The sequence below is a fragment of the Brevundimonas sp. AVps5 genome (assembly GCF_058681515.1).
Map to the genome: position 1 here is coordinate 1975319 of NZ_CM178740.1, position 56229 is coordinate 2031547.

Consider the following 56229-nt stretch of genomic DNA (forward strand, 5'->3'; position numbering starts at 1 on the left):
TGTCGCAGATGCTCAAACCCATGTTCGAAGGCCTCGAGACCGACGGCCCGTTCGGGGGCGGCGAGGCCGAGGGCACGTGGCGCAGCTTCATGATCGACGAGATGGCCAAACAGACAGTCCGGGCCGGCGGCATCGGACTGGCCGACACCGTCGTCGCCGAGATGATCCGCATGCAGACCGAACAGAGCCAGAGTCTGGCCCGGACCCTGCCGGGAGCGGCGGCATGAGCCACGACCCGGGCACCGCCACCGCCTATCTGCGCAATCTCAAGGCCCTGACCGACCGGCTGACCGCCCGGCTGGAGATGGAGACCGACGCCTTCGCCACCCGCCGCGCCGCCGATGTCTCCGCAGGCCTGGCCGCGACCCAGGAACTGGCCAACCAGTACCGTCGCGAGTCCGCCCATCTGAAGGCAAACCGGGCCATTCTGATGGCCGCCCCCGCCGGCGAGCGCATGGCCCTGATCAAGGCGACCGAGGCGTTCGAGGCGGTGCTGACCATCCACGGCCGCACGCTAGAGGCCGCACGCACGATCTCGGAAGGCCTTGTCCGCACCATCGCCCAGGAAGTCGCTGCCGCGCGGGCCATGGGGACGGGCTATGGCGCATCCGGCCAGGCCTGCGGCGGCGACAGCCGCGCCGTCACCCTGAACCGCACGGCTTGACCGCCAGAGGATGATCGGCTGGATCTAGCTGGCCATCGCGAGTTCAAGCGGCCCGTCGGCTTCCGCAACGGCACCCCGCTGGCGATAGACATGACGGCCGGCGACCGGCCAGAGCGTCTCGGCCAACGAGGCCCACAGGGCGTTGATTTCGAAGGCGGCCTGACTGTCCGGCTGATCTTCCTGGGCGCCTAGGCCCTTCCACATCGCGTTCTGATAGGCGGCGCGCTGGCGCAGGCCGACCTCGGCAAGGGGGATGCGGAATTCCGACAGATAGTCGACGGCGTCGCGAATGACGCGCGGCTCCGCCCCGTTCCGCCGGACAGGCGCCTGGTTTAGCACGAACAAACCCGGCCGACGCAGGTTCTCGACCAGTTCCACCGTCCGCCCGACGGCCTGGAGATCGAAGAAGTTCGGCCGCACGACGATCAGGCACAGGTCCGCCAGACGCGCCGCCTCGGACGCCTCCGTGTCCGCCGACGACCGGGTGTCGACGATCATCAGGTCGATGCCCTCGCGCTCGGCGGCGCGGTGGGTCGTGAACAAGGCGCCGGCCCGGCCTTCCATGACCAGGGGCCAGTCCGCGGTGCGTTCGCGGGCCCATTCCAGCGAAGACCGCTGCGGATCCATATCGACCAGCATGACGCGTTTACCCGCCGCGACCGCCGCGGCCGCCATATGCACGGCCAGGGTCGACTTGCCCGCCCCGCCCTTGCGCGACATCACTGCGATCGTCTTCATCGGCCCCCGCCTGTCTTTTCAATGACCCGCATGGCGTTCCGGGAACGTCGTTACGATTTGATAACCATAGAAGCCGTGCTCGCGGCGTCAACGAATCACGTGCTGCGAACTCGTCGGGCGCGAGAGTTTTCCCGCAATTAAGCATGCCTCTGCGGCGATACTTAAGAGATAGGCGCGCAGAGGGGTGACATGATCAGCAAGCGTCTCCTCGGTTTCGCCTTCGCGTCCTCCGACCTGCTGCTCGAGCTCGACGCCAAGGGCTCGATCGTGTTCGGGCTTGGGTCGGGACCGTCGATCGACCTTTCGGCCGAAAGCTTCCGCGGTATTTCCCTGTGGCACAGGGTGGCACCGCCGAGCGTGGAACCATTGAAAACTCTGCTCAAGGGCCTGCGTCCGGGCGCGCGCTCGGAGCCGATCGACGTTCTCTTCCTTGCCGGCACGGACCGGATGCGACGGTCCACCGCCCGGTTCTTCCTGTTGCCCGACCTGGCGCCCAACGTCTCCTGCTCGGTCACCTGGGAGGGCCCTGCCTACCGGCTGCACGATCCGGCCGCACCGCCTGCCCTGGCCCCGGAAGCCTTCCTGGCCCGTGCCCAGCAGGTCTTGGCACCGCCGGCGGAGCCCCGCGAACTGGCCATCGCCTTCGTCAACGTCGAAGGGCTGGCCGCCGCCCAGGGCGCCGGCGAGGCCGGCGAACGGCTGAACGCCCGCGTCGAGGCCGCCCTGCAGGCCGCCTCCGTCGATGGGTCCACAGCCGGCAAACTGGGACCGGAGCGGTTCGCCCTGATTCGAGATCGCAGCGAAGAGGCTGATCTGGCCGGCGAAATGCAGGAGATCGGCCGCAGCGAAGGGTTCGAACTTTCAGCCCGGTCCACGCACTCCGACCTGACCGCCGGCGGCGAATCGCTCAGCGCCCTCCGCGCCCTGAGGGTCGCCGTCCAGTCTTGCCTGAAGGACGGGGGGACCGGCAGCCCGGAACGCAGCTTCACCGCCGCCCTGTCCCAGACCCTCAACGAGGCCCACGCCTTCCAGACCATGGTCCGCAGTCGCCGGTTCGAGTTGCACTATCAGCCGATCGTCGATCTGAAGACCGGTGCCGTGCACCATTTCGAGGCCCTGACCCGGATCAAGGGTTCGGACAGCCCGGCCGACGCCATCCACATGGCCGAGGAAATGGCCCTGATCGACAGCTTCGACGTCGCCGTGGCCGAAAAGGCCCTGAGCCGACTGCGCAAACAGGGTGCCGGTTTGCTGAAGTTCGCCGTCAACGTGTCGGGAGCTTCGCTCGCCGACGACCGCTACGTCCAGGCTCTGCTGCGGATGACGTCGTCGCAGCCGGAGGAACGCAAGCGCTTGATCGTCGAGGTCACGGAGTCCGCCGCCCTGTCGGATGTCGAGGCGGCCAACCGTCGCCTGGGTGCCCTGCGCTCGGCCGGGATCAAGGTCTGCATCGACGACTTCGGCGCCGGCGCCGCCAGCTACGACTATCTGCGCCGCCTGTCTGTCGACACGGTCAAGATCGACGGGTCCTTCGTTCAGGGGCTGGAGACCGACCCGCGGGCCCGGACCCTCATCGGACATCTGGTCGAGCTGTGCCGGTCGCTGAAAGTCGAGACCATCGCCGAGATGATCGAAACCGAGGCCGTCGCCGAAATCCTGCGCGAGGTCGGCGTCGACCAGGGCCAGGGCTGGCTGTTCGGCAAGGCCGAGGCCGAGCCGCGCACGGTGCTGACCTACAATGAACCCGTCACCGGCCGCCGGATGGGCGCCGTCGCCGGCTGGGGCTGACGAAACGCCGCCAGGCGCGGCAGATCAGGCGATCGCCGGCCGGAGGCCGCCTGGATCCGCCCCGTCCTCGCCGCATCTGCTGAATCCGGGCGCTGCTCTGGTCGAGTGACAGCAGCTGGCGGCAGCGCGGCCATGTTCCTGCATTGTTCTTGCTGATATCACCGGATCAGTTCCCATATAGCGTTGTCGCACCGGACCCCGTCCGGCGCTCCCGCGTTCCCGGCCCCCGTTTCCTGGCAGCATGACCGAAAAGCACAACTTCATTCGCGTGCGCGGCGCCCGCGAGCACAATCTCAAGGGCGTGGATGTCGACATCCCGCGCGAGAAACTGGTCGTCATGACCGGCCTGTCGGGATCGGGTAAATCCTCGCTCGCCTTCGACACCATCTATGCCGAGGGCCAGCGCCGCTATGTCGAGAGCCTGAGCGCCTACGCCCGCCAGTTCCTCGAACTGATGGGCAAGCCGGACGTCGACCTGATCGAGGGCCTGTCACCGGCCATCTCGATCGAACAGAAGACCACGTCGAAGAACCCGCGTTCCACCGTCGGCACGGTGACCGAGATCCACGACTATATGCGCCTGCTGTGGGCGCGCGTGGGCGTGCCCTATTCGCCCGCGACCGGCCTGCCGATCGAGAGCCAGACCATCTCCATGATGGTCGACAAACTGGGCGCCCTGCCCGAGGGCGAGCGGCTGCTGCTGCTGGCCCCGGTCATCAGGGGTCGCAAGGGCGAATACAAAAAGGAAATGGCCGAGTGGCAGCGCTCGGGCTTCCAGCGCCTGAAGATCGACGGGGCCTTCTACGCCATCGAGGACGCGCCGACGCTCGACAAGAAGTTCAAGCACGACATCGACATCGTCGTGGACCGGATCGTCACCAAGGCCGGGCTCGAGGCGCGCTACGCCGACAGCCTGCAGACCGCCCTTGGCCTGGCGGACGGCATCGCCGTCGCGGAATGGGCCAATGCCGAGGAGGGCCAGGAACCGCGCCGGATCACCTTCTCCGAGAAGTTCGCCTGCCCCGTCTCCGGCTTCACCATCGCCGAGATCGAGCCGCGCCTGTTCTCGTTCAACAATCCCTTCGGCGCCTGTCCGGTCTGCGACGGCCTGGGGGTCAAGCTGGCCTTCGACGCCGATCTGGTCATCCCGGACCGCGACAAGACCCTGCACAAGGGCGCGGTCGCTCCGTGGTCGCGCGGCCCGTCGCCGCTCTACACCCAGACCCTGCAGGCCCTGGCGCTCCACTACGGCTTCTCGATGGACAAGCCATGGCGCGAACTGCCCGAGAAGGCCCAGTCCGTGATCCTGAACGGCACGGGCGCGGAGAAGATCAAGTTCGTCTATGACGACAACGCCCGGAAATACGAGGTTTCCAAGCCGTTCGAGGGGGTCGTGCCCAACCTCGACCGCCGCTGGCGCGAGACCGACAGCGCCTGGGTCCGCGAGGAGCTGGGGCGGTTCCAGTCCGAGACCCCGTGCGACGCCTGCGGCGGCAAGCGTCTGAAGCCCGAGGCCCTGGCGGTGAAGATCGCCGGCAACGACATCGCCGAGATCTCGATGCTGTCGATCAGGAAGGCCTTTGACTGGGTCAGCGCCCTGCCCGACCAGCTCACCGACAAGCAGATGGAGATCGGCCGTCGCATCCTCAAGGAAGTCAGCGACCGGCTGCGCTTCCTGAACAACGTCGGCCTCGACTATCTCAGCCTGTCGCGCGCCTCCGGCACCCTGTCCGGCGGCGAGAGCCAGCGCATCCGTCTGGCGTCGCAGATCGGCTCGGGCCTGACCGGGGTGCTGTACGTGCTGGACGAACCGTCCATCGGTCTTCACCAGCGCGACAACAGCCGGCTGCTGGAGTCCCTGCGGGGTCTCCGCGATCTCGGCAACTCCGTCCTCGTCGTCGAGCATGATGAGGAGGCGATCCTGACCGCCGACTATGTCATCGACATGGGCCCCGCCGCAGGCATCCACGGCGGCGAGATCTGCGCCGAGGGCACCCCCGCCGAGGTCATGGCCAATCCGAAATCCCTGACCGGCAAATACCTGACCGGTGAGCGTGAGATCGAACTGCCGCCCGAGGGCCGCCGTCCGGTCGACCGCAAGAAGATGCTCAGAATCTCGGGCGCGACCGGCAACAATCTGAAGAGCGTCACCGGCGAGATTCCGGTCGGCCTGTTCACCTGCGTCACCGGGGTGTCGGGCGGCGGCAAGTCGACCTTCACGATCGAGACCCTCTACAAGGCGGCCGCGCGTCGTCTGCACAATGCGTCGGACGCCCCCGCCCCCTTCGACCGGATCGAAGGCCTGGAGAATTTCGACAAGGTCATCGACATCGACCAGTCGCCGATCGGCCGCACCCCGCGTTCCAACCCGGCGACCTACACCGGCGCCTTCGGGCCGATCCGCGACTGGTACGCAGGTCTGCCGGAGTCAAAGGCGCGCGGCTACGGACCGGGACGGTTCTCGTTCAACGTCAAGGGCGGGCGCTGCGAGGCCTGCCAGGGCGACGGCCTGATCAAGATCGAGATGCATTTCCTGCCCGACGTCTACGTCACCTGCGACGTCTGCAAGGGCAGGCGCTACAATCGCGAGACGCTGGAAATTGTCTTCAGGGGCAAGAGCATATCCGATGTGTTGGACATGACGGTCGAGGAGGCCGGCCAGTTCTTCAAGGCCGTTCCGCCGATCCGCGACAAGATGCTGACCCTGTCACGCGTCGGCCTCGACTACGTCAAGGTCGGCCAGTCGGCAACGACCCTGTCGGGCGGCGAGGCCCAGCGGGTCAAACTGTCCAAGGAGCTGTCGAAACGGGCCACCGGCAAGACCCTCTACATCCTCGATGAGCCGACCACCGGCCTGCATTTCGAGGACACGAGGAAGCTGCTGGAGGTGCTCCAGGAACTGGTCGAGAGCGGCAACACCATTGTGGTGATCGAGCACAACCTCGATGTCATCAAGGTCGCCGACTACCTGCTGGACTTCGGCCCCGAGGGCGGCGACGGCGGCGGCGAGATCGTCGCGGTCGGCACGCCGGAACAGGTCGCCTCCAATGACCGGTCGTGGACCGGAAAATACCTCAAGGAGGTGCTGGACCGGCACGAGACGCGTCGCAAGGCGCGGGTCGCGGCGCTGACCACCGAGGCTCCGGCGAAGAAAACGCGAGCGAAGGCCAGCGCCTGATCCCTTGACGAAACGGAGTCAGGTCGCGGGCACCTCGGGGGTCTCTTCAGACCTGCGCGCGACCGGCTCAGGCTTCGCATGGCCCTTGAACGGTCCGCGCAGGACGACCCAGACGCTGGCGCCCAGCAGGATGGCGGTCGTCACCACGCTGGCCTCCGGACCGAAGGTCGCGCCGGTCAGCCACCAGGGTGCGCCCGCCGTGGCCGTGAGGTCGACGAACAGGGGGGTGACGTCGATGACGTGACCCGACACCTCCAGCCCGAAGCCCAGGCCCAGGAGCCAGTTCCAGGCCGCATGCCAGCCGCACACGCCCCACAATGAGCCTTCGCGCGCCGCGTAGAGACCGATGAAGGTGCCGAACAGGATGATGTTGACGACGCCCAGCGCCAGCTCCTTCGTCGGCTCGGTATTGCCCGCATGGGCCAGTCCGAACAGAACGGCGTTGACGATCAGGGCGATGACCAGGCCGTGGCGCGAGGCGATCAGTTGCATCAGCCATCCCCGGAACACGATCTCCTCGGCCGAGCCCTGGACGATGAAGCCCAGCAACAGGGCGCCGATGGGCAGGAGCGCCGCGACCGCGCCGGCCTTGGCGAACACGCCCCCGCTTTCGATGCGATAGCCGCCGGCGAGCCAGATCACGCCGATCGTCGCCAGCAGGAAACCAAGCCCGATCGCATAGCCGCGCAGGAAGCGCTTCACCCCGTGCCCGTTGAAGCCGATGGTCGACAGCGGCCGCCGCTCGAACAGGACGACCCAGGCGATCAGCAGCACCGCCGTCACGCCGAAGAAGGCGACCAGCTCATAGAGTTCGCTGGCCCATCCCATCCGGGAATTCAGCCCCGCGAGCTTGGCGATCAGGACCGCGATCAGCGGCCCGCCAATCAGGAAGACTGCGGCGAGAACAACCGCAGCCACGCTCCAGGTACGTCGATGACGCTCCAGCCTCGGCGCGTAGAGTTCAATACCTGTCATGGGGGTCTCCGGTCGGACGGGTCGGCGGACAAGGGTCTGTCCTGTCATGAGGCCCCGGCCCCGGCCGATGGATGCACACACTCCGGAATTTGTTCGATCCCGCCCGGGGACAGGGCCCTGGTCGCGATCGGCTCACTCGTGCGGCAGGCCCTTCAGGTCGCGATAGGCGGCAGAGAAGGGCGCGTAGATCACTGCGAGTTGCAACGCCGAGAAGATGGCGTTGACCACCGCCCAGCCGATCAGGCCGGGGCCGGCGGCCTGCAGAATCTGCGCCGTCGTCTGGCCGTCCATCGTCGCCAGTTGCTCGAGGCCGCCGGTCGCGAGGGTGATGGGCAGGGCGATGATCGTGCCGAGAATGCTGACGAGGATCGACATGATGCAGGCGATGACCGCCATGCCCAGGATCGGCAGAACGTGGCCCTTGGTCAAGGCGAAGGAGGCGAACGGCTCAATCCTCTTCTCGGCCACGGTTACCGGGATGGCGAGGCTGAGACGGATCGCCAGCCAGATGAGGACGGCGAAGGCCGCCAGGCCGGCGAGAACTCCGACGAGGATGCCGATGCCCTGATTGGCCTGCCCGGCCAACATCGACAGCAGCACCACAGCGCCGAAGAGAACGAAGGTAACGGCGAAGTAGACGATGCCCAGGGCCACCGAGACGGCGAGCACGCGAAGTTCGTCCCCGCCCAGGCGCATGTAGCCGAAGGCTTTCTGGGCGGGAAACAGGACGGATCGCGCGACGGCAGCGTTCAGCACCGCGCCGAGCACGAGCCCAAGCGGCAGGGCGAGGGCCATAAAGCCCAGGTAGGTCTGGCCCAGGGCTTCCAGCTCCTGCTGACTGGGCTGGGCGCCTTCCAGGCTCTCGGTGGTCGCCATCAGGGTCGCCAGCGAACCACCGAACAGGCCGAAGAAGGCGGTGAAGAAGATCACATGGGCCAGGGACCAGAATACGATCGCCAATGGAGTTCGCCGCACCACGCGGAAACCCTCGAAGGCGGCCTCGGTCGCTGAAAAGGTCATAGAATCCCTCCCTGAATCCTGATTTGCGACGATTGTAGCGTATCGACCGGCGGCGCGTCTTCGACGATCGGCGTCGGAGCGGGGACGCGGTCCAGAAGTCGGCGCGCGGTCATGACGCAAGGCGCGCCATCTCCATCACTTCGGTTCGTCCGGTGACCAGTATTCCAGCTGTCGGTAGGCGGCGCCGAGGAATCCGATCGTCAGCGGCAACTGCAGCCCGATCAGCCCCAGCGCCCAGAGGATTCCCCCGGTCCGCCCGGCCAGTACGCCGGTCCCGATCAGGGTCAGAAGGACGATCGTGGGCAGGGCCGTCAGGATCAGACCAGCCAGCAGCGGCCAGAAGCTTCCGTAGGCGATGCCCATCGCGTTCAGCGACACCATCTGGCGACGTCCGAGGGTGGCGGGCGCGAACAGGGACAGGCGAACGAAAAGCAGCAACGGAATGGCCACGGCGCCGACGCCGAGCACAGCCAGGACTCCGAGCTTCCACGGCTCGCCCACCGCGGACCAGTCCCGCGCCTGGATGGCCTGAACATTGAGCTCGGCCATGCCGAAGATCGCCAGGACGACCAGGGCCAGGATGCACACGATCATCGTCAGGAACAGCAGGCACAGCAGGGCGGCACCCAGCAGCCGGGCCTCCGGCAACTTCGCCTGCAATCCCAGCGGCCCGAGGCCCAGGGCCCGCGCCTCCCCCATGTCATCGCTGATCGAAAGACGGGCGAGCGCGCCGACGGCGACAAGGGTCGAGGCCGCGGCAGCCAAAGCCCGGATCCATCCCGTCCAGCCTTCGGACGCCCAGACCATGGGCAGCAGCCACAGGGCCGCGCACAGCGCCAGGGCGCCTGCCGCGCCTGGCCACAGCAACGGCAGCACGCGCAGCGTCCGGCCCAGCGCGACCCGAAGGTTCAGGCGCCGGCCTCCTACATCCTTGTGGCTCATCAAGCCCCCTCGCTGAGCAATGCGGTTACTATAGCCGTCGATATCACGGGCTGACAGACGCCTGCTGACGAACACCGTCCGCGTGTCTAAGAAGCCGCATGACCGACCTCTCCCCCATTCACGTTATCGGCGGCGGCCTCGCCGGATCCGAAGCCGCCTGGCAGATCGCCTCCGCCGGCGTCCCCGTCGTCCTGCACGAGATGCGCGGCGTGCCCGGCGTCAGGACCGACGCCCATCACACCGACGGACTTGCCGAACTGGTCTGCTCCAACTCCTTCCGCTCCGACGACTGGGAGCACAACGCCGTGGGCCTACTGCACGCCGAGATGCGGGCGCTCGGTTCGATCATCATGTCCTGTGGCGACGCGCATCAGGTCCCGGCCGGCGGCGCCCTGGCCGTCGACCGCGACGGTTTCTCCCAGGCCGTGACGGCGAAGCTGGAGGCCCATCCCCTGGTCACCATCCAGCGCGAGGAGATCGCAGGCCTGCCGCCGGAGGCGTGGGACAGCGTCATCGTCGCCACCGGCCCCCTGACCTCGCCTGCCCTGGCCGAAGCGATCCTGTCGCTGACCGGCGAGGAGAGTCTGTCGTTCTTCGACGCCATCGCCCCCATCGTCCACGCGGACTCCATCGACTTCGACATCGCCTGGCGCCAGTCGCGCTACGACAAGGAGGGTCCGGGCGGAGACGCCGCGGCCTACGTCAACTGTCCGATGAACAAGGCGCAGTACGAGGCCTTCGTCGACGCCCTGATCGACGGCCCCAAGGCCGAGTTCAAGGAGTGGGAGAACGTCCCCTATTTCGACGGCTGCCTGCCGATCGAGGTCATGGCCGAGCGCGGCCGCGAGACCCTGCGCCACGGCCCGATGAAGCCCGTCGGCCTGACCAACCCGCGCGACCCGCTGGTCAAGGCCCACGCCATCGTCCAGCTGCGTCAGGACAATGCCCTGGGCACCCTGTTCAACATCGTCGGCTTCCAGACCAAGCTGAAGCACGGTGCCCAGGCCGAGACCTTCCGCATGATCCCGGGCCTGCAGGACGCCCAGTTCGCGCGCCTCGGCGGCCTGCACCGCAACACCTATCTGAACTCACCCCGGCTACTGGACCGCCAGCTGCGCATGAAGTCGATGCCGCGGCTGCGCTTCGCCGGTCAGGTCACCGGGGTCGAGGGCTATGTCGAGAGCGCCGCCACGGGCCTTCTGGCCGGCCGTCTCGCCGCCGCCGAACGGCTTGCTCAGGCAGGTTTGGGCAAGCCGCTGGACGCGCCCGAGGCCCACACCGCCATCGGCGCCCTGGTCGAACACATCACCGGCGGCCATCTGGCGGGATCCAAGTTCCAGCCGATGAACATCAACTATGGACTTCTGCCCCCCCTGGAGGCCCCCAAGGTCGACGAGGCCGGGGTCAAGATCCCGATGAAGGAACGCGGCCGGGCCAAGAAGCGCCTGATGAGCATCCGGGCCCTGCGCGCGCTGGAAGCCTGGCGGGACGCGGCCTGATCGATGCTGAATCCGGTCAAGGTCGCGATCCGTCGCCGGATCAATGAGCTGTTCAACGACTACGAACGCGGCGAGCGGCCGGCCCTGCGCCGCGCCGACGCCCTGTTCCCGACCGACGCCGTCGCCTGGCGAGTCAACGGCGACATCGTCACCATGATGATCGGCGGAGTGTCGGGCCTGCTGCTGCAGATGCTGCATCCGGCCGTGCTGGCCGGGGTCTGGGACCATTCCGACTTCCGGGCCGACATGCACGGGCGGCTGAGGCGGACGGCCAAGTTCATCGCGGTCACCACCTTCGACCATGCCTCGAACGGACAGGCGGTGATCGACCGCGTGAAGGGCATACACCGCAAGCTCGGCGGAACCCTGCCCGACGGTACGCCCTACAGGGTCGACGACCCGGCCTTGCTGGCCTGGGTGCATGTGACCGAGATCAAGAGCTTCCTCGACGCCTGGATCCGCTATCAGGATCCGCAGATGTCGATGGCGGATCAGGACGCCTATTTCGACGAGATGGCGCGCATCGGCCTGGCGCTCGGCGCAGACCCCGTGCCGCGCGATCGTGCGTCAGCCGAGGCCCTGATCCAGTCGATGCGGCCCGAACTGAAGGCCGACGCCCGCACGCGCGAGGTCGCCGCCCTGGTCATGGGTCAGAGGATCGGCGGCCCGGCCGAGGGCGTCGCGGCCGGTCTGGTCATGGCGGCGGGGGCGGACCTGTTGCCGGACTGGGCCCGCGCCATGCATGGCCTGCCCGCCGCATTGCCCGTCCAGCGGTTCGGGGCCCGGTCGCTGGCCCGCACCCTGGACTGGGTCTACCAGGGCTCGCCCAACCGCAAGGTCTGGCCCGATCAGGTCAGCGTCTGGCCGGAGTAGCCGTCAGGCCAGCCAGAACCAGGCGCACAGGCCGAACTGCGCCGCTGTCGCCAGCACGAGCCCCGCGACCAGCATCAACTCGACGCGATCCGGCCGCCGCAGAGGCGCGGCCCCGGGCGAAGGCGGGCGGGCCACGGTGGGAAAATGGTGAACGCTCAACGACTCGTCTCCGGCAATCCTCCGAAGATACACGATTCGAACGCCAACTCTCGCGTGTCAGCCCAGGCCAATCACCCGCACTGCGCGGGGGTCGGGGCCCCTCTACTGAAGCGGGGCCCGTCTCAGCGCCTGCAGATTGGCCGAACCGGTGCAGAAACAGGCCGTGCGCAGCTGGCGGATAACGATCTGAAAATGCGCGACCACCGCCTCGGTCGAGACGGTCGCGGCCTGGAGCACGCCCGCAGCCTGCCCGACGACGTCGGCACCCAGCCGGATGGCCTTGGCCGCATCCACCCCGTCGCGGACGCCGCCCGATCCGATCAGGACAACGTCCGGGCAGGCCGCGCGAACCTGGGCGATAGCCATGGCGGTCGGAATGCCCCAGTCGGCGAAGACGAGCGCATGCGCCTTGTCGGCCGGATCGGTCGCCCGCTCACCCTCGATCAGCCCCCAGTTCGCCCCACCCGCTCCGGCAACATCGAGCCCGGCCACGCCCATGTCCGCCAGTCGCCGCGCCGTCGCCGCAGAGAGGCCGGCCCCGGTCTCCTTGACCACGACCGGCGCGTCGAGCTTCCTCACCAGCGCCTCGAGGGCCGCGCCGACGCCCCACCAGTCGCGGTCCCCCTCGGGCTGACAGGCTTCCTGCAGCGGATTCAGATGCACGATCAGGGCGTCGGCGCCGATCATCTCGATAACCCGGCGCGCCTCATCGACGCCGAAGCCCCGGATCAGCTGCGCCGCGCCGATATTGGCCAGGATCGGCGTGTCGGGTGCCCGTCGACGCAGCGACGGGTCCAGTCCACTCGCCCCGCCCTCCAGAGCCGCCCGCTGCGACCCGACCGCCATTGCAATCCCGAGCGCCTGGGCCGCCTCGGCCAGGTGGGCGTTGATCGCCTCCGCCCGCGCCGGGCCGCCGGTCATCGAACTGATCAGCAAGGGGGCCTTCAGCCTGCGCCCCAGGAAGTCGGTGCCGAGATCGATCCTGGCGTGGTCCAGATCAGGCAGGGCCTCGTGCATGAACCGGATCGCGTCGAACCCGGCGTCCCGCGCATGTCTTCCGCCGCCCGCCAACACGACGTCCAGATGCTGGTCCTTGCGGTCGCGGATCACGTCGTCGGTCATGCAGGACTGCTTAGCGGCATGACACCACGGTTGGAACAGCGGCGGCGCAGGCGTAGTCTCGGGACCATGCTCCCCGTGTGGTTCACCCTTCTGACGCTCGCCGTCTTCTTCCTGATGGAGGGCGTGGCATGGTGGACGCATCGCTGTGTCATGCACGGTCCGCTGGGCTGGGGCTGGCACCGCGATCATCATGAGCCCCACGACAAGACGTTCGAGACCAACGACCTCTATGGCGTCGTCGGTGCCGTCGTCGGAACCAGCCTGTTCGTCCTGGCCTGGCTGACCGGGCTCTGGTGGGTAAGGGCTATCGCGCTGGGTGTGACCCTTTACGGCGCAGTTTACGCCTTCGTGCACGACGGCCTGGTGCACCAGCGCTGGCCGTTTCACTGGATGCCCAGGAACGGCTACGCCCGCCGCCTGGTCCAGGCGCACAAACTGCATCATGCCGTCCAGACCCGCGAGGGCGCCGTGTCGTTCGGCTTCGTCTTCGCCCCTGATCCCCGGCGTCTCAGCGCCATTCTGAAAGCCCGCCGCGCCGATCGTGCCGCTCCGGACTGCGGAGTGACCGCGGAGTGACTTCCCGTCGCCAGACTGCGATCGGCCTCGGACTCGCCGCCCTGATCGTCGGTGGCTGGCTGACGCTTCATGTCTGGGGCGTCTTTTTCCAGCCTCTGACCTGGCCGGCCGTCGCGGTCGTCCCACTGGTCATCCTGACCCAGAGCTGGCTCAGCGCGGGCATGTTCATCGTCGCCCACGACTCCATGCACGGCTCTCTTGCACCCGGCCGTCCGCGGGTGAACGCCGTGGTGGGTCAGATCTGCGTCGGGGCCTATGCCGCCTTCTCCTACCGCAAGCTCAACGGCAGCCACCATCAGCATCACCGGACGCCCGGCCAGGCCGAGGACCCCGACTTCCATGCCGACCGCCCCGAGGCCTTCACCCCCTGGTTCTACGGCTTCTTCATTCGCTATTTCGGCTGGCGGGAGTTCGCCGTCCTGACGGCTGTCCTGATCGCCTATCTGCTGATCGGCGCCCATATCGCCAACCTGATCCTGTTCTGGGCGCTACCGGCGATCCTCAGCGCGCTGCAGTTGTTCTTCTTCGGCACCTGGCTGCCGCACAGGCATGACCCTCGTGCCGAGGCCTTCGCCGACCGCCACAACGCACGGACCATTCCGATGCCGTGGATCGCGTCGCTGCTGACCTGTTTCCACTTCGGCCTGCACCACGAGCATCACCTCTCCCCCACGACGCCGTGGTGGCGATTGCCGGACGTCCGGCGCGCGGTCCTCAGACGCGGGTCCACAACCCCGGTCTAGGCGGCGGAGCATGACCGCGATCGAGCGCCTGGGTCCAGACGGCGATCAGGGCACCGCGGCCGAAGAGCCAGAGCTTCATCGGCCGGCCGACCGACACCCGCTTGACCCACACGCCCGGCCCGCGCCGGCGGACCTTCCGGCCGATCTCGCGATAGATGCCGCGCGCCGCCGCGATCGCCATGGATGACCGGAACGGCAGGCCGCGCAGCCCGTCGCGCGCACTGTCGTAGTAAGGCTCTGCGACCGCCAGCAGCCGCCCGGTCACGGCATGAACCACGGCCCGGTTCGCCGGATCCGCCACGGCTTCGGCTGTCGGCTCCAGCCCCGCCTCGACCAGCCAGTCCGCCGGCAGATAGACCCGACCGTCCTCCGCATCCTCGATCACGTCGCGCGAGATATTGGTCAGCTGGAAGGCCAGTCCCAGATCCTGGGCCCGGCGCAGCACCTCGGCGTCGGTCACTCCCATCACCCGGGCCATCATGACCCCGACGACCCCGGCGACGTGCCAGCAATAGGCCATGACGTCGTCGAGCGTCCGATACTCACGATGCTCCACGTCCATGGCGAAGCCGTCGATCAGATCCATCGCCCAACGTTCCGGCAGGCGGTGGCGATTGGCGACCCGCTGGAAGGCGGCGAAGGTCGGGTCGGGCATGGGCTCCCCCGTCATCGCCCGCCGCGTCATGTCGTAGAGCCGCGCGAGGCGCCGCTGCTGCTCCTCAACCGACAGTTCCTCGTGGCCGAAGCCGTGGTCCTGACCGTCGATCTCGTCGTCGCAGGCCCGGCACCAGGCGTAGAGTAGCCAGGCGTCCTCGCGCACGGCCGGATCGAACAGCCGCGAGGCGGAGCGGAAGCTCTTTGACCCCTTGGTGATCGAGGCCTTGGAGGCGGCGAGGACGGCGTCGGTCATTTGCTCTGTGCGGCCTGTTCCAGCATCAGCCCCGCGGTCGCCTTGGCCGAACCGACCACGCCGGGAATGCCGGCCCCCGGATGGGTGCCCGCGCCGACAACATACAGGTTGGAGATGACATCGTCGCGATTGTGCGGCCGGAACCAGGCGCTCTGCGTCAGGATGGGTTCGAGCGAGAAGGCCGACCCGAGGTGGGCGTTCAGGTCCTCCTTGAAGTCGGCCGGAGTCCAGATGCGCGTCGTCACCAGATCACGGCGCAGGTTCGGGATGTACCGTTCCTCGAGGTAGTCGATGATCTTCTCCCGGTACTCGGGCCCCCTGGTCTCCCAGTCGATGTCGGCTGCGCCGAGGTGCGGGACAGGCGAAAGGACATAGTGGCTGCTCATCCCCTCGGGCGCCATCGACGGGTCGGTGGCGCAGGGCGCGTGCAGATACAGGGAGAAGTCCTCCGGCAGGGTCGGACCGGAGAAGATCTCGGAGATCAGTTCGCGATAGCGCGGGCCGAAACAGATCGTGTGGTGGGCCAGCTGGGGTTGAGGCTGCGACGTGCCGAAGTGAAGCACGAACAGGGACATCGAGAACCGCTTCGATTTCAGTGACTTCGCCTTGGCCTTACCGCGCGGGGTTCGGCCCAGAAGTTTGTCGTAGGTGTGGACGACGTCGGCGTTCGACGCGACCATGTCGGCGCGGATCGTCTCGCCGGTGTCGAGCGTTACGCCGGTCGCGCGGTCGCCTTCGGTCTCGATCCGCTCGACGGAAGTGTTCAGGCGGACCGTTCCGCCCAGGTCCTCGAACCCCTTCACCAGACCGGCGATCAGGGCCCCCGTCCCGCCACGCGCGAACCAGACGCCGCCGCGCCGCTCCAGCGCATGGATCAGGGCGTAGACGCTGCTCGTCTTGAACGGATCGCCGCCGACCAGCAGGGTGTGGAAGCTGAAGGCCTGCTGCAGGTGCGGGTCCTTGACGTAGCGGGCGACCATGGCGTGGACGCTGTTCCAGCTTTCCAGCCGCGCCAGCTCCGGAGCCGCCTTGATCATCGACCAGAAGGACTGGAACGGCACCGCCCCCAGCTTGAGGTAGCCCTCCTGGTACAGCGCCTCGGAATAGGCGTGGAAGCGGTTGTATCCCTCGACGTCGGCGGGGTTGAAGGCCGCGATCTGGCGCTCCATCGCGGCCTGGTCGTCGTTGTAGTCGAACGACGCCCCGTCCTCCCAGCACAGGCGGTAGAAGGGATCGACCGGCAGCAGTTCGGCATAGTCGGACAGCGACCGTCCGGTGCCCTCGAACAGTTCGATGAGGCAGTCGGGGTCGGTGATGACTGTAGGACCGGCGTCGAAGGTGAAGCCCTGTTCCTTCCAGACGTAGGCGCGGCCGCCGGGCTTGTCGCGCTTCTCGATCAGGGTCGTCTGGATGCCCGCGCGCTGGAGGCGGATCGCCAGGGCGATGCCGCCGAAGCCTGCGCCGATCACCACCGCACGCCTGGACGTCACATCCCTCATGCCGCACTTCCTCGCCCGGTTTCCCGGAGTTGCCTCAATGCCCGACCGACGGGCACGGGGGGTTTTCCCGCCAGGATGCGGACCTTGTCCAGCGCCGTGCTGGCTGCTGAGTAGAAACGCCTCACCAGGGGTTCCGGCAAGCTGTAGAACCGTCGCAGCACCTTCCACCGTTCCCTCGGCTCCGCGGCCCTGAACAGCATCCGGTCAAGCAGGCGATAGTAGGCCCGCCCGGCCCACAGAGCCTTGGAATGGGTCTCCAGCAGCGTCCGCAGACCCGCCGAGGTCAGATCATCGGCCCGGGCGACCAGACGGGCGACGCCGACCGCGTCCGGCAGGGAGTATCCCGTCGTAGGATGGAACAGCGCACCGGCCAGACCGGCGCGGCCCACGGCCGGCCCCTCGGCCCAGAAGGCCTCGATGTCGCCGCCGAGCGCGATGGGCAGCACGCCTTGTTCCTCGTCGACCACCGCCTCAACGGTCCAGCCGCGCGAACGGATGTAGGCGTCGATCCGGCGGCCCAGCAGCGCCCGGTCGAGCGTGGGGCTGTCCACATAGTAGGTGTCCTCGACCAGCACGGTCCGCTCGTCGAACGGCAACAGATAGACGAAGCGATAGGCGTCGCCCTGCCCTACCGTGGCGTCCATGATCGTGGGGCGAGTCAGGCCGTGCGGCTGTGTCAGACGCACCGTGCGACCGACGAACAACTGCCACCCCAGATCCAGGTGAGGTGTCGGCGCGGGGCCTCTGGCGTCGATGATACCGGCCGCGCGCAGGACGGTCTGGTCGCTCAGTGTCACGGCATCGGGTGAGACGGCCACAACCTCCCCCCTGATCAACCGGTCGCCGAGCAGGGGCGCGACCACCTCATGCAGCCGCGAAGATGTCAGGCTGTTGTACGGCGTCTCCAGCACCCGGCTGAGGCCCGGGAAATAGACCTCATACCCGTCCGGCCAGCGGTGCGGAGTCGCGGGTGCCAGCCAGGCGCGGTCCTCGTCCGACACATCGCCGTCGAAGAAGGACCAGGTGTGTTTGCCGCCGAGCCGCCCGTCCCGCTCGACGACGGCGACGCGCAGCCCGGGCCGGTCGATCGCCAGCCGCCATGCGATCAGGCTGGAGGCCAGTCCGCCGCCGACGAAGATCAGATCATGATCGGGGGAGCCCATGACCGTTCCTTAAAGCGAAAGAGGCCCCGACGCGAACGCATCGAGGCCTCTTTGCGGGATGCAGTCTCTGCGCAATCTGCAGAAATCAGCGTAGCCGTCGTCACCGAAGTCACCGGACGACGGCTGTCTTTGCGTCGTCGAATTCGCCGCCGACTCGCCGATCGGCGGCGAACTGCAATCGACTACTCCTTGGGCTCGATCGTCAGGGCGTAGGCGCCCGCCTCACCCGAGGAGAAGCTGCGGGCGCGGATGATGTAGTCGCCCTCTTCCTCGACCGCCCAGTCGACCTTGGCGTGGGTGTCGGACAGGCCGTCGTCATCGGAGACCACCGAGGTGAAGACCCCGGCTTCATCTTCACGGCCGATCTCGATGAAGGCATCGAACTCATTGGAAACCATGGTCAGACGCAGCTTGTCGCCGGCCTTCACCGTGATCTTGTAGGCGTCGTAGAAGCTGCCGTCCTCAGCCAGGGCGTCGTCCTCCCCGAGCGTGCCGCGCGCCGTGGCACCGACCAGGATACTGCCCGGCAGGGGCTGCGGACCGCGATCCAGCAGTTCCAGCGAATACAGGCCGCTGGCGTCCGCAGTAAGCGGCGAGGCGCGGACGATGAACTCGCCGTCGTTCGGCAGGATGTAGTTCAGCCGCGAGTCCGTGCCTTCGCCCAGGCCGTCGTCGTCCGAAGCCATGGCGTAGAAGTCGCCCTCGGGGCTGCCGATCTGAAGGTAGGTGTCGAAGTCGCCCGACCGCATGATCAGCTGGATCCGGTTCCCGGCCGTGCCGCTGAAGGAATAGGCGTCAAAGCCACGGCTCTCGTCGTCAAGCGGATCCTCGGCGACGACCTCACCCTGCACCGTCGCGCCGTAGCTCAGTGCGACCGGCATCGGCAGCGGCGCGGCCTCTTCGAACGTCAGGGTGTAGGCGCCTTCGCCTTCACCGGTGAAGGCGCGGGCCTCGATCGTGTACGGGCCGTCGGACGGGATGGTGTAGGTCAGGCGCGAGTTGGTCCCTTCGCCCGCGCCGTCGTCGTCCGAGTCCAGCGCATACCGGCCGCCGCTTTCATCGGAGTTCTCCGGGAACAGCTCAAGATAGGTGTCGAACGCGTCCGAGCTCATGGTCGCGACGATCCGCTGGCCGGCCGTCCCCGTGAAGCTATAGGCGTCGGCGCGCTGGCCGAACGCGTTGCCGCCGTCGCCGGCCTCCAGGGAAGCCTCAACCGTCTCGCCCACGGCGACCGGACGCGCCACCAGCGGCGGCGGACCTTCGGCCAGACCCAGCTCGTAGTCGCCGTCGGCCGACCCATCCAGGGGCGCGGCGCGGATCACGTATTCGCCGTTCGAAGGGGCGGTGAAGATCAGATAGGAATTCAGGCCGCCGGAGGCCGAGTCATCGTTCCGGGCCAGTTCCTCGAAGGCGCCGCTGCGGCCCATGCGGCCGACGCGGACGATCGGATCGAAGTCCTCGCTGTCCAGAGTGATCGCGAACCGCTCGCCCTCACGCGCCCGGAAGCTGTATCCGTTGTAGGTATACTCCCCGTACTGCCCGTCTTCCTCGACCGGGCTGCGGTCGTTGATCGCGCCGTTGACATCGTCGCCGAGGCGGATGGCGGTCGGGCGCGGTGCGCGCGGGGCCTGACCGCGGTCGGTGACTTCGATGGTGTAGCCGCCGCCCTCCAGACCACCGAGGGTGCGGGCGCGGATGATGTAGGTCCCCCTCTCGGCGGTGAAGCGGGCGCGCGAGTTGGTGCCTTCGCCCAGGCCGTCGTCGTCCATGACGATCGCTTCGCCCGTGTCGGTGTCCTTGTAGACTTCCAGGTAGGCATCAAAGGCGTCCGAACGCAGCGCGACCTGCAGGCGCTGACCGTCGCGGGCCTGAACCGACCAGCTGTCGTAGACGAACTGGCCGATTTCCTCATTGTCGACCCTGGTGTCCTCGGCGGTGAGCTGGCCGCTGACCGTCTGGCCGATGCGCAGCGGCGTGGCGTCCTGCGCGGCGGCGTGGCCGGCGGCGAACAGCGCCATGGCGCTGACGGTCATAATGAAGGCGGTGCGGCGCATTGGAATTCCCTGTTCTGAGAAGCCAACATAGACGCTGAACCGTGACGCCTGTAAATCGCGCGCATCATATCGAATCCTGACGAAAGAGGGCCTCCCATGGCCGGACCCGACGCGTGCGCGGCGATCATCGACGGCAAGGCCTTCGCCGCCGGTCTGGTGGAGCGTGTGGCGGCCGCCTCGGCGCGGCTGGAGGCGACCCACGGGCTCAAGCCGGGCCTGGCCGTCGTCATCGTCGGCGAAGACCCGGCCAGCCAGATCTACGTCCGCAACAAGGGCGAGACGACTGCTCGCGCCGGGATGCGGTCCGACACCCATCGCCTGCCCGACACGACCAGCCAGGCAGAGTTGCTGGCTCTGGTCGAGACGCTGAACGCCGATGCGGGCATCCATGGCATCCTGGTCCAGTTGCCCCTGCCCGCGCAGATCGACTCCTCGGCGGTGCTGGGTGCCATCGATCCGGACAAGGACGTCGACGGGTTCCATGTCGTCAATGCGGGTCGTCTCGCGGTCGGTCTCCCGGGCCTCGTACCCTGCACCCCCCTGGGGTCGACCCTGCTGCTCAAGGACCGGATCGGCGACCTGTCGGGTCTGAACGCGGTCATCGTCGGCCGGTCAAACATCGTCGGCAAGCCGATGGCGCAACTGCTGCTGGCCGAGAATTGCACCGTCACCATCGCCCATTCCCGCAGCAGGGACCTGCCCGCCATCTGCCGCGCCGCCGATATCCTCGTCGCCGCCGTGGGCCGGCCGGAGATGATCAAGGGCGACTGGATCAAGCCCGGTGCGACCGTGATCGACGTGGGCATAAACCGGGTCCCGTCATCCGATCCGGTCAAGGCGGCCGAGGGCAAGACCCGGGTCGTGGGCGATGTCGCCTTCGCCGAGGCGGTGAGTGTGGCGGGCGCGATTACGCCTGTGCCCGGCGGCGTGGGTCCGATGACCATCGCCTGCCTGCTGGCCAACACCTATACCGCCGCCTGTCGCTCCGCCGGGGTCGCGCCGGAACCATTGGACGCTTGAACCGGAGTCACTAACGCCTGATAGTCGCCCATCGACAGACGGCGCTTCGCCGTTGGATGGAGAGGTTCATGGCTCGCAGCGCATCTCGTCTCGCCGGATCGGTCGCCATCCTTCTCGCCGCCCAGGGCGTGGCGGCCTGCGGCTACAATACCATCCCGACCAAGCAGGAGCGGGCCGAGGCAGCCTGGGCCGACGTCCAGAGCCAGTACCAGCGCCGTGCCGACCTGATCCCCAACCTCGTCGCCACGGTTCAGGGCGCGGCGATCCAGGAACGCACCACCCTGACCCAGGTGATCGAGGCCCGCGCCCGCGCCACGGCCGTACAGATCACGCCCGAGACGCTCAGCGACCCGGCCGCCTTCCAGCAGTTCCAGGCCGCGCAGGGTCAACTGACCAGCGCCCTGTCGCGCCTTCTGGTGACGGTCGAGGCCTATCCCCAGTTGCAGGCCAATCAGGGCTTCCTGCAACTCCAGTCCCAGCTGGAAGGCACAGAGAACCGGATCACCATCGCGCGACGCGACTACAATGAGGCGGTCCGCGACTACAACACGAGCCTGCGCACCTTCCCGACCGTGATCTGGGCGAAGACCGCCTTCGCGGGCGAGGAACCGATGCAGCTGTTTACCGCGACCGCCGAGGCCCAGACAGCGCCGCAGGTGTCGTTCAACCTTGAAGGTCAGGCCGCCGCCGCGCCGGGCGGCCCGGCCCCGGCCGTCGCCCCGGGCTCGACGCCGCCCGCGCAGTGAACCCGTCCCGGGCGGTCAGATTGACCAGGGCTTTTCTGGTCATTGTCTTCGCCGGTCTGGCGGCGCTGTTTTCGCTTGTTCCCCAGGCCTCCGCGGCCGACCCGACCTTCCCTGCCCTGTCGGGCCGTGTCGTCGATCAGGCGGAGTTGCTGACGCCGGCGGTCGAGGCCGCCGTCACCGCGAAACTGGCCCAGCTGGAGACGGACACAGGCGACCAGTTCGTCGTGGTCACCCTCGCCAGCCTTCAGGACTATGAGATCGAGGACTACGGCTACCGGCTCGGCCGCGCCTGGGGCGTCGGAAGTGCGGAAAGCGACAGCGGCGTCCTGCTGATCGTCGCGCCCAACGAACGCAAGGTGCGGCTTGAGGTCGGCTACGGCCTTGAGCCGGTCCTGACCGACGCCCTGTCCAACCAGATCATCCAGAACGACATCCTGCCACCGTTCCGCGACGGTGAGTATTCGCGCGGCATCGAGACCGGGGTCGATACTGTGATCACCCAGCTGCGTCTGGACCCCGCAGAAGCCGCCGCCCGCGCCGCCGAGGCCGCGCCCAGCGAGGCGGAGGCGCCGGTCTTCCCGGGCCTCGTGATCGCCCTGATCTTCATCTTCTTCTTCCTGAGCCTGATGCGAGGCATCGGGCGGCGGGGTCGCAAGCGCGGCGCACGGCGGAGCGGGATCGATCCCATCTTGATCTGGGGGGCGTCGGAAATCCTGTCGAACGCCTCGCGCGGTTCATCGAGGAGTTCGGACAGCGGCTTCGGCGGCTTCTCGGGCGGCGGCGGCAGCTTCGGCGGCGGGGGGGCCTCGGGCGGATGGTGATGCGACTGAACTCCAGCGAACACGCGCGCGTCGCCGGCGCCATCGCGACAGCGGAAGCCGGTACCTCGGGAGAGATCTTTTGCGTCCTGGCGGGACGGGTCTCGAGCTATCGCGATATCAGCCTGGCCTGGGCGGCGGCGGCGGCCCTTCTCCTGCCGCTGCTGCTGATCCCGTTCGGGTTCGAGACCGCCTGGTTCCCGGGTCTGGGGCTCGGCTGGGAGGCCGGCCACCTGTCGGCCCTGAACCTCAACCTGGGCCGCGCTCTCGGCGTCTATGCGGTGGTGCAGGCTACGGTGTTCCTGGTGGTCTATATCCTGCTGAGAATTCCCGTCCTGACCCGATTGACGACGCCGCGCGGCGTGCGGCGCGACCGGACGCGGCAGGCGGCCATGCATCAGTTCCTGGCCCATGGCCTGCATGTCACCGAGCACCGTACCGGCGTGCTGATCTTCGCCGCCATGGCCGATCGACAGGTCGAGGTCATCGCCGACAAGGGCATCCATTCGCGTGTCGATCAGGCGATCTGGGCCGACGCGGTCCAGGTGCTGACAGAGGGGCTGCGCGACCGACGCGCTGCCGAGGGCTTCGAACGGGCCATCGCTCTCGTGGGCGGCGTGCTGGCTGAACACTTCCCGCCCCGGCAGCGCAATTCGAACGAAGTGCCCGATCGACTGGTCGAGATCTGACGCTACGGGCGGCCTCGCTTTCGGCGGGGAATTGGCCTAGCCCGTGCCGCCATGCGGCTAGTCACCTACAACGTCCATCGCTGTGTCGGGGGCGACAAGCGACTGGATGTCGAACGTATCGCCGGCGTGATCGCCGAGCTCGAACCCGACATCGTCTGCCTGCAGGAACTCGACGTCGGCCGTGCCCGGACCGGCGGAGTCGATCAGGCCCGGGCCATCGGTGACCGTCTGTCGATGGCTGTCCGCTTCCACCCCGCCATGCGGATCGAGGCCGAGGAATACGGCGACGCGATCCTGACCCCGCACCCCGAGACCCTCGTCCGCGTCGGCGCTCTCCCGACCGTTCGCGGCGTGCCCGGACTGGAACCGCGCGGTGCCCTTTGGGTGCGCGTCAACATCGAGGGCGTCGATATCAATGTCCTGACCACCCACCTCGGGCTCGTTCCGCGTGAGCAGCGACTTCAGGCGGCGGCCCTGGTCGGCAAGGACTGGCTGGGTCACCCGGACTGCAAGGGCCCCACGCTGCTGGCCGGGGACTTCAACGCGACGTCGATCACCCGCCCCTATCAGACCCTGGCGAGAAGCCACGCGGACTGTCAGCGCCAGCTCGGCCTCAAGCCGACCTTGAAGACCTTCCCGTCCGGCTTCCCGGCGATCCGCATCGACCACGTCTTCGTCAGCCCCGACATCAAGGTGACCGGCGTGCGCGTGCCGTTCTCACCCCTGTCCCGAATGGCGTCCGATCATCTTCCTCTGGTCGTGGATTTCGGGATTCAGCCGGGCGACTGAAGTCTCTGCGAGCGGTTGCGTCGCTTCCACGGCCGCCACGCGTCCCGTGACGAGGTCGGATCACCCAGCTGGAACTCTGCAACCGTGCGCTGGATCATCGATGGCGGCGTCGCCCCGAGCACTGACATGCGACCGTTGTCAAATTTCTGGATCGCCTCGCCGATGGAGCCGCACGCGGCCTCGGCGGTCGCAAACTGCTCCGCCGTTACACCGATGAAATGACCGATGGTGCGATGGCGAAAGTTCCGGATGGCCGCGCGACCGGTCTCGTCTTCAGGCGCGATCGCGACGTCGCACTCCGTGTCAAACCCGAGCGACCGGTTGTTGAGGTTCGTCGACCCGATCCGGAGCAGCACGTCGTCCACCACCGTCACCTTGGCGTGAACGATGATACGCTCGCCCTTCTTCGTATTCGGGCTGAAGGCGAAGAAGCGGTTGTGCCGGTCGGCGCTCTCCAGCCGGAACAGGACTTCGGCCCGTGCGGTGTCCATGGTCATGCTGTCGAACCAGCTGGGGCTGCGGCCCGTGGAGATCAGGACAATCTCCGGTCCATCCGGTTCGTCCAGCCGCTCCGCCAGCGCACTGGCGATGATCGGAGAGGTGAAATACTGGTTCTCCAGATAGATCAGCTTTCGCGCGCCCCGGATCGCCTGCAGGTGCAGTCGCTCGTTTTCGCGGACCTCCTGACGGCCGCCGAAACCCGGCTCGGTACGGGCTATTCCAACCGGCGCGTCGTGGAAGTCCGCCGCCAGATCGTCGGGCCAGGGATCCCCCTCGACGGTCTCCGGCACGGTCCGCTCCCAGGTGGCCTTGAACCAGCGTTCGCGGGCCATATCGCCCAAGGCCCGCGCAGCCGGCCCGCTCATGACGCACATGGTCTCGTGCCGGGGCGCCGAGATGATCCCGGACGGCTGGCAGCGCCGGGGGTCATCGTCCAGGTGCGCTTCGGAATCCCAGCGATCGACGGAGATATCCCCACCACCGCAGAAGGCCACGGCATCGTCGATGATGATCGCCTTCTGGTGATGACAGGCACCGATCGGGCCCGGCGTGTCCAACCGGAATTCGACCATCCGCTTGCGGAACCAGGCCTGGGCCTTGTGCGGATAGAAGCCTTGCGACGCCGCGATCAGCAAAGGCGATTTCCAGATCAGCAGCCGGACGTCGAGCTCAGGCCGCGTCTTGACCAGCATCCGCAGCAAATGGCCAATCTCGGCCTGTCTGTCCCCGTGGCGGGTCGCGGGGTCCAGCCGGGTGCGCGGATCGAACTGCCAGCCGAGCACCACCACCGATCGCCGGGCCTTGGACAAGGCCGATGCCAGGGCTTCGAAATAGGCGCTGTTCTCCATCAGGATCGACAACCGGTCAGCCCGTTCGACCCGCCAGCAGGTATCGCCGGGCACCAACAGGGCGCCGGCGTCCAGCAACGGGCCTTGGGCAGCGTCCATGTCGGGTGTCCCTGCCGGTGTCCAGGATCGGGTCGTCCGGCCTGCAAAGACGCCCGGACCTGTCTTCCGTTCCATGCCCACGCCCCGCCGGTCAATGCGGTTCCTCAGCCGGATTGTCCGGTTCGTCGAAATCGGGCATAAGGCGGTCTGAAACGGGGGGTATCGCACGTGCAGGCGCTGATCGAGTTGCTGGCTGGCTTCATAGTCCTGCTTGCCACGGCGGCACTGGCCCAGTTCGGGGTCGACCTGAACAGCGCGCCCCGACCTGATCGCGAGATCCATCGCGTCAGCGACTGCCGCGAAGCGCCCGCCCAGGCCCGGCTGACGACGCAACCAACGAACGACTGCTAGCCTTCGGCGCTTCAAATTGACGATCGTCGGCTGCCGGGCGCTTTTTTGAAGCAACGGCGAGTCGATACGCACGCAAAATGGTCTAGGGTCGGGACCGCGCGTGACTCCCGCGTCATGCGCCAGCCCACCTGAGATCCGTCCCCCATGAAGTCCCGCTCCCGGCCGCCTTTGACTTTGTCCGACCCCGATCCGGCGCCTCTGAGCGACGCGACGAGCGGGCTCGAAGACACCACCACTCCTGCACCCGTCCCACAGCTCGAGACCGCACCCGAACGGCCGATGTCGGAACGCCGCCGTCGCCGCCTGCTGGAACAGCAGCGCAACGCCGCCGATCTCGAACTGCCCTCGCCCGCCGAGCTCGAACCCGCCGCATCCGTCGAGCCGCCGCCCCAGGCCCCAGAGGCTGCGCCCACGGTTGAGCCCCTCACCTTTTCGATCAGCGCCGACGCACCGCCCGCGACCTATACGTCGCCGCCAGTGCCCGCCACGGCAGCCACTCCCCTCACACCCGCGCCGGTGCAATCCGGCCCGTCCTACCTGATCGCCGGCGTCGCCGCGGCTTTGTGGATCGCCGGCGTAGCCTCGTGGGCGGCCTATGAGGTCGGCTCCGGCGCAGTGTCGTCCGACCCCCTGCGGCTCGCGATCTACGCCCTGATCGCCCTCGCGCCAGCCGGCCTGGCCATCATGCTGGCCCACGCCGTGCGTCAGGGCGCGGGTCTGGCTTCCGAAACCCGCCGCGCCCGTGAACTGGCCGAGGCTCTCGTCGCACCGACGGCCCTCGCCGCCCAGCAGACCGGTCACGTGCTCTCGGCTCTGCGCAACGACATCGACCAGGCGGCGCTGGCCGCCGAGCGCGCGCGCAACGACATGGCCCTGCTGCGGGAAGCCCTGTCGATGGAGACCAACCGCCTGAACGAGGCCGCCGAGGCGGCCGGTCGCACGGCGCGTCGCCTGACAGAGTCCCTCGGTCGCGAGCGGGAAGAGATGACCGCCCTCGGCGGCCGCCTTGATGGACAGGCCTCCGGCGTACTCGACGCCGTGGAGCGCCAGTCGCGGCTGATCGTCGACGCTTCGGACCTCGCCCAGACCCAGCTTCGCGAGGCCGAGGCCGCCCTCGCCGCCCGCGCCTCCGACCTGGCCGCCGCCGCCGGAGAGGCGCAGGACGCCGCCCGCATGGCCTCCGACGACCTGGCCCGCCAGACCCTGCGCCTGGAGAACGCAGGCACGGGCGTCGCCGAACAGATTCAGTCCGTTGAGGAGGGGCTGGGTCAGCAGCGTGCTGCCCTGGTCACCGCCGCCTATGCGCTGCGCACCGATCAGGAGGACTTCTCTGCCCAGGTGGAAAGCCAGCGCGCCCAGTTGACCGAACAACTGTCGGCGGCCCGCAGCGCGACAGGCGACCTCGGCGAAACGTCGGTCAAGGCAACTGAAGGCCTGCGCGATCTGGTCGAGGCCGCGACGGACCAGTTCCGCGCCCTCGTCGACCTGTCCCAGCGCGAGGCCGACAGCTTCGATGCGGCCACCAAACTGTCGCTCGACCGTTTCGAGGCTCTGGCGGCCGAGGCACGCGACACCTTGATCGATGAGACCCGCCGAACGCTGGCCGTGCTCAAGGCTACGGCCGAGGAGAGCCGGCTCGCCGCCGACGGGGCTGCGGGTCAGGCCCAGATCCGCGCCGATCGCCTCGGCGAGGCCCTGTTCGACGCCGCCCAGAAGGCGGACATGGCGGCCGACGCCCGTGTCGAAGGCGCCCGCAGGATCGTCGGCGAAACCGTCGAGCTGGTGGACCTGGCCGGCGAGCGGGCGATCGAGAAGCTGGAAACCACCCTGTCCCGCATGACCCAGGCGCTGGCCGAGGTCGACGCCGCCATCAGCGACCTGGACGACCGCGCCTCCCGCCTGCCGGAAGAAGCCCGCGCCCGCGCCGAGGCTGTCCGCGTTACGGTCGAGGAAGGCCTGGCCGCCCTCGGCGCAGCGTCGCGCAAGGCCGCCGAGGACACCGAAGCGCTGGACGCCGGCTTCCAGGAACGGGTCCGCCGCAACTACGACATGCTGACCGAGGCCGTTCGTTTGATGGGGGTCGTCTCCGGCGACGGCGGCGCGCCGATCCGGCGACGCGAGACCGTGGCCGAACCGTCGCCGGCGACCGAGCGGCGCGCGCCGCCGGCCGAGACCGAACGCGGCTTCGGCCTGCGCGGGCGTCTGAAGCTGGCGCCCACGACCGACGATCGAGGCTCTCGTCCCGCGCCGCCTGCCAAGGACCGGCTGGACTGGAGTGATCTGGTCGATGACGGCCCGGGCGAGCCGCCGCTCGATCTCGACACCCCGGTGATGCCCGCCGACGACGGTGCCCTGACCGACCGGATCACCGCCGCCATTCGCCGGATGGGCGTCGACCCGAACGCCCTTCTTCCCCGCTCCCGTGTCGAGGAGGCGGCGTCCGCCTTCGCCGGCCGTGATCCCGACCGGGCACGCCAGATCGTCCGACGTGTCGCCCCCGCCGCCGTCCGCAGCGTCTCGCGCCGGGTCATGAGCGACCCGGAGTTGCGCGGAGACGCGGAACGCTACGTTCGCGCTTTCGCCGGTCGCCTGAGCAACGAAGCCCGTGACGGCTCGGCGGCAGTCCTGGCGGTCCTTGCAACCGATGCGGGACGGGCCTTCATGTTGCTCGATGCAGCGGTGGGCGATCTCGCCTGAAACACGAATCAACCCGTCAATACCGTCCGGCGCTCGGTTTTGACTTGACGAGATCGTCCGCTTGCGGACACCGTCCGGCCGCTGTCACTTTGTTGTCACGCGCCTAGCAGGGTCCATGCTCGACACCATCGCCGAGAATCAACCGGACCGCAGGCCCGCGATCCTCGTCTGCGTCTATGAGACGGCCGATCCGCTCTGGAACGCTCTCGACGCCGATGCTGACTGGACACCGCCCGGCGCGCGTCTGCGCACCCTGGGCCTAGGGGAACCCGCCGACCTTGCCGACCGGATCACGGGCGAACTCCACGAGGCCGACTGCCGCGCAGTCCTCCTTGTCGGCCAGACCCGCAAAAGCGACGGCTTCCGCGTGCAGATGAGGGCCGAAAATCGCGCCCTGACCGGCGGGAAGAAACTGTCGCAGACCGGACCCAGCCTGGCTCGCGCCACCGCACCCGTGGCCGAGATGGTCCGCGCACTGACCGAAGCCGGCCTGAGCGCCGATGCGACCTCGGACAGCGAGGAGGATGTGGGCTCCTATCTGCTCTACCGTGTGCTGACGGCCCTGCAGGATGACGTCGATGCGCCGGCCGTGGGTCTGTTGCGGGCACCCTCGACGGTGAACGAGGCGCAGCTTCGGCTCGGCATCCAGACCGCCGCGACGGCCATAGCGCGCCACCTGTCGCCCCTGCCCCGCTCCCGCCTCAGCTAGACGTCGCCGATCCGGCGCAGGCGCCAGCCGAGGAGCAGGCCGATCACCGCCAGTCCGCTCATGGCGAGATAGCCCAACACACCCACCCGGTCGTACAGAGGCCCCGCCGCCAGCGTCGCCAGCCCGATCAGGATTCCGGCCGCCATCACGGAGTTCAGGGTCTGTGCTGCGGTATGTCCGCCGGGCGGTGCCAGCGTCTCGATGATCTGCAGACCCGCCAGATATGTGGCTGCAAAGGTCAGGGCGTGCAGGGCCTGCAGCGGCCAGAGCATCCAGAGCGGCGGGGCGAAGGCGAGCGCAGTCCAGCGCACCACGGCGGCAACACCCCCGATCGCCAGGATCGTCCCCGGCCCGATTCCGCGCCGCTTCCGCCAGGGCTCGACCCACCACATGAAGGCGATCTCGACCACCACAGAGACGGCCCACAGCAGGCCGGTCATCGTCTCACTGATGCCTTGCGCCTTCCAGGCAATTGCGGAAAAGCCGTAGTAGAAGCCGTGCGTCGCCTGAACTGCGCCGATGGCCAGGACGGCGGTCATGAAGACCGGATCGACTGCCAGCCGCGTCAGTCCGGCGAACCGCTCGCGTCCCGCGACCTTCGGCCCCTCGGTGACCGGATCGCCGGGCAGAAGCGTGGCGGCGGTCAGGGCGACCAGGGCCCCGGCGACGGCGATCCAGACGATGACCCAGTCCGCCGATCCGCGCGTCAGGATCGCGCCCATGATCACATTGGCGGCGACGAAGGCGGCGGAACCGCAACCCCGTGGCCAGGCGAAGTCGAACCCGTGCCGCCGCGCGACCTGGAGCGAAAGAACGTCACTGAGCGGGATCAGTCCGGCCATCGCCGTCGCCGCGACGAACCAAAGAAATCCCTGCAGCCAGACGCCCTCGGTCAGGCCGGCACCTGCATAGGCCAGACCGAGGACCAGTCCCAGGATGGCGATGGGCGAGCGCCGCCGCCGGAAGCCGTCCGCCCACACCGCGATGGCCGGTCCGGTGATCAGGCGGGCCAGCATCGGAGCCGCCAGCAGGACGCCGATCTCGGCTCCCGAGAATCCCTGCGCGCGAAACCACAATCCCGCGAACGGCAGGCTCACGCCGTTGGCGCCAAAGAGCAACACATACTGGAGCGCCATGCGGCGTGACGGATTCATGCCCATCCGATAGCAGACGGCGCCGGACGCGTGGGTTACGATCGGTGAATGACCGGGAATCGCTACCTTGCCGTCTTCGCGGCCTTTAACGGCGCGATGGCGGTGGCTGTGGGGGCCTTCGCCGCCCACGGAGCGGGACCTCAGATCAAGTCGCTATTGACCACCGGTGCCTCCTACCAGTTGGCTCACGCCCTGCTGGCCCTGATCTGCGCCGTTGCGCCGATCGGTCGGCCGGCTTCATTGGCTGGATGGCTGGCCTCGGTCGGCGGTCTGATCTTCTGCCTGGCCCTGGCCTTCCTCGGCCTGCTCAGCCTGCCCGCCCTCGGCGCCGTCGCTCCGATCGGCGGGGTGCTGATGATCACGGGCTGGTTGGTGCTTGCCTTCGCCGCGTTTCGGTCACAATCCGTAAATGCCTGATCCCCTACCTGAAAGCTCCGACCACCGAATGGCCTTCCCTGTGACCGAGACGCCCCGCCGCGAGTTGTATCCCGAGCTCGAGCCCTTCGCGTCCGGCTGGATGCAGACCGACAGCGCGCACGAGATCTACTACGAGGAATGCGGCAATCCGCAGGGCAAGCCTGCGCTCGTTCTTCACGGCGGCCCCGGTGGGGCGGTGAACCCCGGCATGCGGCGCTATTTCGATCCGGCCATCTACCGCATCGTCCTGTTCGACCAGCGCGGCTGTGGCCAGTCGCGGCCGAATGCCTCGCTCGACGAAAACACCACCTGGACCCTGATCGACGACATCGAGCGGCTGCGCGAGCGTTGCGGCATCGACAAGTGGACGGTCTTCGGCGGCTCCTGGGGTTCGACCCTGGCGATGGCCTACGCCATCACCCATCCGGAGCGGGTCGACGCCCTGATCCTGCGCGGGATCTTCCTGCTGACGAAGAAAGAACTGCACTGGTTCTACCAGGACGGCGCCTCGATGATCTTCCCTGATGCCTGGGAGCGGTTCGTCGCCCCGATCCCCGAGGATGAGCGCCACGACCTGATGGGCGCCTACTACAAGCGTCTGACCGGTCAAGACCGGGCCGAGCGCGAGCGCTGCGCCATCGCCTGGTCCAGTTGGGAGGGCGAGACGGTCAGCGTCGAAGGCCCCGCCGCCCGCCCCGACAAGTTCGCCGAGCCCGACTTCGCCGTCGCCTTCGCCCGTATCGAATGCTGGTATTTCGTCAATGGCGGCTTCTTCCCTGAAGAAGGCTGGCTGTTGAAGAATATCGGCCGGATCCGCCACATCCCGACCTGGATCGCCCAGGGACGGTTCGACGTGGTCACCCCGATCGCCAGCGCCTGGGCCCTGCACCGCGCCTTCCCGGAAGCGAGGCTGGATGTCGTCCCCGACGCCGGTCACGCCTCGACAGAGCCCGGCATCGTCGACAGCCTGGTCCGCGCGACCGACTGGGCGGCCACGGTTTAGGCGGACCCCGCCTGGCCTCCTGCCCGCAAGCGCGGGATGGCGGCAAGGCTGAGAAGCGGAAGGCCAGGCCCGCGAACGCCAAAGCCAAGGCGAAGCTCAAGGCGCTGGAAGCCGAACTGGAAACGCTGACGCCGAACAGGCCGAAGCAGGTCAGGTGCTGCATGACCGGCAGGCGGCATTAGACGCGGAGCGCCGGCGGCTTGAAGCGGACCATGACAAGGCGCGCACGATCCTGTTGGCGAAGGCGAATGCCGCCCGCGCCGCGGTCTGGGTCCGCTTCGTCCGGACGAAAAATACCCTGACGAAACGGACGAAATGGACGAACTCGTCGAGAGCGATTGCGAACGCTTCAAAGACACGCAACCCATGTCGGCGTCAGCACCATCCCACGCAAGGGCCTTGGGAGAATAAATTCTCCTCCCGTATCGGTCAGAACAGGCCGCTGCCCTTGGGCAATTCGGCGTAGCGGTTGACCCGCACGGCCATGACCAGGGCGAAGCCGATCATCACCGTCAGCATGGACGAGCCGCCGTAGGACAGCAGCGGCATCGGCACACCCACGACCGGCGCCAGGCCCATGACCATGGCCCCGTTGATCAGGACGAACAGGGCAAAGAAGGCGACCATGCCGGCCGAGGCGATCCGCCCGAAATGGCTGTGAGAGAGCGAGGAGATGCGAAGGGCGATCAGGATGATACTGACGTAACACATCAGCACAGTGAAGGAGCCGACGAAGCCGAACTCCTCCGACAGGGTCGAAAAGATGAAGTCGGTCTGGCGCTCTGGCAAGAATTCCAGCTGGCTCTGGCTGCCGAGACCATAGCCACGTCCCAGAAGACCACCGGAGCCCAGGGCGATCTTGGACTGGATGATGTTGTAGCCGGTGCCGGACGGGTCGGATTCCGGGCTGAGGAAGGTCAGAACCCGGTTCCGCTGATAGTCGTGCATCACGAACATCACGAAGGGCGGGATCACCGCCACGGCCGCCGCGATCGCCGCCGCGATGATCCGCCAGCTTAGCCCGGCCAGGAACATGACGACCGCCCCGGTCAGGCCGATGATCATGGCCGAGCCCAGGTCCGGCTGTTTGGCCACGAGCAGGAAGGGCACCCCGATCATCCCGATCGGAAAGATCAGCTTCCAGTGCCAACGCGCCTCCTTGGCGCTATGGTCGTGGTACCAGCGGGCCAGGGCCAGGACGAGGCCGACCTTCATGAACTCCGCCGGCTGGATGCGGGTAAAGCCAAGGTTCAGCCAGTTCTTCGCCCCTGCTCCTGCCGGTTCGTAGCCCAAGGGCGTGAACTCGATCATCAGAACCATGATCAGCAGCAGGCCGTACATCGGATAGGCCGCCTGGAACCACCACTTCAGATCGACCATCGACAGGACCAGCATGACCACCAGCAGGGCGCAGAAGCGCACCAGGTGATCCAGGGCCCAGGGCTGCCAGCTGCTGCCGGCGATAGAATACTGCATCGCACAGCCGACGCCGGCGATGACGCACATGAGGCTTACCAGCCGCCAGTCGATCTGGGACAGCTTGACCGAAAGGCGATCGCGTTCACCGGGGCGGGTCAGGGCTGAGGCGGTCATTGGGGGCCAGGTCGATAGGGCCGCGGACCCGCGTCGGCGGCGGGAGCCGTCGGAGCGGTCGCGGGTGCCGGCGGTCCATCCTCCGCCAGAGGCACCGGATCCAGCGCCGCAGCCTCGAAGCCGGATTGTTCAATACGAGCCCGGATCTCGGGATCCTTTAGCAGGGCCACCCGCATGATCTCACGGGCGCGCGGCGCGCCGGCGGTGCCGCCGCCCATACCGCCGTGCTGGACGATGACGGACACGGCGTAGCGGGGGTTGTCGGTCGGGGCGTAGGCGATGAAGAGGTTGTGATCCTTCTCCCCCCAAGGCCGGCCTGCGCCCCTGCGCGAGCCCGAACCATAGTTCCGGGCCTGGGCCGTACCGGTCTTGCCCGCCATCCGCACCGCGCCGAGGCCCAGCTGGCTGTTGCGGAAGCCGGTTCCGCCGACGTCGGTCACGGCCTCCATGCCGTCGCGCATGACCTTGACCAGATCGGCGTCGAACGGCAGGTCCGTGAACGCGGCGCTATGGGGCTGCTCCACACCGCCGATCGACTTGATCAGGCGCGGCATGACCGCTTTCTGCCCGTTGGCGATGCGGGAGGTATAGACCGCCAACTGCAGGGCGTTGACGTTCAGCGCCCCCTGCCCGATCGAATAGCTGGGCGTCTCGCCCGGATACCATTTGCCGTCCCCGCGCACCGGGTTCTCGCGACGCCACTGGGTGTCCGGCACCAGACCCCGCTTCTGGCCGTCGATGCCGATGTCGAAAATCTGTCCGAGGCCCAGGTCGCGCGCCGATTCTGCGATCGCGTCCGGCCCCATCTCGACGCCGAGGGTCATGAAATAGACGTTGCACGACGCTTTGAGAGCATTGCGCATATCCAGCGAACCGTGACGGCCCAGACAGGCGAACCGACGCCCGAGATAGTAGCCGCCGGTGCAGGTGATCCGCCGATCCGGGCTGACCCCGCGCCGCAGGGCCGCCAGGCCGATCACGGGTTTGAAGGTCGATCCGGGCGCGAAGGTGCCGTCGATGACCTTGTCTGTGAGCGGCCGCCGCTCATAGTCCGCCAGGGCGCGATAGGTGCGCGTCGGCACCCCGCTGACGAACAGGTTGGGATCGAAGGACGGGGCCGAGACCATGGCCAGTATGTCGCCGTTGCGGACGTCCATGACCACGCAGCCGCCGGACTCCTCGCCGAACACTTCGAGCGCCCGGTTCTGTATGTCGGCATCCAGTGTCAGGACCACGTCCTGGCCGGGCACTGCCGGACGCGAACCGCCGACGTCCTCGGCCACGACCCGCCCGCGAGCGTCGACCTCGACCCGGTTGCCGCCGGCCTCGCCGCGCAGCTGGGCGTCCAGCGCCTTCTCCACCCCGGTGCGGCCGATGCGGAAGCCCGGGTTGAACATGACCGGCGGCGGCTCTTCGCCCTTGTCGCGGATGGCCTTGATGTCGCGGTCCGAGACCCTGGCGACATAACCGATCACATGGGCGAAGGCGCCGGTGTAGGGATAGAAGCGCGCCTCGTTCATGTCGGCCATGACGCCCGGAAGTTCGGGAGCGTACAGATTGACCTTGGCGAATTCCTCCCAGGTCAGGTCGCTCTTGACCGGGACCGGGCTAAACCGCGGGGCGGCGTTGACGTCGCGGATGATGGCCCGGCGACGGTCGAGCGTGTCCGGCAGCAGACGGCCCAGCAGATCCAGTGTCTGGTCCAGATCCTTGGTTTCGTCGCGCACGACGAGGACGCGGAAACTCGGCCGGTTGCCGGCGATGGTGATGCCGTTGCGGTCCAGGATGCGGCCGCGCGGCGGCGGGACCAGGCGGAAGTTGAACTGGTTCTGGCTGGCGAGGGTCGAATACTCCTGCGCCTGGACGACCTGCAGCTGGGCCAGGCGGACGGTCAGGGCCGTCACGCCCAGCACCGTCAGCCCGCCAACCACGAAGGTCCGGCGCAGGAACGAGCCCTGTCGCTCGTTCACGTCGGAGAAGAAGATCGAAGGTTCGCCGCTCATCCTGCTTCGCTCCTTGAAGGAGCTTCGCAGGATTGAATCAGTCCTTCGCAGCCTTGGCGGAGTAGGATCATCGGAACCGCACATCGCCATCGTCGAACCGCTGGATCATCCAGTCAGCCGCAGGGAAAAGAAGCAGGGTCGGAACGACCTGCCCCACAAGGGACAGCAGGCTGGGCGCCCGGCCCGCATCCAGTGTGACCACCAGATACGCCACGATGAAGGCGGCCAGGATGCAGAGGGCATACCAGACAAACAGGATCTGGGTTTCCTGACCGGCCAGGAGGTTCCGCGAGGCGAGGACGACGCCGTAGACGCTCAGCAGGCACAGAGGCCACAGGCCCAGGGTTCCTCCCCAGAACATGTCGAGAAACAGGCCCAGGCCGAACAGCACGGCGGGCGCGACCATCGACGGACGGATCAGGGGCCAGGCGAAGGCGAGGATCAGCGGCAGGACCGGCTCGGGCAGCTTCAGACCGAACAGTTCGACCGGTGTCGCCAGCAAGATGGTCAGCGCAATAGCGACGAGCGCAGGGTAGAGGACCCACCGGGTCGGCCCGACCACCCGCATGGCGACGGCTCGTCTCACTCGGCTGGCCCTGGCTGGGCGGGGGGTGTGGTGGCGGGAGTTGCTGCGACCGCGGCGCGATCCCGACGGGCGGCGGCGTCGCCGATGGCGGCCGCGGCCTCGGCGGTCGGTGCAGGCGCCGCGCCCAGACCGGCCAGCGGCGGGGCATTCAGGGCGTCGGGCGACACCAGCTGGCCGAAGTCCTGGAACAGCATGACGCGGACGTAGTCGATCGCGCCCCGGTCACTGAAGAGCTTGACCCGCCAGGACCCGTCGATGCCGCGCGCGGCGACCCCGATGGGAAGACCGCGCGGGAAACCGCCGCCGTCGCCGGAGCTCAGGATACGGTCGCCGGCCTGGACCGAGTCCTGGCCGCGCACGAACTCCAGACGCGGATTGCCGGACCCGTCGCCGGTCAGCATGGCACGGGCGTCGGTGCGGTCGATCAGGACCGGCGTGCGCGAGGCTACGTCGGTCAGCAGCAGCATCCGGCTGACGCCGCCGGTCGCGCCGACGATACGGCCGACCAGACCGTCCTCGTTGATCACCGGATTGCCGATGCGCACGCCCTTCGACGTACCGGCGTCCAACAGGCGGGCGTTTATGAAAGGACCTCGTGATTCCGAGATCGAACGCGCCGTGGCCATCGCCACGGGCGGCTCGGTCCGCAGGCCCAGCATGGCTTCATAGCGGGCGTTGACGTTCTTCAGCGCGATGGCCTGGTCCCGCCAGGGCCGCAGGTCTTCCAGTTCGGCGCGCAGCCGACGGTTGTCCGATACGGCGAAGAAATAGCCCTTCACATAGTCGGTGGCGTTGCCGGCCCAGCGCACCGGCCATGCCAGCAGGCCATTCACGGGTCCGGCGCCGGCGTCGAAGCCCGCGCGCACCGGGCCATAGGCCTCATCCGTCGCGTCATGGCGACGGTCCGCAAGGATCATCAGGATCGATGCGATGATGGCGACCGCAGTCACGACCGCGGCGGTCCACGCCAGCGGCACTTTCAGCGACTCGAACGGTCCGTCGCGAAACGCCACGGCCTAGCCTTCCAATAGAGGTCAGAATCGGCGGGACGCCACCCGCCGCTGTAAGCAGCCTATCGCAAAAACCGGGCCAGTTTGAAACCGGCGAATACGCCGGAATCACAGGGATTTGCTGAATCCTCCCCCGTCGGGGGAGGTGGCTCGAAGCGAAGCGTAGAGACGGAGGGGGCCCACCGCAAATTCGGTGTCCGGGGCTGGCCCCTCCACCACTTCGCGGTCCCCCTCCCCCGATGGGGGAGGATTAAAGGGCCGAGTCGAGCACGCCCTTCATCCACCGGGGATGCTCCAGAACGCGGCCACAGCCGATGGCCACGCAGGACAGCGGATCGTCGGCGACCGAGACCGGCAGGCCGGTGTGATCGCGGATCTCGGCGTCCAGACCGCGCAACAGCGCGCCGCCGCCCGTCAGCATGATGCCCTTGTCGGCGATATCGGCGGCCAGTTCCGGAGGCGTGGCTTCCAGGGCGACCTTCACGGCATCGATGATCTGCGACACCGGCTCGGCCAGAGCCTCGGCGGCCTGACGTTCCGAGATGCGGACCTCACGGGGCACCCCCTGCATCAGGTCGCGGCCCTTGACCTCGATCGACAGGCCCTCGCCGTCGGCCGGGATGCGGGCCGTGCCGATGTCCTTCTTGATGCGCTCGGCGGTCGTCTCGCCGATCAGCAGGTTATGGTTGCGGCGCATATAGCTTATGATGGAGTCGTCCATCTTGTCGCCGCCGACGCGGACCGAACGCGAATAGACGATACCCGACAGCGACAGCACGGCCACCTCGGTGGTGCCGCCGCCGATGTCGACAACCATGGAGCCGGTCGGCTCGTGGATCGGCAGGCCGGCACCGATCGCGGCGGCCATCGGCTCGTCGATCAGGCCCACGCGGCGGGCCGAGGCGTTCAGGCAGGAATCGTTGATCGCGCGACGCTCGACCGCCGTGGCGCCCGACGGGACGCAGACGATGATCTTGGGGTTCACGAAGCCCTTGCGGTTATGAACCTTGCGGATGAAGTGCTTGATCATCTCCTCAGCGACTTCGAAGTCGGCGATGACCCCGTCTCGCATCGGACGAATGGCTTCCATGTGACCGGGCGTGCGGCCCAGCATCTGCTTCGCTTCGATGCCAACGGCGTGCACGATCTTCCGTCCACCGACGTTGCGCAGCGCGACAACGGACGGCTCGTTCAGAACAATTCCCTTGCCCTTCATGTAAATCAGGGTGTTAGCGGTCCCCAGGTCCATCGCGATGTCGTTGGAGAAGGCGCCGAAGAGGGAGAAGCTCATGGGGGTCGAATACCGTTCGGTTGGGGCCTTCAAGGCGCTTCAGTTCGACCGGTTCCGGCGATGCCCCATCCGGCGCGTATCCCCATACGCCACGGATTTCCTGATCGTCCTCGCCTGACCGGCCGTGGCTCGTTTGCCCGCATGGACAGGCGAATACAAGCCCCGATGCGGCTCGAACGCCTGCTTCCGATCACGACCAGGTGACGGCCCCGCCTGGGTTTCCGCGATGTCCGAACTCTGAGGATCAGTCCGACGCGCCGCCCGCTCGTTCGCGACGCTTCACGAGCTCGCGCACACCCAGCATCAGACCCATCCAGACCACCGCCACGCCCGCCAGGATCAGCGAGGTCCAGACGCCGTCGCCGCTCACCGCCGCAACCACCGCCCCGCCGAAGAAGGCGACGAGCGCCGTCTTGGGCAGGACACCGAGCGCGCAACCCGCCAGAAACGCGGGAAAGGAGGCCCGGGTCGCGCCAAAGGCCATGTTGACGACGATGAAGGGCGCCGAGGGGACGTTGCGGATCATGAAGCTGGCATAGAAGGCGTTCTTGCCGACAAACCTTTTCAGTCGGTCCATCGTGGCTCCGCCGAACCGGTCCAGCATCCGCGCCGTCGGTCCCCGGCCCAGCCAGTAGGTCACGCCCGCCGAGGCCACCGTCGCCGCCCAGCTGTAGAAGAAGCCCAGCGAAGGCCCGAAGGCGACGACGCAGGCGGCGATCAGGATGAACTGCGGCGCGCCGATGAAGGCCGCGATCACGAACAGGGCTACGGTCGCGGCGAAGGCCCAGGGACTGCCGCGATAGCCCTGAAGCCAGCCTTCAAGGTTCTCTTCGGCCGCCAGCCCGAACTGGCTCTTGCCGAGCGCCAGCAGGCCCACGGTCGCGCCGAGCAACAGGGCGGCCGCCAGCGCCGTGCGCCAGCGCCGGCCCTCCATGTTGAGGATGAAGTCGAGGATGCCCTTCATGGGAGGGCCGCTTAGCATCCTGTGAGGCGCACGCGCGAGCCTCACGGTTTGATCCGCCTTTCGCATCTGCGTAAGAGACAACGCCGCTCTCCTCGGGAATCGCCATGTCCAGCCTGCAATCCACCGCCCTCGCCCGCGTCAAGCCGTCCGCCACCCTCGCGGTCACCGCCAAGGCGCGCGAGCTCAAGCGCGCCGGCCGCGACATTATCGGCCTGGGCGCCGGGGAACCCGACTTCGACACCCCGGACAACATCAAAGCCGCCGCCATCGCCGCCATCCAGCGCGGCGAGACCAAATACACGGATGTCGACGGCACACCCGAGCTGAAGGCGGCCGTCGTGGCCAAGTTCGCCCGCGAGAACGGCCTGACCTATACGGCGGCGCAGGTTCACGTCGCGTCAGGCGGCAAGCCGGTGATCTACAACGCTTTTGTCGCCACCCTGAACCCGGGCGACGAGGTCATCGTGCCAGCCCCCTACTGGGTGTCCTACCCGGACATGGTGCTGCTGGCCGGCGGCGAGCCCGTGTTCGTCACGGGCGAGGAGTCGGATGGCTTCAAGCTTCGCCCCGAGGTGCTGGAGGCCGCGATCACGCCCCGGACCAAATGGCTGATCCTCAACTCGCCGTCCAACCCGACCGGCGCCGCCTACACCCGGTCCGAGCTGGAAGCCCTGGCCGACGTCGTGCGTCGTCATCCCCACGTCTGGGTCCTGACCGATGACATGTACGAGCATCTGACCTACGGCGACTTCGAGTATACGACGATCGCCCAGGTCGCACCGGACCTCTACGACCGCACCCTGACGGTCAACGGCGTGTCCAAGGCCTATGCCATGACCGGCTGGCGGATCGGCTATGCGGGCGGGCCCAAGGCCCTGATCGACCTGATGCGCAAGGTGGCGAGCCAGACCACGTCGAACCCGTCCTCCATCAGCCAGGCGGCGGCCGTGGAGGCCCTGAACGGACCCCAGGACTTTATCGCCGAGCGCGGCAAGGCGTTCGAACGCCGCCGGGACCTGGTCGTGTCGATGCTCAACCAGGCGACCGGCATCCGCTGCCCCAACCCCGAAGGCGCCTTCTATGTCTATCCGTCGATCGAGGGCCTGATCGGCAAGACAACCGAGGGCGGCGTGATCATCGACACCGACGAGACCTTCGCCTCGGCCCTGCTGGAAGCCGAGGGCGTGGCCGTGGTGCATGGCGAGGCCTTCGGCCTGAGCCCCTATTTCCGCATCAGCTACGCCACGTCCGAAAGCGTGCTGGAAGAGGCCTGCAGCCGCATCCAGAGGTTCGCCGCCTCGCTGCGCTGAGGCCTTCAACGTCGTTCCGCCGGGGACGCACGCTGTGCAGCGTCAACTCCCCATCTTGAAAACAGGCGGCCGCGCCCGCATTATCAACATGCAAGTGAAAATAGGGGCTCGTGATCGTGGACGCGTCAACCAACACAGCAGCAAGCCCGGTTCGGTCTTTTCGGTCGAAGCCGTTCGCTCAAAGGCTTGAACGTGCCTGTGATGGCGGCAACGTCCCACCTCTGCATCATGGGCGCCAAAGCTGGCTTCGGCGCGAACTCGAAAGCAAGAAGGGCGATGTGGTCAGCGCCGAAACCGTTCGGAAATGGTTCGCCGGCGAGGCCAAGCCCAGGAGTGATCGTGTTCGCCATCTCGCCTCGATCCTGAATGTGGATTGGGTCTGGTTGGAAATGGGCGAGGGGTCGATGGAAAAACACAGCTCAGCGCAAGACAACGGCTCGACGGATGGCGCTCCGTCCCGTGGCCGCTTGATGCTCGACCGGTTGCGCCGCGAACTTGGCGGCACCGTCACGATCTCGCCTGGTGTGGATTTGACTGCGCCGATGGATGAAGTCTGGGATGCCGATCGGTGAGCGGCAGACCGATCCTGCTCGATACCTGCGCCGCGCTTTGGCTCGCATGCGGTCAGCTGGCGGATGAGGCGGAAGCCTTGGTCGTCGACGCCTGGTCGGACGACATCAAAGTTCTGGTTTCGCCGATCACTGCCTGGGAAGTCGGGATTCTCGTCGCCAAAGACCGCCTGACCCTGACGGTGCCCGTATCGGCATGGTTCGACAAACTTCTGGAACTCGGCGTCGCCTTGGCGGAGTTGTCGCCTGCCGTTCTGATAGCCTCCACCGAGCTCCGGGCGTCCGAACTTACAGACCCTTCCGACCGGATCATCGCGGCCACAGCGCGGGCCTTCAACTACCGACTCATGACCCGCGATCGCCCCTTGCTGGCCTACGCATCGCGAGGCCAGGTCACCGCCATCCCCTGCTGATCAAGCGGCGCGGCTGACCGCGAAGTCCGCCAGGCCTGTCAGCGCATCGCGCCAAGGGCCGGCGGGCAGGACGGCCAGTGCCGCCTTGGCCGCGTCGGCATATTCGTCGGCGGCGTCCAGCGTCGAGGCCAGGGCCCCCGTGCCGATGATCAGTTCGCGCGCCCGGCGGAAGTCGTCTTCCGTCCGCTCGCCCTTGTTGATGGTGCGTTCCCAGAAGGCATCCTCGCGGCCGCGCGTGCGTGCCACGGCGAGCAGCAACGGCAGGGTCGCCTTGCCCTCACGGAAGTCGTCGCCGGCGTTCTTGCCCAGGGCCTCGGACGAGCCGCCGTAGTCGAGGGCGTCGTCGGCCAGCTGGAAGGCCAGGCCCAGATTGAGGCCGAAGGCCCGCACGGCGGATGTGGTCTTCTCATCCGCGCCGATGCCGACCGCGCCGGCCTCGGCGGCGGCGGCGAACAGTTCGGCGGTCTTGGCCGAGATGATCCGCAGATAGGTTTCCTGATCCAGGTTCAGGTCGTGGGCGCGAGTGAGTTGCAGCACCTCGCCCTGGGCGATCACGCTGGAGGCCTGGGCGAGGATGCCCAGCGCGCGGAGCTGGCCGGTCTCGACCATCAGTTCGAAGGCGCGGGCGAACAGGAAGTCGCCGACCAGGACGCTGGTGGCGGATCCCCAGATCAGATGGGCCGCGACCTTGCCGCGGCGACGCTCCGACCCGTCCACGACATCGTCGTGCAAGAGGGTGGCGGTGTGGATGAACTCGACCGAAGCGGCCAGCTTCACCGGGTTGGCCAGATCGAGGTCCGGCAAGGCGGACGTGGCGGCGCGCGCGGCGGCGATGGTCAGCAACGGACGCAGCCGCTTTCCACCCGCCGCGATGATGTGTTCGGCCAGCAGTGGAATGACCGGCACGGGGGACTGCATGCGGTTGATAATCAGCGCATCGACCGCAGCCATATCGACCCGGGCCAGTGCGGCCAGGGCCTCCACGTCGCCCTGGGCCCGGGGGGGCTTGGCGCGGGGAGCGGTCAGAGTGACGGCATCCAACGGAAAACTCTCTCAAAAACCACGATGCGCGGGGAGATCGCATCGCACGGGCGTCGCGGCGGCTTGCGGCGTCGCGCTCCGGCGGACAATGGTGACCGCGCCATGAAGGGTCAAGCCGTGTGACCGTCGCAACCTCGCCACCGCCCGAAGCCAACGCCCTGTTAGGTGGAAGGGTCAGTCTCATTCAGCCTGCGGAGGGCTATCGCGCAGGCATGGATGCCGCCGTGCTGGCCGCGTCCGTGCCGGCCAAACCGGGCGAACGAGTGCTCGAGGCGGGGTGCGGCGTCGGAGGCGTCCTGACCCAGATCGCGGCACGCCGGTCCGGCGTTTCCCTGACGGGCGTGGAGCGCGATGCGACCGCCGCCGGACTTGCCGTCGAGAACGCCGCCCTGAACGGTCTGACAGACCGAATAGAGGTGATCCACGGAGACATCGCGGGCGGATTCGCCGCCCTGGATCGGCCCCGCTTTGACTGGGCCATCTCCAATCCCCCCTTCTTCGACGATGAGGCCGCGTTGCGGGTGCCGGCCCCGGCCAAGCGCGGTGCCTGGATCGCCGAAGACGGACTCGCCGCCTGGGTGAAGTTCCTGAGTGACGGGGTTCGCGACGGCGGGCGGATCGTCGTCATCCATCGCGCCGACCGACTGGCGGACCTGCTCCTGCTGCTGGGCGAGCGGTGCGGATCGTTCGCCATCCGGCCGGTTCAGCCCTATGCCGATCAGGCGGCCAAACGGGTTCTGGTTCATGCGATCCGGTCCGGGAAGGCTCCGCTGCGGTTGTTGCCGGCGCTGGTGCTGCACGACCGGTCGGGGGCCAAGCATGCACCCGAAGCCGAGGCGATCTTCCACGGCGAGGCGGCGCTGGAGTGGTGACGCATCGAAAGCCGGGCTAAGTGGCCCCATGTCCCTGCGCCCTCTCTTCGTCACCCAGGTCTATGAGGCCTCGCTCGCCGCCGTGCCCGGCTTCGACGGGTTCAACGCCGAACTCGCCGACGCCTGCCGCATGCTGGCGGTGGAGGACGGCGCCGGTCGCGCCTGGTGCAAGTCACACGGCTATCGCGGCTACACCTCCTACGGCTCGCTGAACGACCTGCCCCACCGCCTCCCGGAGTTCGCTGAACTCAAGAAGCATCTGGACCGCCACGCCCTGGCCTATGCCCGCGCCCTGAACTTCGACCTGGCGAAGAAGCCCCGCCTCGACACGATGTGGGTCAATATCCTCAAGCCCGGCGGGGCCCACTCCGGCCATATCCACCCGCACGCCTTCCTGTCGGGCACCGTCTATGTCGACGTTCCCGACGGGGCCTCCGCGCTGAAGCTGGAGGACCCCCGCCTGCCCATGATGATGGCCCGGCCCTCGGTCGATCCGGAAGCGCCGGAGGCCGAACAGCCGTTCGTCTACCTCGCGCCAGGAGCCGGCACGGTGCTGATGTGGGAAAGCTGGTTGCGCCACGAGGTGCCGATGAACGCCGCCAAAGCCGACCGTATCTCGATCAGCTTCAACTACGCCTGAGGTCGATCAGGGCCGTTTCCGCAGCGCGTCCAGACTGAACCGGCAGGCCCCGACCGGCGGTCGGTCTGTCGTTCATCGGCGCTGGATCAGCGGTCGGCGATGGCGGTGAGGGCGGCGTTCCACAAAGCCGGGGTGAGTATTTTCACCATGGCCGGTCGAGGATGTGTAACCGTCCCGCCCGGGTCGACGTAACACGGGCAGACGCGTGACAGATCGTGAAGCCCATTTCCGAGCCTTGATGCTCCGTGGCCTGGAGGGCGACGTGCCGGCCTGGCGCGTGCTGCTGTCCGAACTGGGCGCGCATCTCCGTCCCTTTTTCACCCGGCGCCTGTTCGACGGCGGCGCCGACGCCGAGGATCTCGTGCAGGAAACCCTGATCGCCATTCACGCCAAACGCGCCACCTGGGACCCGAGCCAGGCGTTCACCGGCTGGGCCTATGCGATCGCGCGGCACAAGCTCATCGATCATCTGCGTCGTCAGGGCCGCCGCCCGACCCACCCCATTGAGGAGGCCTCCGACCTGTTCGCCGAACACACGGTCGAGGACGGTGCGACACGGGCGGACCTTAGCCGTTGCCTGTCACTGCTGCCCTTGCGCCAACGGAGGTTGATCGAGGACGTGCGGCTGCGGGGCCTGTCCGTCGCGGAGGCGGGGCAGCGTCACGGCTATACCGAGACCGCCGCCAAGGTCAGTATTCATCGCAGCCTCAAGGCGCTGTCGGCGAAATTCAGTCCCAACGTCGATCGGGAGGGCGTGCGCGATGAAGACTGACGACCTGATCGACGCCCTGTCCGCTGATCTGGCCCCCGCAGGTCACCTTGATCGGCGCCTGATGCTGTGGATGATCCCGGCCGCCCTCGTCGTCCTGATCACCGTCGGCCTGTGGCTGGGCTATCGCGAGGACCTCATGGCGGCGATGCGGGGTCCGGTCTTCTGGGCCAAGGCCGCCTATACGATCGCCCTGTCGATCGCCGGCTTCTGGCTGCTGGACCGGCTGGGACGCCCCGGAGCCAGTCCGCGCGCACCTCTGATCCTGCTGGCGACGATACTGGTCCTGGTCATCGGCCTGGCCCTCTACGAACTCGCCGTCATGCCCATGCCCGAACGGATGCCGGCGGTCATGGGCGACAGCGCCAAGGTCTGTGCGCCCAATATCGCCCTGCTCAGCCTTCTGGCGGCGCCCTTCGTCTTCGGAGCCGCCCGGGCGTTCGCCCCGACCCGGCCGATGCTGGCCGGCGCCGCCGCGGGCCTGATGACCGGAGGCCTTGCAACGACCCTGTACGGCCTTCACTGTCCCGAACACGCAGCAGCATTCGTGGCGGTCTGGTACACCATCGGAATGGCCGTCGCCGTGGCCGGAGGCGCACTGATCGGAAGACTCGCCTTCCGTTGGTAGCGCAGACGGGCCACTACCTCTGCTGGTCTGGCACGGGACGCTGAAACACTTCGCCGGAATAGGTCAGGGAAGCGGGCTTGCCCGTGGCATCCAGCGTGAAGACCACGGCCTCGCCGGTGAACGGCACCAACTCGACCCGAACGCTCTCCGGCTGCGTGAAGTTTTCTGCCACCGCGCGCAGTGCGCCGATCGAGATCTCAAGCCCGGCTGCCGATGTCCTGACGTGCAACTCACCGAGCGCAGGGCTGACATAGTCACCGACATAGGCTTCGTCGGCGAGAGTCAGCATCCTCGGGCGTTGCGCCCGGGCCTCTCTGGCTGCGGCCAGACCCTGGCGCCGCGAATCCCGTGCCGAGACAAGCTCGGCCACCCTGGCATCATAGGCCCCTTCCAGATCCGGCACGCCCGCGAACCAGTCATAGACATAGTCGGCGACGACGTCGGCGAGTTCGCCGCCGAAGACGTCCTCGTTGATCATCACGGCCACCCCGATCCGTCGCTCCGGCATGACGGACACGTGCGCGCGATTGCCTGAGAAATTGCCGAAATGGTGCAGCAGAAGATCGTCGCCATATCGCCCCACCTGCCAGCCCAGCCCGTAACCGTTCCGGACATAGGGGCCGAAGGTGCTGTCCTGGGCCACCCGGGACGTATGGGTTGAGGCGACCAGTCCCGCAGGCAGAACCCTGCGCCCCTCGACCACGCCGTCTTCGATCTGCACCTCGAGCCAGCGCGCCATGTCATTGGCGGTCGAGACCAGCCCGCCCGCCGAATGCATTGTGGAATTTCTCTTTTGCAGAGAGGCGCGTTGGGGATGTCCGGGTGTCAGTCCCAGATAGCCGACGGCAACGACCTGACCCGAGGCGCGCACCTGATCGATGTCGGCTGTTGTGCTTGTCATCCCCAGGGGGGCCAGCACCTCGTCTCGCACCATGCTGTGCCAATCCCGCTGGAATCGATGCTCGATAAGAACCGTCGCCAGGTTGTACCCCGCATTGCCGTACCGGAACGTGCCATAGGGAACGTCACCTTCTCTGGTCTCACGGGTCAGACCCCGCAGCAGCGCTGGTGACCAGTCGCCGGTGAAGGCGAGCCGGTAGGCAATGGGGCCATTGTCAAGGCCGGAGCGATGGCTGAGCAGGTCGGTCAGGGTGACTCGCTCCGCAATCCCGGAAGGAACCGCCGAGTCCGGTGCCAGGACGTTCAGCGGCGCATCCAGATCGACCTCTCCACGCGCGGCCATCGCCGCGAGGGCGAGCGCGGTAAAGGACTTTGTCGACGATGCGATGTAAAACGGTGTGTCAGCCGTTGCCGGCGCATTCGCTTCGATATCCGCCAGTCCATAGCCGGCGGTGTGAACCACGCCTTCGCCATCGACGACCGCAATGACCAACCCGGGAACCGCATCGACCTCGGCCATCGCCCGGCGGACAAACGCATCGAGGTCGGCGCGAAACCGGGTCCGGTCCGGTGTGCGATCCTCAGCCCGAGCCGGGGACGAGAGGACGGCGCAGATCGCCAGGGCCAGTGCGGTGGAAACGGCAATGCGGAACGACATTTGGAACTCCATTTGAACCGGGCCAGAGTCGACGAACCGGCGCCCTGCGTCTTGAACAAATGCAATCAGGCGGTGGCAAACATCCGGCGCAGGCGTGCGGGGGGATAGCCCGTGATCTGGCTGACGGTTCGCGTCATGTGGGCCTGGTCGGCAAACCCGGCATCAAGGGCGACGCCGGTCAGATCGGCGCTGGATCGGATGATGGCCTGGACTGCCCGGGCAGTGCGACATGACTGCCGCACGACTGTTGGCGAGCGACCGAATGCGCTGCGAAACAACCGCGCGAAAGTGACCGGATGCAGGCCGGCGATGCTGGCCAGCCTGTGGCTCCGGGTCCGGCCCGCGGCGCTCAGGGAGTCATGGGCCTGTTCCAGCCATGGTGCACGCACCACGGGATCCTCGGCCTCCGATGCATCGCAAACAGCCAGGACGAGCCGGTCCAGTTGGCCCGCTGCGGCCGTCGCCAGCAGGCTGTTTCGAACATCAGCAAGTGAATCGCCGGCGACGTAGGTCTTCAGGAACGGCGCTTCATCCAGATTAACCGACAGGATCAAAGCTCCGAAATCACCGAAGACGTTCTCGTGCTCGAATCCGGCCGGCTTGGCAGTCAACGCCCCGTCGTGCGCCCTCACCCGCCCTGTCGTGCCGTCTTCCAGGTAGTCACCGGAAAGAAGCAGGGAGACTTGCGCGCCGTCATGCCGATGGGCGCGACACACTTCACCGGGTTCATAGTGGGTCAGGCGGATATGGCCGCCGACGCAGTCCGCAATTCGTGTCGTCATGACCATGCCGGCGTCGCTCCCTCCCTGCATGAGGCCACGAGTGTCTCGAACGGATGCACCCACCGGCCATCAGACCGCCGCCGGACCTTTGTTCGTTTGCCCTCAGGCGGCATCGGGGCCTGACCGGAAGCGAGGGGGCCGTGCGCCCCCTCGCCGCCACATTCAAGCCTAGGCTCCCCCGGTAAAGCTTCGGGGGAGTCGGGTATGAAGGCGTTCGGACTGGTGGTGGCTCTGCTGGGGGCGACCGTCGCCTCGGCCTGCTCCGAGCGAGCGGATGCCCAGTCGTCGTCCGCGCCCGCCGCCCGGACCGAGGGCACTCCCTATGTCCTGGCGGGCACCCAGGTGTGGACCGTGCCGGACCCCGTGTCGGGTCGCGAATACGAGGTCTTCGTCAGCCTCCCCGCCAGTTACGAGGCCAGTCCGCAGCGCCGCTATCCGGTGGTCTATGTCACGGACGCCGACTACGCCTTCCCCATCATTCGCCAGATCGCCCGACGCATGAACCTCGACGGCCCGGTGATCGAAGAGTTCATCCTGGTCGGCCTGTCCTATGCGCGGGGCGACACCGGAACGGTGAGCCGCAACCGCGACTACACCCCGACGCCAAACGGCCCCCGGCGCGCCAGCACCACGCTACATGGCGAAGGCCCCGCCTATCAGGTCTACCTCAAGACCCGGGCTATCCCGTTCATAGAGGACCGCTTCCGCGCAGATCCCGCGCGCCGCGTTCTGCTGGGCCACTCCTACGGCGGGCTGCTGGGAGCCCAGATCCTGTTCACCGACCCGGCGCTGTTCCAGGGGTATATTCTGGGCAGCCCGTCCTTCTGGTTCGACAGGCGGCACATCATGACGATGGAAGCGGCCTATGCCCGCAACCATGACGACCTGCCGGCGGACGTCTTCATGTACATCGGAGCCTATGAGGTCCCGGGCCCCAGCCCACGGAACACCGACGGCGTAGATATGGTCGGCGATGTGCAGACGATGGAGCAGGTGCTGAAGTCGCACGGCTATCCAGGCCTGCGCGTCCGATCGACCGTCCTGGAGGACGAGGATCATCTGACGGTCGCACCGGTCGGCTTCACCCGCGCGCTGTCGGCTGTCTTGCCCGCGAAGAACTGATCCGGCAGTCGCCATCAAACCGCCCTGCCCGACCGCTAGTCATTTGCCCTTCGGCGCGGCGGTCGCTACATCCCGCGCCTACCTCCCCATTCGATTGAACGACAGGGCGCACCGCACCTCATGGCGCAGCAGTATATTTTCCAGATGCAAGGTCTGACCAAGGCCTTTCCCGGCGGCAAGAAGATCTTCGAGAACATCTGGCTGAGCTTCTACAACGACGCCAAGATCGGCGTGGTCGGCGTCAACGGCTCGGGCAAATCCACCCTGCTGAAGATCATGGCCGGCATCGACCCGGAGTTCACCGGCGAGGCCAAGGCTGCCGACGGAATCAAGCGCGGCTACCTGGAACAGGAGCCCCACCTCGACGACAGCCTGAACGTCCGCGAGAACGTCGAGGCCTGGTGCGAAGAGAAGCAGTGGGTCAATCGCTTCAACGCCATCGCCATGGAGATGGCCGAGGAATACACCGACGAACTGATGGCCGAGATGACGGCCCTGCAGGAAAAGATCGACGCCGGCGACGTCTGGGACATCGACAGCCGCATCGAGATGGCGATGGACGCCCTGCGCTGCCCGCCGGACGACTCGGCCACCACCAACCTGTCCGGCGGTGAGAAGCGTCGCGTCGCCCTGGCCCGCCTGCTGCTGTCCAAGCCGGACATGCTGCTGCTCGACGAACCGACCAACCACCTCGACGCCGAGAGCGTCGCCTGGCTGCAGCACCACCTGGAAGCCTTCCCGGGCTGCGTCATCCTGGTGACCCACGACCGCTACTTCCTGGATCTGGTGACCAAGTGGACGCTGGAGCTCGATCGCGGCAAGGGCATCCCCTACGAGGGCAACTACTCCAGCTGGCTGGAGCAGAAGCAGAAGCGCGTCGTGCAGGAGAACTCAGAGTCCGAGGCTCGCCAGCGCGCCCTGACCCGCGAACTGGAATGGGTGCGCTCGGGCGCCAAGGCCCGTCAGGCCAAGTCCAAGGCCCGTCTGGCCGCCTATGACCGGATGGTGACCGAGCAGGAGAACCTGCGCGGGGCCCAGACCCATGCCCACATCCAGATCCCGCCCGGGCCGCGCCTCGGCAATGTCGTGCTGGAGGTCGAGGGCCTGCAGAAGTCGTATGGCGACAAGCTGCTGTTCGACAACCTGACCTTCAAACTGCCGCCCAACGGCATCGTCGGCGTCATCGGTCCGAACGGGGCCGGCAAGTCGACCATGTTCCGCATGATCACCGGCCAGGAGACGCCGGACGGCGGCACCATCAAGGTCGGCGAGACGGTCAAACTGGCCTATGTCGACCAGTCGCGCGACTCGCTCGATCCCAACAAGACGATCTGGGAAGAGATCTCGGGCGGCACCGACGTGATGATGGTCGGCAAGCGCGAGATCAACACCCGCGCCTATGTCGGCAGCTTCAACTTCAAGGGCGGCGACCAGCAGAAGAAGGTCGGACAGCTGTCGGGCGGTGAGCGCAACCGCGTCCACCTGGCCAAGACCCTGGCCACTGGCGGCAACCTGATCCTGCTCGACGAACCGACCAACGACCTGGACATCGAGACCCTGCAGAACCTCGAGGAGGCGCTGGAGGAGTTTGCGGGCTGCGCCGTGGTCATCTCCCACGACCGCTGGTTCCTGGACCGTCTGGCGACCCACATCCTGGCCTTCGAGGGCGACAGCCACGTCGAATGGTTCGAGGGGAACTTCGAAGCCTACGAAGAGGACAAGAAGCGCCGCCTGGGCACGGACGCCCTGATCCCGCACCGGATCAAGTTCCAGAAGTTCGGGCGCTAGTCGCGAGACCGGCCCTTCGGGGCCGGTTTCAGCGCACCGTGATCGTATAGGTCGCGGTCTCGGCGGGAGGCGTGTCTCGCTCCCACTGTCGAGCGTAGGTGAAGGTCAAGGTCGTCGTACCCGAACGCCCGGCCTGGAACGTCCACACGGTATTACCGCCTACGCCGACCATGCCCGACGGGTGAGGATCGATGATCTCGTTCCCGAACGGCGAGCCAGGCGTGAGTATGTCGGCATAGGTTCCCGCCAGCTTCCAGCTGTAGCCGGTCGTCGCGTTGCTGGGCAGGGCGATCCGCAGGGTCTGGCCGACCCCAAGCGTCGTTCGCCCGTCGCGGATGCCCGCAACCTCGCCCGTCGTGGAGACTGGAGCGGACAACGGATCGGCAGCTGGCTGAGGCGCACCCGCGTTGCAGGCGGAAAGGCCGAAGACGACGGCAGCGGCAAGAAGAACGGCGATTTGGGTTTCCATGTCGCGATCCTCGACCACCCGCCCGGGAAGTCAATTCTCGAAACCTTACCGCGAAGTCGTTCCGCCCGGCCCGGTCCTTTCACATCGCCTTGCCGGGCAAGCCAGGCGTGCTTGCGAAGCGGATCGAAAAAAAGGGGACCAGGCCAGCGGCTTGATCCCCTTTTTCTCTAGTTTGCGATCGCCTTGATCAGCGACGCGCCCAGACCGGAGCCTGGCCTTCGACTACGGGGCGGCCGGCCGGAAACAGCACGACAGGCGAAACCGCGACCGTGTCCTCATCCGGCGTGACCAGCCAGCCCTTGCGGGCGAAACCCTCGCCGATGCTGCGGCGCGAGGTGAAGACGGCGATTGGGGCGGCGAACAGCAGGGGCAGGACGATCGGGGCGAACCAGGTGGCCAGATCGGGGCGGACCAGCAGACCCAGAGAGAAGACCACGCCGGTCACCATCTGCCAGCGCATGGCGGCGAAGGCGTCCTTCCAGGCCAGGCCGTCGGCGCTGCGCTGCTGCGTGGCCCAGCCGGCGTCGTGGCCGCTGACGATCTGGATGACGGCCCGGGTGTTGGCGACCATCAGGATGGGGGCCAGGGCGGCGGAAAGGGCGATCTCGAGGGCCATGCCCTTCATGATCTGGCGCGCTCCGCCGAAAGCCCGGCGCTCGCCCGGACGGGTCAGGACCAAAACGAAGCCCATCAGCTTGGGTCCCATCAGCATCACGCCGCCCAGCAGGGAGGCCAGCATGAAGGGCGAGAGCTTGGGGTTCAGGATGTAGAAGAAGGAGGTCCAGTCGACCGGGCTCTGGAGTTGCATGACCATGCCGACGATCAGAGACGCCAGCCACAGCGGCGACGACAGATAGGCCATGCAGCCCATCGCCAGCTGCAGGCGGCTGATCGGGTTCAGGCCCTTGGCGCCGATCAGGGCGAGGTGTTGCAGGTTGCCCTGGCACCAACGGTGATCGCGGCGGATGAAATCGGTCAGGGTCGGCGGCGTCTCTTCGCAGCTGCCGTCCAGGGCGGCGGTCACGTGGACCGCCCAGCCGGCGCGGCGCATCAGGGCGGCCTCGACGACATCGTGGCTCATGATATGGCCGCCGAAGGGCTTGCGGCCCTCGAGTTCCGGCAGGCCCGCGCAGTCGGCGAAGGCGCGGGTGCGCAGGATGGCGTTGTGGCCCCAGTAGCTGGCTTCCGAACCGGCCCACCAGGCCAGGCCGGCGGCGGCGACACGGCCGTACAGGCGCACGCCGAACTGCGACAGGCGCGCGAACAGGGTCTGGGACTTGATGATGGTCGGGGCGGTCTGGATCAGGCCCACGCCGGGATTGCGCTCCATGGCGTCGACCAGACGCAGCACGGTCTCGCCGGCCATGGTCGAGTCGGCGTCCAGCACGATCATGAAGTCGTAGGCGCCGCCGAAGGTACGGGTCCAGTCGGCGATGTTGCCGGCCTTGCGCTCGATGTTTTCGGTGCGGCGGCGGTAGTAGAGCCTGCTGCCCGCGTGGGCCCGGAGCGCCACGCAGGCCGATATTTCGGCGGCGGCGGCCTCGTCCTTCGTCGAATCGCTGAGCACGAACAGGTCGAAGGCGTCCGACGCGCCCAGACGCGCCAGCGAGGCGTCGAGCGCGGCCAGGCGGGCCAGGGCCTCGCGAGCGTCCTCGTTGTAGAGCGGCATCAGGAGGGCGGTGCGGCGGGTCGGCAGCGGCGGATAGGGCGCGAAGTCCATGTCGTCCTGCTCGCGACCGGTCAGCAACACGACCAGGCCGGCGAAGGTCGAGCAGAACCAGCAGGCGATGGCCGAGATCAGGACGGTGAACAGGGTCAGGGCGACGATCTCGAGCGGCTGGAAGCCTTCGCGGGCGCACAAGATCACCGGCGCGATCATGGCCAGGAGGGCGACCGCCAGGGTCGAGCCGAACACGATGAAACGGCGGGTCAGCAGGCCGTCGGGGCGCGAAGCCAGCCGATCCGTGACCTGGCGCGAGGCGTCGTTGAAAGTCTGGCGCGGCATGGCCAACGGGGATTGTTCCGGCAGCCACGAGCTGGCGCCAGCATAGGCCGGGACGATCTGGACTTGACCGTCGAGGTCGTAGACCCGCGCGGTCGAGGCGTGGCCGCTCATGCAATATTCCCCTTGGCGCGCGCGGTCAGAATTCGGGCACCGTTGTTGCGCCGCACCATCCGGGCACTCTCGTTCACTCTTCCGCGATTTTCAATCACGGAATGGTGATAACGGCACTTTTTGTTGCAAATGCGTTGTCGCGGCGCACCCGGTCTCAGCGGCCGAGGGCGCGCCTCATGAGATGGGCCGCCACGCCGACCCAGCCGACCAGAACGATCGCGAAGGCGCGCTCCCAGTAGCCGACATTGAAATCGTTCACCGTTCCGGGAAACACGAGGTGTTTGGTCAGGACGGTCAGCACCGCCATCAGCACGAAAACGCCGATCAGGAAGCGCTTCAGCCGGGTCAACTCAAGACTTTGCCGCAGTGCGACCAGCAGGAACACCGGTGCCAGCTGAATCCCCAGCCCGAGATTGATCGCCATGTGTCTGGGGTCAGGCCAGGGATAGAGGCTCGACATCACCAGCCCGATCCCGGCCAGCACGAACAGCAGCCCGACCAGAACCGCCGACACCGGCGAGCGGGTCAGGATGACCACCGCCAGGCCGAAGCCGATCCCGGCCACTCCGGTCATGACGCCGGCGATCAGGACGCCGAAGTTGAAGATCCACGGATGGGCCGCCGTCTCGCCGCCCAGTTCGCTCAGATACTGACGCGCGTGGTCGAACCCGGCATAGGATATCGCCGCGATCAGCACCGCCGCGAGCGCGAGGATCGGCGCGACGACACCGACGAGCAGCAGCCCGCGCGCAGCCTGTCGCAGTTCGGGTCGCGCGAAATTCATGCAGGGTCCCCGCGCTCCGCGGCCGGCAGGCCAGGTGCCGCCGATGGTTTGGCCTTCAAGGGTTTCAGGCCCCAGATCGGCCGGATCAGCGGGATGCGCCGCACGATCTCATAGATCAGCAGACTGCCGCCGATGGTGATGACGGTCAGGACCGGGGCCTCGACCAGGGCCGGCCAGCCCCGCGCCTGGATCAGCCACACCGCGACGACGAGGATGGTCTGGTGGGCGAGATAGCAGGTGAAGACCGCATCGCTGAGGTAGTGCAGCACCCGGCTGTCGGCCCGGCGCAGATACAGGCTGCCGAAGCCGAGAATGACAGTGATCACGGCCCACTGGTCGATCGCGAACACGACGCCCCGGGGAATGCCCCAGAAGGCGCCGCCGCCCGGATGGGCCGTCTGCAGCATCATGATCGGCAGGGCCACGACCGCGAGCCCCAGTCCGACCCAGCGATAGCGCTCAAGGTCGCGCCAGACGCTCTCCTGACGCACGATCAGGAAACCGAACAGGAAGGCCCCCAGCGACAGGGCGTGATTGTACCAGTCGTGGGTCAGCCGGTTGGTCAGGCCGAACATCGGGAACAGGGTCAGCCGGATGAGGATCAGATAGACGATCGGGACCGCGATCACCCTCCAGCCCGACAACAGCCGCGTCAGGCCGGCCTCGGCCCGGTCGAGATCCGCCGGTCGCAGCATCAGCAGCACCGCCACCGCGCTGTAGACCGCGATATAGATGATGAACCACAGGTGGTTGACCGGCACCCCGTTGCTGAGGCCCGAGAGGCTGAACTCGTGCCACCACCAGCCAGGCAGCCCGCCGCTCCAGCCGCCCTTGTCCATCGCCTCGATCCACGACTGGATCGGAACCAGCACCAGGGTCCCGAAGATCAACGGCGGAACCAGCCGCTCCGCCCGCGCCCGGGCCACCTGACCGGCGGTCCGTCGCGCGGTCATGAAGCGCAGCGCGGCGCCGGACACCAGGAACAGCAGCGCCAGCCGCCAGGGATTGGTGATCAGGACGCCTTCGCGCATCCATTCAAAGGTGTGGGTGCTGTGCATGTGCCAGTCGTAGGGCGCATAGACGAGGCCCACGTGGTACAGGATCAGCAGGCCGAAGGCCGACAGCCGGATCCAGTCCAGGTCGAGGCGACGAACGGGACCGGAGGCGGTTTGCACGGCGCGTCTATGATCGACAGAGAGTTGTCTGTCCACGCCTCTTCCCCACCGCCGCGAGCGGGTTAGGATCACCCCATGCTCCATCGCCCGCACGTTCTGATCATGCCCTCCCTGCTCGGGCCGCTCACCGCGATTCTGGAGAGTGCCTACACCGTCCACCGCCTGTGGGAGCATCCGCCGGTGGAGGCCCAGGGCCTGATCCAGGCGGTGGTGGTGGCGGGCGAGGATCCGCTGGATACCGCGGTCATCGAGCGGTTGCCGAACCTGAAGCTGATCGCCTGTTTCACCTCGGGCTATGACGGCATCGATCTGGACTGGTGCGAGGCGCGCGGCCTGCCGGTGACCCATGCGCCGGCGGTGAACCACGAGGATGTGGCCGACCATGCCGTGGGGCTGATTCTGGCGGCGTCGCGACGGATCGTGGACGGCGACCAGACGGTGAAGGCCGGCCAGTGGTCCATGGACGCGCGGCTGATGACCCCGTCGATGAGGGGGCGCCGCGTCGGGATCGTCGGACTGGGGCTCATCGGCGCGGCCGTGGCGAAACGGGTCGAAGTCATGGGCTGTCCCGTTGCCTGGTGGGGGCCGCGGGCGAAGGACTCGCCCTGGCCACGTTCAGGGTCGCTGCTGGAACTGGCTCGGGATTCGGACGTGCTGGTCGTCGCCTGCCGGGCGGACGAGACCAACCGGGGACTGATTTCGGCCGGGGTGATCGAGGCGCTGGGTCCGAACGGACTGCTGGTCAATGTGGCGCGTGGGTCCCTCGTGGACGAGGACGCCCTGATCGAAGCATTGAAGGCCGGACGGCTGGGTCAGGCGGCGCTGGACGTGTTCGAGACCGAGCCGACCCCGGCCGCGCACTGGGCGGGCGTGCCGAACGTCGTGCTGACGCCTCACACCGGCGGGGCGACGTCCGAGGCGGTGCAGGGGATGCTGATGCTGCTGATGCGCAACCTCGCCTCCGCCGTGGCGGGAGAGCCTCTGATCACGCCGGTTCGAGCG

Annotated in this window: 53 protein-coding genes (2 of these 53 only partly in view); 28 read left to right on the forward strand and 25 right to left on the reverse strand. The window is 67.5% G+C overall.

Annotation, left to right across the window (positions count from 1 at the left end; genetic code table 11):
- Both ACW18A_RS10030 and ACW18A_RS10035 read left to right on the forward strand, forming a co-directional pair.
- Positions 1-227, forward strand: partial view of a rod-binding protein gene (locus ACW18A_RS10030; protein ID WP_492021576.1) — the 3' portion only. 106 nt of this gene lie to the left of the window's left edge; only the last 227 of its 333 coding nucleotides appear in the window; its start codon lies beyond the left edge, outside the window; the stop codon is at positions 225-227.
- On the forward strand, positions 224-664 hold the full coding sequence (locus ACW18A_RS10035; RefSeq protein WP_492021577.1) for a flagellar basal-body protein FlbY: 441 nt from the start codon (positions 224-226) through the stop codon (positions 662-664). Before ACW18A_RS10030 ends, ACW18A_RS10035 begins: the two co-directional genes overlap by 4 nt.
- Positions 665-688: 24 nt before the next feature.
- On the opposite strand, the gene ACW18A_RS10040 is transcribed toward ACW18A_RS10035, so the two are convergent.
- On the reverse strand, positions 689-1402 hold the full coding sequence (locus ACW18A_RS10040; protein WP_492021578.1) for an AAA family ATPase: 714 nt from the start codon (positions 1400-1402) through the stop codon (positions 689-691).
- A 189-nt stretch (positions 1403-1591) separates the two neighbouring features.
- On the opposite strand from ACW18A_RS10040, the gene ACW18A_RS10045 reads away from it, so the two are divergent.
- Together ACW18A_RS10045 and uvrA are read left to right on the forward strand one after the other, a co-directional pair.
- Positions 1592-3190 (forward strand): EAL domain-containing protein, encoded by a 1599-nt coding sequence (locus tag ACW18A_RS10045; protein WP_492021579.1) that lies wholly within the window; start codon positions 1592-1594, stop codon positions 3188-3190.
- Positions 3191-3431: 241 nt separating this feature from the next.
- Positions 3432-6368 (forward strand): excinuclease ABC subunit UvrA, encoded by a 2937-nt coding sequence (gene uvrA / locus ACW18A_RS10050; protein ID WP_492021580.1) that lies wholly within the window; start codon positions 3432-3434, stop codon positions 6366-6368.
- Positions 6369-6386: 18 nt separating this feature from the next.
- On the opposite strand, the gene ACW18A_RS10055 is transcribed toward uvrA, so the two are convergent.
- From ACW18A_RS10055 to ACW18A_RS10065, 3 genes are all read right to left on the reverse strand, one after another.
- Positions 6387-7343: a CPBP family intramembrane glutamic endopeptidase gene (locus ACW18A_RS10055; protein WP_492021581.1), complete on the reverse strand. Its 957-nt coding sequence runs from the start codon at positions 7341-7343 to the stop codon at positions 6387-6389.
- A gap of 132 nt (positions 7344-7475) precedes the next feature.
- Positions 7476-8363 carry a hypothetical protein gene (locus ACW18A_RS10060; RefSeq protein WP_492021582.1) on the reverse strand — a complete coding sequence of 296 codons (888 nt, stop codon included), beginning with the start codon at positions 8361-8363 and terminating at the stop codon, positions 7476-7478.
- Between the two features lie 135 nt (positions 8364-8498).
- Positions 8499-9305, reverse strand: coding sequence for a hypothetical protein (locus tag ACW18A_RS10065; RefSeq protein WP_492021583.1), 807 nt, complete (start codon positions 9303-9305; stop codon positions 8499-8501).
- Positions 9306-9403: 98 nt separating this feature from the next.
- Between ACW18A_RS10065 and trmFO the strand changes: the two genes are divergently transcribed.
- Both trmFO and ACW18A_RS10075 read left to right on the forward strand, forming a co-directional pair.
- Positions 9404-10804 carry a methylenetetrahydrofolate--tRNA-(uracil(54)-C(5))-methyltransferase (FADH(2)-oxidizing) TrmFO gene (gene trmFO / locus ACW18A_RS10070; RefSeq protein ID WP_492021584.1) on the forward strand — a complete coding sequence of 467 codons (1401 nt, stop codon included), beginning with the start codon at positions 9404-9406 and terminating at the stop codon, positions 10802-10804.
- Positions 10805-10807: 3 nt separating this feature from the next.
- Positions 10808-11677, forward strand: coding sequence for an oxygenase MpaB family protein (locus ACW18A_RS10075; RefSeq protein WP_492021585.1), 870 nt, complete (start codon positions 10808-10810; stop codon positions 11675-11677).
- Positions 11678-11680: 3 nt separating this feature from the next.
- On the opposite strand, the gene ACW18A_RS10080 is transcribed toward ACW18A_RS10075, so the two are convergent.
- Positions 11681-11836 (reverse strand): hypothetical protein, encoded by a 156-nt coding sequence (locus ACW18A_RS10080; protein ID WP_492021586.1) that lies wholly within the window; start codon positions 11834-11836, stop codon positions 11681-11683.
- A 102-nt stretch (positions 11837-11938) separates the two neighbouring features.
- A complete protein-coding gene (gene fni, locus ACW18A_RS10085) occupies positions 11939-12958 on the reverse strand; it encodes a type 2 isopentenyl-diphosphate Delta-isomerase (protein ID WP_492021587.1) in 1020 nt (339 codons plus the stop codon).
- Positions 12959-13024: 66 nt separating this feature from the next.
- On the opposite strand from fni, the gene ACW18A_RS10090 reads away from it, so the two are divergent.
- Together ACW18A_RS10090 and ACW18A_RS10095 are read left to right on the forward strand one after the other, a co-directional pair.
- A complete protein-coding gene (locus tag ACW18A_RS10090; RefSeq protein WP_492021588.1) occupies positions 13025-13534 on the forward strand; it encodes a sterol desaturase family protein in 510 nt (169 codons plus the stop codon).
- Positions 13531-14277 carry a fatty acid desaturase gene (locus ACW18A_RS10095; RefSeq protein WP_492021589.1) on the forward strand — a complete coding sequence of 249 codons (747 nt, stop codon included), beginning with the start codon at positions 13531-13533 and terminating at the stop codon, positions 14275-14277. The genes ACW18A_RS10090 and ACW18A_RS10095 overlap by 4 nt, the downstream gene beginning before the upstream one ends.
- Here ACW18A_RS10095 and ACW18A_RS10100 read toward each other — a convergent pair.
- From ACW18A_RS10100 to ACW18A_RS10115, 4 genes are all read right to left on the reverse strand, one after another.
- The gene (locus ACW18A_RS10100; RefSeq protein WP_492021590.1) at positions 14249-15187 is read right to left on the reverse strand and encodes a phytoene/squalene synthase family protein; all 939 of its coding nucleotides are present in this window, start codon (positions 15185-15187) and stop codon (positions 14249-14251) included. The two genes, ACW18A_RS10095 and ACW18A_RS10100, sit on opposite strands and share 29 nt — an antisense overlap.
- Positions 15184-16686 carry a phytoene desaturase gene (locus tag ACW18A_RS10105; protein ID WP_492021591.1) on the reverse strand — a complete coding sequence of 501 codons (1503 nt, stop codon included), beginning with the start codon at positions 16684-16686 and terminating at the stop codon, positions 15184-15186. Before ACW18A_RS10105 ends, ACW18A_RS10100 begins: the two co-directional genes overlap by 4 nt.
- Complete coding sequence (gene crtY / locus ACW18A_RS10110; protein WP_492021592.1) at positions 16683-17849, reverse strand: lycopene beta-cyclase CrtY; 1167 nt, start codon at positions 17847-17849, stop codon at positions 16683-16685. The genes ACW18A_RS10105 and crtY overlap by 4 nt, the downstream gene beginning before the upstream one ends.
- A 182-nt stretch (positions 17850-18031) precedes the next feature.
- Positions 18032-19903 (reverse strand): PPC domain-containing protein, encoded by a 1872-nt coding sequence (locus ACW18A_RS10115; protein WP_492021593.1) that lies wholly within the window; start codon positions 19901-19903, stop codon positions 18032-18034.
- 96 nt (positions 19904-19999) lie between these two features.
- Between ACW18A_RS10115 and folD the strand changes: the two genes are divergently transcribed.
- The 5 genes from folD (at position 20000) to ACW18A_RS10140 (ending at position 23965) form a co-directional block, all read left to right on the forward strand.
- Entirely contained in the window at positions 20000-20923 is a 924-nt protein-coding gene (gene folD, locus ACW18A_RS10120; protein WP_492021594.1) for a bifunctional methylenetetrahydrofolate dehydrogenase/methenyltetrahydrofolate cyclohydrolase FolD, read from the forward strand.
- Positions 20924-20991: 68 nt separating this feature from the next.
- On the forward strand, positions 20992-21669 hold the full coding sequence (locus ACW18A_RS10125) for a LemA family protein (RefSeq protein ID WP_492021595.1): 678 nt from the start codon (positions 20992-20994) through the stop codon (positions 21667-21669).
- Between the two features lie 20 nt (positions 21670-21689).
- On the forward strand, positions 21690-22490 hold the full coding sequence (locus ACW18A_RS10130; RefSeq protein WP_492021596.1) for a TPM domain-containing protein: 801 nt from the start codon (positions 21690-21692) through the stop codon (positions 22488-22490).
- Positions 22484-23176, forward strand: coding sequence for a TPM domain-containing protein (locus ACW18A_RS10135; RefSeq protein WP_492021597.1), 693 nt, complete (start codon positions 22484-22486; stop codon positions 23174-23176). Before ACW18A_RS10130 ends, ACW18A_RS10135 begins: the two co-directional genes overlap by 7 nt.
- A gap of 51 nt (positions 23177-23227) precedes the next feature.
- On the forward strand, positions 23228-23965 hold the full coding sequence (locus ACW18A_RS10140; RefSeq protein WP_492021598.1) for an endonuclease/exonuclease/phosphatase family protein: 738 nt from the start codon (positions 23228-23230) through the stop codon (positions 23963-23965).
- On the opposite strand, the gene ACW18A_RS10145 is transcribed toward ACW18A_RS10140, so the two are convergent.
- Complete coding sequence (locus tag ACW18A_RS10145; protein ID WP_492021599.1) at positions 23950-25413, reverse strand: phospholipase D-like domain-containing protein; 1464 nt, start codon at positions 25411-25413, stop codon at positions 23950-23952. The genes ACW18A_RS10140 and ACW18A_RS10145 overlap by 16 nt on opposite strands.
- Positions 25414-25581: 168 nt before the next feature.
- Here ACW18A_RS10145 and ACW18A_RS10150 point away from each other — a divergent pair, with 168 nt between their 5' ends.
- From ACW18A_RS10150 to ACW18A_RS10160, 3 genes are all read left to right on the forward strand, one after another.
- A complete protein-coding gene (locus ACW18A_RS10150) occupies positions 25582-25764 on the forward strand; it encodes a hypothetical protein (RefSeq protein ID WP_492021600.1) in 183 nt (60 codons plus the stop codon).
- A 144-nt stretch (positions 25765-25908) separates the two neighbouring features.
- Entirely contained in the window at positions 25909-28461 is a 2553-nt protein-coding gene (locus ACW18A_RS10155; RefSeq protein WP_492021601.1) for a coiled-coil domain-containing protein, read from the forward strand.
- A 115-nt stretch (positions 28462-28576) separates the two neighbouring features.
- Positions 28577-29170, forward strand: a complete 594-nt coding sequence (locus ACW18A_RS10160; RefSeq protein WP_492021602.1) for a C15 family peptidase — start codon at positions 28577-28579, stop codon at positions 29168-29170.
- Here the strand turns inward: ACW18A_RS10160 and ACW18A_RS10165 are convergent.
- Positions 29167-30324 carry an MFS transporter gene (locus ACW18A_RS10165; RefSeq protein ID WP_492021603.1) on the reverse strand — a complete coding sequence of 386 codons (1158 nt, stop codon included), beginning with the start codon at positions 30322-30324 and terminating at the stop codon, positions 29167-29169. The two genes, ACW18A_RS10160 and ACW18A_RS10165, sit on opposite strands and share 4 nt — an antisense overlap.
- A gap of 48 nt (positions 30325-30372) precedes the next feature.
- On the opposite strand from ACW18A_RS10165, the gene ACW18A_RS10170 reads away from it, so the two are divergent.
- Complete coding sequence (locus tag ACW18A_RS10170; protein WP_492021604.1) at positions 30373-30741, forward strand: DUF423 domain-containing protein; 369 nt, start codon at positions 30373-30375, stop codon at positions 30739-30741.
- Between the two features lie 28 nt (positions 30742-30769).
- On the forward strand, positions 30770-31744 hold the full coding sequence (gene pip / locus ACW18A_RS10175) for a prolyl aminopeptidase (RefSeq protein WP_492021605.1): 975 nt from the start codon (positions 30770-30772) through the stop codon (positions 31742-31744).
- 429 nt (positions 31745-32173) lie between these two features.
- On the opposite strand, the gene rodA is transcribed toward pip, so the two are convergent.
- From rodA to ACW18A_RS10205, 6 genes are all read right to left on the reverse strand, one after another.
- Positions 32174-33337, reverse strand: a complete 1164-nt coding sequence (rodA, locus tag ACW18A_RS10180; protein WP_492021606.1) for a rod shape-determining protein RodA — start codon at positions 33335-33337, stop codon at positions 32174-32176.
- Positions 33334-35340, reverse strand: coding sequence for a penicillin-binding protein 2 (gene mrdA, locus ACW18A_RS10185; RefSeq protein WP_492021607.1), 2007 nt, complete (start codon positions 35338-35340; stop codon positions 33334-33336). Before mrdA ends, rodA begins: the two co-directional genes overlap by 4 nt.
- Before the next feature lie 67 nt (positions 35341-35407).
- Positions 35408-35926, reverse strand: a complete 519-nt coding sequence (locus ACW18A_RS10190; protein WP_492021608.1) for a hypothetical protein — start codon at positions 35924-35926, stop codon at positions 35408-35410.
- Complete coding sequence (gene mreC, locus ACW18A_RS10195; RefSeq protein ID WP_492021609.1) at positions 35923-36939, reverse strand: rod shape-determining protein MreC; 1017 nt, start codon at positions 36937-36939, stop codon at positions 35923-35925. The genes ACW18A_RS10190 and mreC overlap by 4 nt, the downstream gene beginning before the upstream one ends.
- Positions 36940-37186: 247 nt before the next feature.
- Positions 37187-38227, reverse strand: a complete 1041-nt coding sequence (locus ACW18A_RS10200) for a rod shape-determining protein (protein ID WP_492021610.1) — start codon at positions 38225-38227, stop codon at positions 37187-37189.
- Positions 38228-38471: 244 nt separating this feature from the next.
- The gene (locus tag ACW18A_RS10205) at positions 38472-39191 is read right to left on the reverse strand and encodes a TVP38/TMEM64 family protein (protein ID WP_492021611.1); all 720 of its coding nucleotides are present in this window, start codon (positions 39189-39191) and stop codon (positions 38472-38474) included.
- 104 nt (positions 39192-39295) lie between these two features.
- Here ACW18A_RS10205 and ACW18A_RS10210 point away from each other — a divergent pair, with 104 nt between their 5' ends.
- The 3 genes from ACW18A_RS10210 to ACW18A_RS10220 all read left to right on the forward strand — a co-directional run bounded on the left by ACW18A_RS10210 (position 39296) and on the right by ACW18A_RS10220 (position 41483).
- Positions 39296-40501: a pyridoxal phosphate-dependent aminotransferase gene (locus ACW18A_RS10210; protein WP_492021612.1), complete on the forward strand. Its 1206-nt coding sequence runs from the start codon at positions 39296-39298 to the stop codon at positions 40499-40501.
- Positions 40502-40611: 110 nt separating this feature from the next.
- A complete protein-coding gene (locus ACW18A_RS10215; RefSeq protein ID WP_492021613.1) occupies positions 40612-41073 on the forward strand; it encodes a helix-turn-helix domain-containing protein in 462 nt (153 codons plus the stop codon).
- The gene (locus ACW18A_RS10220; protein WP_492021614.1) at positions 41070-41483 is read left to right on the forward strand and encodes a type II toxin-antitoxin system VapC family toxin; all 414 of its coding nucleotides are present in this window, start codon (positions 41070-41072) and stop codon (positions 41481-41483) included. The genes ACW18A_RS10215 and ACW18A_RS10220 overlap by 4 nt, the downstream gene beginning before the upstream one ends.
- Here ACW18A_RS10220 and ACW18A_RS10225 read toward each other — a convergent pair whose 3' ends face one another.
- Positions 41484-42467 (reverse strand): polyprenyl synthetase family protein, encoded by a 984-nt coding sequence (locus tag ACW18A_RS10225; protein ID WP_492024381.1) that lies wholly within the window; start codon positions 42465-42467, stop codon positions 41484-41486.
- 269 nt (positions 42468-42736) lie between these two features.
- On the opposite strand from ACW18A_RS10225, the gene ACW18A_RS10230 reads away from it, so the two are divergent.
- From ACW18A_RS10230 to ACW18A_RS10245, 4 genes are all read left to right on the forward strand, one after another.
- Complete coding sequence (locus tag ACW18A_RS10230) at positions 42737-43396, forward strand: tRNA1(Val) (adenine(37)-N6)-methyltransferase (protein WP_492021615.1); 660 nt, start codon at positions 42737-42739, stop codon at positions 43394-43396.
- A gap of 28 nt (positions 43397-43424) precedes the next feature.
- A complete protein-coding gene (locus tag ACW18A_RS10235) occupies positions 43425-44036 on the forward strand; it encodes a TIGR02466 family protein (protein ID WP_492021616.1) in 612 nt (203 codons plus the stop codon).
- A 238-nt stretch (positions 44037-44274) separates the two neighbouring features.
- Positions 44275-44808, forward strand: a complete 534-nt coding sequence (locus tag ACW18A_RS10240) for a sigma-70 family RNA polymerase sigma factor (RefSeq protein ID WP_492021617.1) — start codon at positions 44275-44277, stop codon at positions 44806-44808.
- Complete coding sequence (locus ACW18A_RS10245) at positions 44798-45433, forward strand: NrsF family protein (protein WP_492021618.1); 636 nt, start codon at positions 44798-44800, stop codon at positions 45431-45433. Before ACW18A_RS10240 ends, ACW18A_RS10245 begins: the two co-directional genes overlap by 11 nt.
- 13 nt (positions 45434-45446) lie before the next feature.
- On the opposite strand, the gene ACW18A_RS10250 is transcribed toward ACW18A_RS10245, so the two are convergent.
- Both ACW18A_RS10250 and ACW18A_RS10255 read right to left on the reverse strand, forming a co-directional pair.
- Complete coding sequence (locus ACW18A_RS10250) at positions 45447-46853, reverse strand: serine hydrolase domain-containing protein (RefSeq protein ID WP_492021619.1); 1407 nt, start codon at positions 46851-46853, stop codon at positions 45447-45449.
- A 203-nt stretch (positions 46854-47056) separates the two neighbouring features.
- Positions 47057-47779: a helix-turn-helix domain-containing protein gene (locus tag ACW18A_RS10255; RefSeq protein WP_492021620.1), complete on the reverse strand. Its 723-nt coding sequence runs from the start codon at positions 47777-47779 to the stop codon at positions 47057-47059.
- 198 nt (positions 47780-47977) lie between these two features.
- Here ACW18A_RS10255 and ACW18A_RS10260 point away from each other — a divergent pair, with 198 nt between their 5' ends.
- The gene (locus ACW18A_RS10260) at positions 47978-48895 is read left to right on the forward strand and encodes an alpha/beta hydrolase (protein WP_492021621.1); all 918 of its coding nucleotides are present in this window, start codon (positions 47978-47980) and stop codon (positions 48893-48895) included.
- A 120-nt stretch (positions 48896-49015) separates the two neighbouring features.
- A complete protein-coding gene (ettA, locus tag ACW18A_RS10265) occupies positions 49016-50683 on the forward strand; it encodes an energy-dependent translational throttle protein EttA (protein ID WP_492021622.1) in 1668 nt (555 codons plus the stop codon).
- A gap of 28 nt (positions 50684-50711) precedes the next feature.
- Here the strand turns inward: ettA and ACW18A_RS10270 are convergent, their stop codons facing one another.
- The 4 genes from ACW18A_RS10270 to ACW18A_RS10285 form a co-directional block, all read right to left on the reverse strand.
- The gene (locus ACW18A_RS10270; RefSeq protein ID WP_492021623.1) at positions 50712-51152 is read right to left on the reverse strand and encodes a protease inhibitor I42 family protein; all 441 of its coding nucleotides are present in this window, start codon (positions 51150-51152) and stop codon (positions 50712-50714) included.
- A 187-nt stretch (positions 51153-51339) separates the two neighbouring features.
- Entirely contained in the window at positions 51340-53268 is a 1929-nt protein-coding gene (mdoH, locus tag ACW18A_RS10275) for a glucans biosynthesis glucosyltransferase MdoH (RefSeq protein ID WP_492021624.1), read from the reverse strand.
- 154 nt (positions 53269-53422) lie between these two features.
- Positions 53423-54052 (reverse strand): DUF998 domain-containing protein, encoded by a 630-nt coding sequence (locus tag ACW18A_RS10280; RefSeq protein WP_492021625.1) that lies wholly within the window; start codon positions 54050-54052, stop codon positions 53423-53425.
- Positions 54049-55227, reverse strand: coding sequence for an acyltransferase family protein (locus tag ACW18A_RS10285; RefSeq protein WP_492021626.1), 1179 nt, complete (start codon positions 55225-55227; stop codon positions 54049-54051). The genes ACW18A_RS10280 and ACW18A_RS10285 overlap by 4 nt, the downstream gene beginning before the upstream one ends.
- 75 nt (positions 55228-55302) lie before the next feature.
- Between ACW18A_RS10285 and ACW18A_RS10290 the strand changes: the two genes are divergently transcribed.
- Positions 55303-56229, forward strand: partial view of a 2-hydroxyacid dehydrogenase gene (locus ACW18A_RS10290; RefSeq protein WP_492021627.1) — the 5' portion only. Its footprint extends 6 nt past the window's final position; the window shows 927 of its 933 coding nt (coding positions 1-927); the start codon lies at positions 55303-55305; the stop codon falls past the right edge of the window.

What these genes read in the sequence shown, in the direction of transcription:
- crtY (WP_492021592.1), bottom strand. Translation starts at nt 17,849, where the DNA reads ATGGGCTCCCCCGATCATGATCTGATCTTCGTCGGCGGCGGACTGGCC.
- ACW18A_RS10160 (WP_492021602.1), top strand. Translation starts at nt 28,577, where the DNA reads ATGCTCGACACCATCGCCGAGAATCAACCGGACCGCAGGCCCGCGATC.
- uvrA (WP_492021580.1), top strand. Translation starts at nt 3,432, where the DNA reads ATGACCGAAAAGCACAACTTCATTCGCGTGCGCGGCGCCCGCGAGCAC.
- ACW18A_RS10155 (WP_492021601.1), top strand. Translation starts at nt 25,909, where the DNA reads ATGAAGTCCCGCTCCCGGCCGCCTTTGACTTTGTCCGACCCCGATCCG.
- ACW18A_RS10235 (WP_492021616.1), top strand. Translation starts at nt 43,425, where the DNA reads ATGTCCCTGCGCCCTCTCTTCGTCACCCAGGTCTATGAGGCCTCGCTC.
- ACW18A_RS10100 (WP_492021590.1), bottom strand. Translation starts at nt 15,187, where the DNA reads ATGACCGACGCCGTCCTCGCCGCCTCCAAGGCCTCGATCACCAAGGGG.
- pip (WP_492021605.1), top strand. Translation starts at nt 30,770, where the DNA reads ATGGCCTTCCCTGTGACCGAGACGCCCCGCCGCGAGTTGTATCCCGAG.
- ACW18A_RS10090 (WP_492021588.1), top strand. Translation starts at nt 13,025, where the DNA reads ATGCTCCCCGTGTGGTTCACCCTTCTGACGCTCGCCGTCTTCTTCCTG.
- ACW18A_RS10205 (WP_492021611.1), bottom strand. Translation starts at nt 39,191, where the DNA reads ATGAAGGGCATCCTCGACTTCATCCTCAACATGGAGGGCCGGCGCTGG.
- trmFO (WP_492021584.1), top strand. Translation starts at nt 9,404, where the DNA reads ATGACCGACCTCTCCCCCATTCACGTTATCGGCGGCGGCCTCGCCGGA.
- ettA (WP_492021622.1), top strand. Translation starts at nt 49,016, where the DNA reads ATGGCGCAGCAGTATATTTTCCAGATGCAAGGTCTGACCAAGGCCTTT.
- ACW18A_RS10140 (WP_492021598.1), top strand. Translation starts at nt 23,228, where the DNA reads ATGCGGCTAGTCACCTACAACGTCCATCGCTGTGTCGGGGGCGACAAG.
- ACW18A_RS10065 (WP_492021583.1), bottom strand. Translation starts at nt 9,305, where the DNA reads ATGAGCCACAAGGATGTAGGAGGCCGGCGCCTGAACCTTCGGGTCGCG.
- folD (WP_492021594.1), top strand. Translation starts at nt 20,000, where the DNA reads ATGGCCGGACCCGACGCGTGCGCGGCGATCATCGACGGCAAGGCCTTC.
- ACW18A_RS10115 (WP_492021593.1), bottom strand. Translation starts at nt 19,903, where the DNA reads ATGCGCCGCACCGCCTTCATTATGACCGTCAGCGCCATGGCGCTGTTC.
- ACW18A_RS10170 (WP_492021604.1), top strand. Translation starts at nt 30,373, where the DNA reads ATGACCGGGAATCGCTACCTTGCCGTCTTCGCGGCCTTTAACGGCGCG.
- ACW18A_RS10165 (WP_492021603.1), bottom strand. Translation starts at nt 30,324, where the DNA reads ATGAATCCGTCACGCCGCATGGCGCTCCAGTATGTGTTGCTCTTTGGC.
- ACW18A_RS10230 (WP_492021615.1), top strand. Translation starts at nt 42,737, where the DNA reads ATGGATGCCGCCGTGCTGGCCGCGTCCGTGCCGGCCAAACCGGGCGAA.
- ACW18A_RS10210 (WP_492021612.1), top strand. Translation starts at nt 39,296, where the DNA reads ATGTCCAGCCTGCAATCCACCGCCCTCGCCCGCGTCAAGCCGTCCGCC.
- ACW18A_RS10045 (WP_492021579.1), top strand. Translation starts at nt 1,592, where the DNA reads ATGATCAGCAAGCGTCTCCTCGGTTTCGCCTTCGCGTCCTCCGACCTG.
- ACW18A_RS10255 (WP_492021620.1), bottom strand. Translation starts at nt 47,779, where the DNA reads ATGGTCATGACGACACGAATTGCGGACTGCGTCGGCGGCCATATCCGC.
- ACW18A_RS10280 (WP_492021625.1), bottom strand. Translation starts at nt 54,052, where the DNA reads ATGAATTTCGCGCGACCCGAACTGCGACAGGCTGCGCGCGGGCTGCTG.
- ACW18A_RS10135 (WP_492021597.1), top strand. Translation starts at nt 22,484, where the DNA reads ATGGTGATGCGACTGAACTCCAGCGAACACGCGCGCGTCGCCGGCGCC.
- ACW18A_RS10145 (WP_492021599.1), bottom strand. Translation starts at nt 25,413, where the DNA reads ATGGACGCTGCCCAAGGCCCGTTGCTGGACGCCGGCGCCCTGTTGGTG.
- ACW18A_RS10075 (WP_492021585.1), top strand. Translation starts at nt 10,808, where the DNA reads ATGCTGAATCCGGTCAAGGTCGCGATCCGTCGCCGGATCAATGAGCTG.
- ACW18A_RS10245 (WP_492021618.1), top strand. Translation starts at nt 44,798, where the DNA reads ATGAAGACTGACGACCTGATCGACGCCCTGTCCGCTGATCTGGCCCCC.
- mdoH (WP_492021624.1), bottom strand. Translation starts at nt 53,268, where the DNA reads ATGAGCGGCCACGCCTCGACCGCGCGGGTCTACGACCTCGACGGTCAA.
- ACW18A_RS10105 (WP_492021591.1), bottom strand. Translation starts at nt 16,686, where the DNA reads ATGAGGGATGTGACGTCCAGGCGTGCGGTGGTGATCGGCGCAGGCTTC.
- ACW18A_RS10250 (WP_492021619.1), bottom strand. Translation starts at nt 46,853, where the DNA reads ATGGCCGAGGTCGATGCGGTTCCCGGGTTGGTCATTGCGGTCGTCGAT.
- mrdA (WP_492021607.1), bottom strand. Translation starts at nt 35,340, where the DNA reads ATGAGCGGCGAACCTTCGATCTTCTTCTCCGACGTGAACGAGCGACAG.
- rodA (WP_492021606.1), bottom strand. Translation starts at nt 33,337, where the DNA reads ATGACCGCCTCAGCCCTGACCCGCCCCGGTGAACGCGATCGCCTTTCG.
- ACW18A_RS10040 (WP_492021578.1), bottom strand. Translation starts at nt 1,402, where the DNA reads ATGAAGACGATCGCAGTGATGTCGCGCAAGGGCGGGGCGGGCAAGTCG.
- ACW18A_RS10125 (WP_492021595.1), top strand. Translation starts at nt 20,992, where the DNA reads ATGGCTCGCAGCGCATCTCGTCTCGCCGGATCGGTCGCCATCCTTCTC.
- ACW18A_RS10200 (WP_492021610.1), bottom strand. Translation starts at nt 38,227, where the DNA reads ATGAGCTTCTCCCTCTTCGGCGCCTTCTCCAACGACATCGCGATGGAC.
- fni (WP_492021587.1), bottom strand. Translation starts at nt 12,958, where the DNA reads ATGACCGACGACGTGATCCGCGACCGCAAGGACCAGCATCTGGACGTC.
- ACW18A_RS10035 (WP_492021577.1), top strand. Translation starts at nt 224, where the DNA reads ATGAGCCACGACCCGGGCACCGCCACCGCCTATCTGCGCAATCTCAAG.
- ACW18A_RS10055 (WP_492021581.1), bottom strand. Translation starts at nt 7,343, where the DNA reads ATGACAGGTATTGAACTCTACGCGCCGAGGCTGGAGCGTCATCGACGT.
- ACW18A_RS10060 (WP_492021582.1), bottom strand. Translation starts at nt 8,363, where the DNA reads ATGACCTTTTCAGCGACCGAGGCCGCCTTCGAGGGTTTCCGCGTGGTG.
- ACW18A_RS10240 (WP_492021617.1), top strand. Translation starts at nt 44,275, where the DNA reads ATGCTCCGTGGCCTGGAGGGCGACGTGCCGGCCTGGCGCGTGCTGCTG.
- ACW18A_RS10270 (WP_492021623.1), bottom strand. Translation starts at nt 51,152, where the DNA reads ATGGAAACCCAAATCGCCGTTCTTCTTGCCGCTGCCGTCGTCTTCGGC.
- ACW18A_RS10260 (WP_492021621.1), top strand. Translation starts at nt 47,978, where the DNA reads ATGAAGGCGTTCGGACTGGTGGTGGCTCTGCTGGGGGCGACCGTCGCC.